The organism is uncultured Kordia sp. (genome assembly GCF_947496985.1).
Taxonomy (GTDB): domain Bacteria; phylum Bacteroidota; class Bacteroidia; order Flavobacteriales; family Flavobacteriaceae; genus Kordia.
In genome coordinates this window covers 56957-114627 of record NZ_CANMEZ010000006.1, presented here as the reverse complement: position 1 = coordinate 114627, position 57671 = coordinate 56957, and the positions used below count along the sequence as shown (strand labels likewise).

Below are 57671 nucleotides of genomic sequence, written 5' to 3'. Positions count from 1 at the left end.
ATAGAGATTGGCGTAGTAGCATCAATAATTGCTTCGCCACGTTCTAAGTTTACATCTACAGCCGTTACTGTGTCCAAATTCGTTAAAAGATGTTCCACTTTTGCTTTGCAACCGTTGCAAGTCATTCCTGTGATGGTATATGTTTTTTTCATTTCCTTAATTATTGTATTCAACTTTTCTATTTAATAAAATATCTCTACTACACTCCATATGACATTTTATAATTATAAATCAACATTTTCATTAATCTTGTTGTGTTAAAAAAGCGACAATAGCGGCATTTGTAAAATAGGTTTGTACATCTTTAACTTTCTGTAGTTCAAAGCCTAATTTCAATTGATCCAACGCTAATAACTGTTCAAAATCCATCTTAGCTGTTTGATATGCTGCTAATATTACTTCTTTTGCTTGCAATGCTTGTTCAATGTTTTCGTACTGAGTTTCAATACTTTCTTTCGCATTTTTCATTTTGTTCCCGGCTTCTTCCAAGGCAATCAATAACTGATTCTTTACTGTAATCTTTGTTTGTGTCAATGCTTCCTGTTCAAGTTGTAATTGTTTTTGCTTCGCAATGTGTCTCTTATTAAACAAAGGAATTGATACTGTAACCATTGGCATAATAACATCTTTTCCATTATCGGGTAACGAAATACCCGATCGTTCAGAAACCAATACATAATCGAGCCCGAAACCAATGGACGGATTTCCTTCTTTCTTTGCTACAATTTCCGATTGTTGCAGCGCGTTTTCTAAATAATCTAGTTGTTGTAACTTTGGATGTAGCATAATGGCTTCATCGGTTAAAAAAGCTTGTTTTTCAGGAATATGTAAAGAATCTAGCACAATCACTTCTTCTTGAATAGGTTTATTTAATAATAAATTGAACCGAATCTTTTTACTGTCAATATTCTCCAAAATTGTTTGAAACTGTTGTACAAGCGTGTTCTTTTTCATCTTAATGTTCAACACATCAACCATGTTTGTGCGGTTGTTTTCCAATTCGTTCAACGCCAACTTTTCATACGTATCCAAAATTTCAATATGTTGCTTAGTAATTGTATACTGTTGTTGTAACGTGTACAATTCGTAATAGGCAATTTTCACATTCAGCGAAAGCTGCCTTTTTAAAAAATCAAGTTCACTCTCTTTGGCATTTGCTATGTAAGCTGCGTTTTTCTTTTTCGCGCTAAGCGTACCAAACCAAGGTATTTTTTGACTTGCCGAAAATCGAGCTCTTTGTGGCCCAACTCTGGTTTCTACTGCTTGTGCAAACACACCAACGCCCAATTGTGTATTGGGTAAACTGCCTACTTCGTTTACTTTTTCCAACGCGCTTTCATGCTGAAATTGTTTGGCTAAGATTTCTGAACTGTTTTTTTGGGCTTCCGCCAGATAGTCCTCTAATGTTTGCCCGTTGGCAATATGTACCACTAAAAAGCAACTAAGTATATATATAAAATTATGCTTCATGTGTCTGTTTTTTTAAGGTAATTTCTTTATGCCAACTATATAAAACGGGCACTATAAATAAAGTAATGAGGGCTATGAGCATTCCCCCAAAACTTGGTATTGCCATCGGAATCATAATATCACTTCCACGACCTGTAGAAGTTAGAATAGGTACCAATGCTAATAAAGTAGTCGCAGTTGTCATTAAACACGGACGAATACGTTTTTGTCCGGCATGCACTACGGCTTCTCTAATTTCTTTTGTGCTGGTAGGTTTATTCTTTTTGAATGATTGTGTTAAATAGGTTGCCATAATTACGCCATCATCGGTGGCAATTCCGAACAAGGCAATAAATCCTACCCAAACCGCAACACTTAAATTGATGGTTTTAATTTGAAATAACTCACGAAGATTGGTGCCAAAAATAGAAATGTCTAAAAACCAAGCTTGTCCGTAGAGCCAAATCATAAGGAATCCGCCAGCAAATGCTACAGCAATTCCCGCAAATATAAAAATGGACGTCGCTACAGATTTAAACTGAAAATACAGAATTAAAAATATGATAATCAATACAATTGGAACAATAATCAATAACGTTTGTTCGGCACGTACTTGTTGTTCGTAGGTTCCTGAGAACTCAAAATTAACTCCTTTAGGAACAGTCAAACTACCTGAGTTTATACGTTCTTGAATAATAGTTTGTAATTCTTCAACCAGCGTAACTTCCGCAATGTCTGATTGTTTGTTAAATAATACATAACTCACCAAAAAAGTATCTTCACTCTTAATCATTTGTGGACCTTTTTCATAGCCGATGCTTACAATTTCTTTAAGTAAAATCTCGGCTCCATTTGGCAATGGAATCTGAATGTTTTCCAACTCGGTAGGGTCGGAGCGCAATTCACGCGGATAGCGAACTCGAACATTGTAACGTTCGCGTCCTTCAATGGTTTGTGTTACCACTTTACCACCAATGGCAACTTCTAAAATATCTTGTACTGCTTTAATAGACAATCCGTAGCGTGCAATTTTATCACGGTTGATGTCTAGTATTAAATAAGGTTTTCCAATCAAGCGTTCCGCAAAAACGGTTTCTTGCTTCACATCAGGAACTTCTTTTAAAATGCTTTCCAACTCCAGACCAAAGGCTTCAATTTGTTCTAGGTTTTGTCCTTTTATTTTAATTCCCATAGGTGATCGCATACCTGTTTGTAACATAATCAGGCGCGTTTCAATTGGTTGTAACTTTGGTGCAGAGGTAATACTTGGCAGTTTGGTAGCTTTTACAATTTCTTTCCAAATATCATCTGTTGATTTTATATGCGGTCGCCAATTGCGATAGAGCTCTCCGTTTTTGTCTGGAATTAACATTTTTCCTGTTACATTGAGCTTACTATTGTTCTGGATAGCGCTCGAACTAACATTACGTATAAACTGTCCCTCATCATCTACTTTAAAACGTTGTGGCTTTCCTGTTGCATCCAAGATATACTCAGGTTTGTAAATAATGATATTTTCATACATTGACAATGGTGCAGGATCGAGCGCACTTTCCACACGACCTGCTTTTCCAACTACGGTTTCTATTTCTGGAATATTGGCAACTGCCATATCCAATTGCTGTACTATTTTTTTGTTTTCAGCAATGCCTGCATGTGGCAAGGAAGTTGGCATAAGTAAAAAGGAACCTTCATTCAATGCTGGCATAAATTCTTTTCCAGTGTTACGCCATATTTGTACACCAGCAACTAAAATCACCAACGGAATGCTAAGAAATAGTAATTTATTCGCTAATGCCCAACTCAGTAAACGTTCGTAGTATTTTATAAAGACTAAAAATGTGCCAATAACTATTACGCAAGTAACTGCTACAAAAACAAGGTTTATAGCTAAGTTATTAGTGTATCCCAACGGTCGCCAATAACTTGTAAGGAAACCTAGTAGTGTTGCAATTGCAGTGATAAACTGTATTCGTTTCGCTACCGTTTTTGTAATGAATTTTTTTAGTTGAGATAAATTAACACTAGCAAGCAAAAGTAATGGAATTCCAATATAAATGTTGTGTGTCATTGCATACGTTGCAAGTGCAATGAATAAAAAATTGAGTATATATATCAGTTTTTGCGAAATATTTTTCCAACCAAATACCCAAGCGGCTAATGCAGGTAAGATAAACAAGGTGACAATAATGGCAGAAACCAACGCCATAGTTTTAGTATAGGCAAGTGGACTGAATAACTTCCCTTCGGCACCCACCAACATAAATACAGGAATAAAGCTTACAATAGTCGTTAATACTGCTGTGAGAATGGCACCTGAAACTTCCGAAGTGGCTTTGTATACAAGTGTGTTTATTGGTGTATTCTCTGTATCTTCTTCAAGATGTCGTGTTATGTTCTCAATTAGTACGATACCCATGTCTACCATTGTACCAATAGCAATGGCAATTCCCGAAAGGGCAACAATATTTGCGTCTACTTGTCCGAGCTTCATCGTGATAAACACAAATAAAACAGCAATAGGCAATACACTAGCAATGAGTATGGAAGCTCTTAAGTTTAACACCATAATGATGATAATCAGTAATGTAATGAGAATTTCTAATGATAAGGCTTCTTCAAGTGTATGTAAGGTTTCTTCAATTAGTTCTGTACGATCATAAAAAGGAACAACCGTTAGTTGTGAAACACGTCCATCGTTGAGTGTTTTGGTAGGTAAACCGTTGGCAATGGTTTGTATTTTATCTTTTACATTGTTAATTACTTCCATCGGATTCGCGCCAAAGCGAGCTACGACAACGCCACCAACTACTTCGGCGCCTTCTTTGTCTAAAATTCCTCTTCTTTCGGCCGGACCGAGATATACTTTCGCAACATCTTTTACACGAATAGGTGTAAAATCTTCGGACTGTATGGTTGTATTTTCAATGTCTTCAATTGATTTTATATAGCCCAAACCGCGAACAACATATTCCGCTTGATTTATTTCAATAGTTTTTGCGCCAATTTCCTTGTTGGTATTCCTAACAGCATTCACTACTTGCGTTAAGGAAAGCTTGTACTTTTTTAATACATCTGGGTTTACATCTATTTGATATTCTTGTATATAACCGCCAATAGAAGCAACTTCTGATACATCGGCAGCACTTGACAAAGCTGGTTTTACATAGTAATCTTGTATACTACGTAATTCCTGTAAATCCCAACCACCTGTTACATTTCCTTTGGCATCTCTTCCTTCCAAGGTATACCAAAATATTTGCCCCAATCCTGTAGCATCAGGACCAAGTGTGGGTTGTACATTTTCAGGTAATAATGAGCTAGGCAAAGCGTTTAACTTTTCTAAAATTCGGCTACGACTCCAGTAAAAATCTACCTCATCATTAAAAATGATATAAATACTAGAAAAGCCAAACATAGATGAGCTACGAACCGTTTTTACCCCAGGAATTCCCATCAAAGCAGTTGTTAACGGATAGGTGATTTGATCTTCAATATCTTTTGGTGAGCGTCCTTGCCATTTGGTAAATACAATTTGTTGGTTTTCACCAATATTAGGAATAGCATCTACTGCAACTGAGTTTTTAGGAAATGCACCTAAGTTCCAATTGAAAGGAGCTGTGTTGAGTCCAAACCCTATAATGACAAAGAGTAGGAGTACAGCAACGAGCTTATGATTTATTAAAAATTGAATGCTTTTGTTGAGCATAAAAGTTGATATTTATACATACGAATGTGTTAATAATTGCATAGGTGCTATGTTTCCAAAAAGAAAAAATCATTGGAAAACAACGTTCGTAGTATATATATCAAATTAAGAAAGTTTCATCGAGGAGCTGAATGTCCTTGACCAACGGAGGTGGAATGTATGGTTTGTATACTGCTTTTTCTTGATCTTCGGCAGGAAGCACGAATATGTAGCTGTATACAAATGCTGTAATAAATGTATGTGTAGAAAAAGCAATATCGTTGTAGTTATACTGTAATTCGTCTTGTCCTTGTACAAAGGTGCTAATGTCATTACAACATGGCGTTTGTTGTACTGTTGTGCTATCAGAAGGAGTTTGTGCTAACTCCATTCCGCAGTTTTCAGCAGCAACACCAATTGCCATGCTCATTTTTTGTCCACCACAAATATGTTGATTAATGGTAAATGAAAATGTAGAGCATAACACTAAAAGTGCTAATACAAACGAACAAGTATGTTTTACAATTTTTTGCATTTGAATTGTAAAAGTACGAAAGTTTTTTTAGAATGAAGTATTATTAGTCTGTTGGTATATGAGTAGCTATGGACTGAGGTACTCGAAGTCTAACAAAGAATGCTGAGTAAACGATGCGCTAGTACTTTTTACATGTTATTATTCTTATAAAAAACGTTCTTTTTTACTTTTACTTTCTGCAAAACTACGCTAGCTTTGTATAAAACTGTACGCCATGTTATCTTTATTAAAATCGTATATAGATGTAAATACTATTGAAGGAATTTTATGGTATTCTTTTCTTGTTCTTTTTATATCGTGGGCACTTTCGCGCATATTCCGATTTATCCTTATTATTTTTTTAGAACGCAAACAACGTCAAAAACGATTTGGAGTGACAACCTTAAAGTTTATTAAAAACTCCATTCGTTTTACTTTTATAATCATAGGTGTTTTTGTCATCATTTTTACTGTGCCAAAGCTTCGAGAGCAAGCAGGCTTTATTTTCTCTGGAGCTGGAATTTTAGCTGCAATTATAGGTTTTGCAGCACAGAGCGCTATTTCCAATTTAATTGCAGGTTTGTTTATTGTCATTTTTAAACCCTTTAGAGTGGGCGATTATATAAAGCTAGATGATCAGCGTATTGGTATTGTAGATGATATTACATTGCGCCATACGGTGATTAATAATTTTGAAAACAAACGCTTAATTATTCCAAATTCGGTAATTAGTACAGAATCTGTATTAAACCATACAATTGACGATTCTAAAGTATTGAGCTTTAATAATTTTTATGTTGGCGTTCACGCAGATATTGATCAAGTACGTGAAATTATACAAGAAGAAGCTTCACATTTAGATAATGTTATTAACCGTACTTTAGAGAATGATGTTGATGCTGCTGAGGTTCGTGTTATTGAAATTAAAGAAGGATATATACATGTTCGTGCATATATATGGCTTAGTGAACCTTTTGCTGAGTTTAAGACAAAATGTACGTTAAAAGAAGCAGTGCATAAGCGTTTTCAGAAAGAAAATGTGCATTTGCCTATTCCTCTGCATAAAATAGTAGAATAACCACAAAAAAAGCGAACCATTATAGTTCGCTCTTTCCTCTGGTAAATTTTAATTTTTCCTTGTTATTAGCAAATAGGAATTGTATTTGCATCAACTTCTATCGTTTTACAACGATTTCTAGAGTTATACGTACCGCAATCCAATTGGAATGTACAGTTAAATGTACAAATGATTGTTTGTGGTCCTGTTCCGCATACTACATAGTGTGTGTTAGGAACAAGCGCACCTCCACTAAGTGTGTTTTTGTTTAAGTTAGAAATTGTTGATTTTTTAATGTCTAAACTTTTTAACTTTTTTTTCTTCATGATGAATAGTTTGTGTAATTAATAATTAGGTTTCTTTTACAATGTACTTAACTGTATAAAACATTATTTCACAATGTTTTAGTTGCCTTCCGTACATGTGTAAATAAGAGGTTTGAAGTTAAAAAGAACCCATAAAAATGTAGTACGGTTTTACCATAAAAAGCAGTATTGTGCTTGTAAATGAGTAAGTTATATCTGTTAAAGTTTTAGCTTGTCTATTTCTGAACGCAGTTGCGGAAAGTCAATAGGTTTAGAAAAGTACTGATCAAACCCTATGTTTTTAAAATGTTTTTCATCGCCAGGCATGGCATAAGCCGTTACTGCAAATACAGGTGTTGTTTTAACTACTTGAAGTTCTTGTAGTTTTTTAAGGACTTGGCAACCATCCATTTGATTTTTTCCTAAGTTGATATCCAATAGAATTAAATCGAGTTCGTTTTTTTGTGCAATATCAATGGCTTCTTTTCCGTTTTCGGCTATGATAATATTAGAGCCGTTTTGAGACAGCATTCTGTCCATTACCATGGCATTTACCTTGTTATCTTCTACGTATAGTATTTTTAGCTGCATATAGGAAGAGTTATGATAAATTCAGAGCCTTTTACAACTTCACTTGTTACTGTAATACTACCATCAAGGATTTCAATATAGCGTTTGGATACACTTAAGCCAATACCTGTACCTTCATACTTACGGCTTAGTCCAATGCTTTCTTGTACAAACGGATCAAATATTTTGGTAAGGTTTTCTTCTTCAATACCTATACCTGTATCTTTTACAGAAACAAAAGCTGTTTCGTTTGTATCATCGGTATAAATATGAATTGTAATGTTTCCTGTATGTGTATACTTTATGGCATTGTGAATAATATTATTGAAAGCCGTACGAAACAATTCTTCATCAATTTCTACGTTGGGTTGACTTTCGTCTAATATAAGCTTGTAATTAAGCTGTTTCCCTTCTGCCAAATGATCAAATTCTCTGTATGAACTTTCTACAGTATAATTTAAATCACATACTTTTAAATCAATATTAGCTTTGATGGCTTCTATCTCACTAAAGTTTGATAAGTTATTAATGGTTTCCAGCAAGCGTTCTTTACTTTCATTAAGATAGTGCAATAACTTTTCGCGTTCGTCTTCGTCTTTTTCTGTAATAAGCAAATTACTAATAGCCATAATACCATTAAGTGGTGTGCGTATTTCATGGCTAAAGTTGGCAAGTATATTCGTTTTAAGACTGTTGAGTTCTTGCTCTTTTATATGTGCTTCTTTAATAGCAAGTTCTGCCATTTTTCGTTCCGTAACATCTAACAATCCTATTAATACAGAAGTTACGTTTTGTTGTTGATCAAAAATGGGAGAATATTGTATTTCTAACCATTGTGAGTTTCCTTCCGTGGTAACACGTTCCAACTCTTTACGAGTCATGTTTCCTTTTAAAGCTTCATTAAAAGAATAGGCAAACGTATGCTTAAAGTTCAATGGCAATACATCTATAAAGCGACAATTTGTTTTATTTGGGTTTACATTAAAATCTTTCTCAATAATAGCTACCGAAGCTTCATCTGTAAGTAATACTTCTCCTTTTTTATTTAATAGAAATGTGAATAAAAAACCATTATTCACCATAGCTTGCAAGCGACGTTGATTTTTAAGAATCAGTTGTTCATTTATTTTTCGTTCATCAACATCAATCAAGTTTCCAATCATACGACTTACCTTTCCATCGGTATCTTTTTTAGAATAGCCATATACTTCATAAAAACGATATTTACCATCTATATGACGCAATCGGTAATGATTAAAATAATGTGGATCTTCTTGCTGTAAATTGTTTAGGTGTCGTGTATAGGCTTCTTCCACATCATCAGGATGAATCATTTTTCGGAATTCTTCCTCGGGTACAAAATCTTCAGTAAGTGAGAGTCCTAACATTTTTCGAAACGATGGACTGTAGTATACCATATTTGTAGTTATGATATGATCAAACAAGCCAGAACGAATCCCTTTGAGTGCTAGCTTTTTCGTTTCTTCACTATGTTTTAGTTGTTCTACATAGGTTTGCATTTCTGTAACATCAACCACAATTCCATTCACAAAAATAACCTCATCATTATGAATCAGAGGCTCTGCCATGATACGGAAATAGTGAATTTCGGCATCTTCTTTTTCGTTTACCTCAACAAAGTCAAACGATTTCTTTGTGCTAATTAGTGTTGCAATATGTTCACGAACACGGTCTCTATTTTTTTCTTGATATGAATTTTGTCGTTTGTGTTCTCTGTCTGGATCATTTGGGTCAATGCCATGCATGTTATAGCATTCGTTAGACCAATAGAGTTCTGAAGTTTTTGGGTTGTAGTACCAAGTAGCAATATCGCCAAACTCTGAAACTGCCATAAATACTTGATGTTCCTTTTCTTGCTTGGTCGTTTCTGTACCAATGGCATAAATGACATCGTTTTCCTGTGTAAAATCGAGTTTCAAGGTTAATACGCCATCTTCCGTAGTGGTACAAAACTTTATATATTGATGATGAATAGCTTCTGTTGTCTTAACCGTATTTAGAATTTCTTGAAGATTTGCTTTGCAATTATCCAATACAAAATTGAATATAGATTCACCAATAATGTTTTCTTTTGAAGCATAAAAATGTTTTTCAGCATGTGTATTTATATGCTGAATGTTGCCTTTGCTATCAAGTATAATGAGGAATAAGCTCGATTTTTCTAAGACACTCGTGTGTAACTTGTGGGTATGCATTAATAGGTTGATGAATTTCGGTTACTAAAAATATGAAATTCATTTGGATTGTATTGATCATTTAACAATTTAATTCTTAGTAGGTGATTGTTTTTAAGAATAAAACGCCAATTAAAAATTCTAAATAAAAAATAGACAAAATGGAGTTGAAGCCAATATTTGATATCTTTATAGCTAACAGCAAAGCAATGCATAAAGACGCCGTCATTGTACAAAAAATAGAAGCATTATTAGCAAAGGATTATCAGCAAACTCCTTTTCATAATCTAATGATGGAAGAAGAGCGTACGGAAGCTAACCGAGCATTAGGCGGCACTTGTTCCGACAAAGCACTGTACTTTAAAACTATATTAGCCAACAACGGCATTCGTACACAATTGCATACGGCGCATATTGGAGGTATTGCTAGCCATCGGTTACTGTCTCTGTATCTTCATGGAAAACGATACTTTATAGATGCTGGTTCGGGCTGGCCGTGTATTAAACTATTTCCAGCATTTAAATCGAGTTCATTTACAGCTTTCGGAATCGAATTTCGCGCCAAGCTTACCCAACTAGATTTGATCATAAGTATAAAAATAAGTACTGCGTTTAATCCTTTTATGATTATTCCTTTAGCGGAACAATCACAAACAGCAATAGAAGCCGCCATTGCTAACCGATTTCATCCATCTAATGTTTATCCGTTTCAATACGGTTTTCAACTTACATTTGTAAAAGGGCATCAATTCTTCTTTATAAAAGGTGATCAATTACGTATTTATGAAGATGGGAAACCATATCAAGAACAGCAATTAACTCCTGAACACAAACAGTCGATTATAGCGGAAAACTTTCCATCACTTTTAAGGTATTATACCATATAGTATTATTTGACTGCATAGGAATGTTCGTTTTACAAATTAAAAAAAACAACCCATAGTAAATAGTGAGTTGTTTTTTTAGTACATGTATACATTATACTTCTAAGTCGCCATCATCGTCAAAAGTTGCTTCTGAGAATTCGAGTAAATCGTCATCAATCATTTTAAAGGCTTCTGTACCAGTTGGTAACATTACATTTGCTCTAGCGGTTTCAAATATTGGCTTACCAAGGAATGGTTTTTTTACTTTCGATACTTTAAACAAAGGTGTAAGTCCTTCCTTTGCTATGATTTCTGCTGATACGTTAGTGTTATAACTTATGCCTAACTCAAGTTCAGGGTTTGTAATACTTAAGGCTTTGTTTTCTATACCTTCCGTATTATTTACTTTAATGTCTACTGAACCCTTTTTTGCAAGTGACATTAGTATTGTAGAGCTATCGGCAACGGCTAATTCCGTAATGACTACTAAATCTTTATCCCATTTATTTTCTTTATATAGTTTTAGAATTTCTTTGCCGAGCGCAAACTGACTTTCTATGGAATGATAATAAGTGCCTTCAGCTTCAAAAAAGATGGCTTTTTCTTTTGAAAATGAAATATTGAACCCTATATCTGAAGCTTCTAAAGTACTCCCTACCGGAATTTTCATATTTGCTGCTTTGGCAGTAAACGAAACACCACTTTTAGAAACATATTTTAAGTTATCTGGCGTAGTATCTTTTCGTACAGTAAAATCAATTCCAAAATCACTTTTAATGTTTCCCAATCGGGTAAATTGTTTTCCTTTTAATACGCCAATATCTCCTAATTGTAAAGGAACACCTGGTTTCCATGTAGCTAGGTATTTAAAATTTCGATACAAATCTCTTGTGTACTTTCTACTTAGTCTCATAATTTTTGTTTTTTAATTGTTATAATTCTTCTTCTGTAACTCTAAACCATTTACAAAATCGTCGTTCAAATATGTTAATATTGTCAACTCTCCCATAGTTGTCTTCTTTCCCTTCCGATACAAAAAAGCAATGTTTGCGCGAAGCACCTACAGCACCTTTATATCGCTCAATGTTTCGCCTCTTAATATTCTTTATGTGGTATCGTAAGCCTAACCAATCGGCACCATGTGTATACCATTCTCCATTGTTTAGCGTTTCTATAGCTTCTGTATAGGTCATATTTGGCAAGTCGTCATTTTCTTCTTTCTGGGCTCTTTTAGCCATCACAGCAAAGCATAGGTTGGCATAGTCAAAAACTTCTTTGTCATTAAGTAGCATAAATTTTGAACCTTCACTTGCCAATGTCAATTCTTCCTTCGTAATGTTTAGTGTATAGTCATCTTTCATTAATACTTTACAATCATTACCTTCCCATCCGTGGATAAATATTTTATTAATTCCAAATATTTCAATACCAGCTTTTATAATAGCAATGGCAACACAATTACCTTCGCCCCCTTGTTTAAATGCTTTAATTATATCTGTTGCTTCCATAGTATTTCGTATTTATAAGCGTAAAACTATACGCTATAATCATGGTAAAGAATACCCATGAGTAGGGATATTTCTTTGTTACATTCCTATTTTTAGTTTGTATAGCTTTTTAATTTTATTTTTTCGTTGTACTACAAAAAATACTTGAGGTTACGTATTTGTGTATTTCTTCTATGACCTAACACCCAAAAATTCAACGCTTATGAACTAATTGCGACGCTTATAGATTCTGTAGTACTTTTTTTAAAAAAATAATCGAGATTCACATCGTGAAACAGCAACATAATATGTTTTTGTAACAAAATGAAAGCTTGTTACAAGCTCATATAGAGGTTCCGAAGTTACCCGAAAGCATGCCGCAGGTCTGCAGGAAGGTTCCGAAGTTACCCGAAAGTATGTCGCAGGTCTGCAGGAAGGTTCCGAAGTTACCCGAAAGCATGCCGCAGGTCTGCAGGAAGGTTCCGAAGTTACCCGAAAGCATGTCGCAGGTCTGCAGGAAGGTTCCGAAGTTACCCGAAAGCATGTTTCAGGTCTGCAGGAAGGTTCCGAAGTTGCCCGAAAGCGTGTCGCAGGTCTGCAGGAAGGTTTCGGGATCGTATTGGCGGGCATTCAGACTATATTTAGTGTGCTGGAGCAAAACAGTTAATACATATTAAAACTGTATATATAATTTAAAGAAGAAACAGGATGAATAGACCTATGTTAGATCGCTACAGGAATAGCGAGTTTTTACAATACATGAAAGATGTATTAGAGTTAGTAAACACGAAAGATGTTGCTACGTTACAATTAGTAAAAGAACGTGATGCTTTGCAAAACATTGCTTTAGAAATGGACAATTTGTTTCAGCAGGAGCAAGGAAGTGGTATTACTCAAGAATTGATTGAGCTAGATACACGAAGAGATAAAGCATTTATGGGAATCAAAGGGTTGCTAGAAACACATGAACATCATTATGACGACACCATGCAATCCGCAGCAAGCAGATTGTTATATAATATGAATACGTTTGGGACTAATATACCACGATTGAATTACCAAGCAGAAACTGCCGTGATTGATAGTATGTTATCTGATTGGGAAACTCAAACCGATTTGTCTACAGCAATTACAACATTAGCAATGACGGATTGGGTTGCAGAGCTTAAAACAGCTAACGAAGCTTTTAACAATCGATTTTTAGCAAGAGTTTCCGAAAGTGCCGCTAGCACAGCTACAAGTTTTACCACTATGCGCGATGATAGTACAAATACCTATCGTGTATTGGTAGCACATATAGAAGCACATGCAACATTAGGTTCAGACGTAGCACACCAAAATTTAGCAAATGAGATTAGCGAATTGGCAAAGCAATACAATGTATCCGTAAATGCCCGCTTTAATTCAAGTAATACTAGTGAAGTACCGAGTGAAGAAGAAACTTCGAGTGAGTAGTCTTCACTTCGACTATGCTCAGTGTAAACTCTTAAGGTCACAAGAAACATGACATTAATTAAATAATGATACCATGCCCAAAGGTTATATGTATATATTAGAGTGTAGTGATGGTAGCTACTATACAGGAAGTACCAAATTTTTAGCAATTCGTTTTATGCAACATGTAGTTGGTAAAGGTGCAAACCATACCAAAAAGCGATTGCCTGTAAAGTTGGTATATGTAGAGGCATATGACCGTATTAATGAGGCATTTTATAGAGAAAAGCAAATACAAGGCTGGAGCCGAAAAAAGAAAGAGGCGTTGATAGCTGGAAACTATGAAAAATTACCAGAGTTGGCTATTGCCTATAGAGATATTGAGTAGCCTTCGAGAGCCTCAGGCTACAGGTTATTGAGAAAGATTGCTGAGTAGTCTTTGAGAGCCTCAGACTACTAGTTATTGAGAAAGATTGCTGAGTAGTCTTCGAGAGCCTCGGACTACTAGTTTTAGAGAAAGATTGCTGAGTAGTCTTTGAGAGCCTCAGACTACTAGTTATTGAGAAAGATTGCTGAGTAGTCTTCGAGAGTCTCAGACTACGAGTTATTGAGAAAGATTGCTGAGTAGTCTTCGAGAGCCTCAGGCTACTAGTTATTGAGAAAGATTGCTGAGTAGTCTTCGAGAGCCTCAGACTACGAGTTATTGAGAAAGGTTACTTATTAGAGCGCGCTGGCTGAGGTTACTCGAAGCCAGAAGTGCATAACTAAAAATGAATATTGTTTTTTTAATAGCTTTCGTTTCTTTTTGCAGATCGACTAACGAAAGCGACATTTGTTTATTTCTAAAACCATCCATACAATGCGAGTTGTTTTGGGTGGTTTTTTGTTTGTGGTGTTTACGGGTTTCCGTAAAGGAGATTTATCAATAAGGTGTAGTATTGTATAAATTACAGCTAAGCAATGATTTTTAATCATTAAACGTCATAATATTCCTAATAAATTTCTATTTTTAGTGGAAGATAATTTCATTATTTTGTTGTGACAATAGATGTACATGTAAATTAGGTTTAGTCAAAAAAGAAATGTAGAAGATGAATAATAATTATGATTGGTTAAATAAAAAAACACCTCGTTCGGTAGACCAGCTTAGACTTTGGGCAGGAAATCCAAGGTTAAATCCAGAGGAAACTCATATACAAATTAGTGATTTTGCAGAAGATTTGACATTAGAAGATCGTGATAAAAAACAATTTTTTAAGTTGATCAAGTCTATTACTGATGATGGTTTTATACCAGCCGACCCAATTGTTGTTTGGAAAAGTTTAGAAAATGGTAAATATTATGTTGCAGAGGGAAATAGAAGAGTATTAGCTCTTAAACTTCTTAGAGAACCCCAAAAAGCTCCTAAGAGTATTAGGTCCTTCATTAGATTACAATCGGCTAAAATTAACGAAAATGATATAGAAAAAATTTTAGTGAATGTAGCACCATCTTTTGAAGATGCGGAATGGTATATTAATCAAAGAAACAGCACTTCATCATTACACCTTTCTTGGTCAAGAGTTCAGCAGCAAAGATGGATTTCAGAATTATATGATAAATATAATGGAGATATTGAAAGAATAATATCCATTACCAAAATGAACAAAAGTGAACTAGAAAGTTTTATTAGAATATTAAAAGTAAAAGATTTGGTTAAACAAATAGAAGTTAAGGGGAAATTGACAGATGAGGAATATAAAAATGCTACTTCTTACAAGTTTCCAATAACAATATTAGAGCGATTCTTTTCAAATAAAGAAGCTAAAGAAAAGTGGGGTTTAGATTTTGATGGAATAGAATTAATTTTTAAAAATAAAATGGGTTTTTTAAATGCTTATTCAGAATTAATTAAACATATTGTAAATAAAGAGTCTGATTTAAAGATTGATACAAGGACTATTACGACAAATTTTAAAGAAATTTTAGAACATTTACCTAAGGTAAATACAGATGATTTAATTGAGGGAATTGAAGACACAAGTCAAGAAGAAGAAGAAGAAGAAGAAGAAGAAGAAGAAGAAGAAATTATTGATAATGCTCCTATAGAACCAATTACACCAGCTCCAGTAATAAAGAATAACCCTAATAGAAATAGACTAATATTAGATATTTATTCTTTAAACTCTTCGAGCTACAGACTCAATGGATTATTTAAAGAATTAAAATTAATACCTTTAAAATATAATAACTCAATTGCGGCATCTATTAGAATTTTTCTTGATCTAGCAATTTTGAATTATTTGAAAAGCGAGGATTTAGTTGGAAATTTATGTGGACACTATCCAGATAGTAATGGTTTAAAGAATATTAATTTAAGTAAACGACTTGAATTTGTCAAAACAAAAATGAATAGTAAATCAAAAGATATCATTCAAAAAATTCTTAATTCAAATAATGAATTAAGTCTCAATGTGTTAAATGGTTATGTTCATAGTGAAAGCACTCATTATCTTAGTAATCGTTTTTTAAATAATTTTTGGGATTTACTCTTTCCTTTATTCGAAGAGTTATTAGATATTAAAGAAAATTAATTATACTATTCAATACTATGACATCTCAGTACAAAACTTTCTGAACTTATTACTAATATATCAAAACTATACTTTAAATGAAACTGAATAATATCTTAATGCTTGTATGAAAATAAAAAAAATATCAATAAAAAAATTTAGGGGTTTTGAAGATGTAGAATTTGAAATGGGTACTAATCTAACCGTTATTTCAGGTCAAAATGGTACTCAAAAAACGACTATTTTAGGAATGTTAAGTCAACCTTTTTCTATTACGGCTACTGAAAATCCAATGTTAGGAGAAAAGCCGTTATCTGGAGGATCTTATAAATCTGCATATGCTGATAAATTTAAATTGTCGGAAAAGCATGATAATGCAGGAGAGCATGAGTGGACATTATATTTTGATGACGATAGAGAAGAACCTTATACAGTAGAAAGTATACATAGAGAAAAATCTAAAGGAACAATTCGTTTTTGGAAAAAAGGAACGAAATCTAAAGGATCAGGATACATACAATTACCCGTGATATATTTAAGTTTAAAACGTTTATTTCCTATATCAGAAGATAAGGGGATAAAAGAAGATGAGACTGTCATTCTAACTAATGAAGAATTGGAATTCTTTAGAAAGTGGCATAGTAAAATATTGCTATTAACAAGAGAAAGTGATAAAATTATCAGCTCAAATTTTCTTTCAAGTTCGAATAAACAAACTATAGGAGTGAGTACAAATCATTACGATTGGAAAGCTAATTCTGCGGGACAAGATAACTTAAGCAAAATTCTACTATCAATATTGTCATTTAAAAGACTAAAGGATAAGTATAAAGATAATTATAAAGGAGGTATATTGGCAATTGATGAAATTGCAACAACTTTTTATCCAGGTTCGCAAATTAAATTATTGGAAGTCCTTGTCAAATTTGCTTCAAAATTTAATATTCAAATTATCTTCACAACTCACTCATTAACAATTTTAAAAGAAGTAGCTAAACTTAAAAATGATTCTTATCGAAAAGAAGATATTAAGCTTATGTTTTTGATTAAAAAAGATGGAAAGGTGAAAATAAAGAATGATGTTAGTTATCTTTTTATTAAAAACCATTTCAATAAAACAATCACAGGTACTGCGGTAATAAAAAAAATAGATGTGTATACTGAAGATAAAGAAGGTGCTATATTTGCAAAATCTTTGTTAGGAACGAGAAAAACAAAATATTTAAATTTTATAGATATTACTTTAGGTTGTGGAAATTTAATTCAATTATCTTCGTCAAAAATACCTTCTTTCAGTTTCCCGAATTCAATGATTATTTTAGATGGAGATGTTAAAACTGAAAAAAAACAATATAATAGAGTTGTGCGACTAAAAAATGTATTATTATTACCAACAGAAGAGTCACCAGAACAAATAATTTCATCATACTTACATTCTCTTAGTGATAATCATGAACTCTGGAGAAATATAGATGAAACTTTTGATCACCAATACTGTTTTAAAAATTTTTCCAATGAAGAAATTCAAAATAATAGAGAAGCAGCAAAAAAATGGTTTAATTCTCACTTATCTTTATGGGGGAGAAATGCTAATAAGGTATTAAATTATTGGAAAAAAGATAATAAAGAATTAGTCGATAAATTTCACGAAGAATTTGATAAATTCCATGAAAGATTTATTAAAAAAATAGGTAGTTAAAAAATGTTCTATTCACCATTAAGATATCCCGGAGGAAAAAATAAACTATCCGCATTTATAGCTAAAATCTGTATAGATAATAACATAAATGGGCATTATGTAGAACCATATTCTGGAGGTGCATCAGTAGCCCTATTTCTTTTGATTGAAGGATTTGTAGAGAGAGTTACAATAAATGATAGAGATAGGTCAATTTATGCTTTTTGGCACTCTATTCTTAATAATACAAAGAAATTTTGTGAATTAGTTGAAAATGCTGAATTATCAATTACTGAGTGGAAAAAGCAGAAAGCTATTCAATCAAAAAAGAAAACAGCTAATTTATTGGAATTAGGTTTTTCTACATTTTATCTTAATAGAACAAATCGATCAGGAATTATTAATGCTGGCGTAATGGGTGGGATAGCTCAGAATGGTAATTATTTAATGGATTGTAGATTTAATAAAAAGGATTTGGTATTCAGAATAAAAAATATAGCTAAATATAAAAATAATATAAGACTTTATAAGAAAGATGCAATTAAGCTAATCGATAAAATTGAAAACGAAGCACAAAACGAGAATGTAATTTTTTATTTTGATCCACCATATTACTTAAAGGCTAGTACTCTATATCTTAATCATTACGAAGCTAAAAATCATAAAAAAGTAAGTGACAAGATAAAAGCTATAGAAAATATAAAATGGATAGTATCTTATGATAATGTACCTGAAATACAAGAGCTATATTCAGATTGCTCAAAAAAAGAATTTTCATTTAAACATACAGCCTATGAAGTAAGGGATGGTAAAGAAATTTTATTTTTTAGCGACAATATATATCAACCTGATATTGAAGATTGGAATCCACTAAGATTTAAATTAAAAAAAGGAAAAACTATTGAAAAAATTGTATATGTATAATATATTCAAGTAAGTTTTAAATCAAGCCTTCTTAATATCCCGAACATACAAACCAGTATACTTTTTAATAGTATCCATATCAACACCATCAGCTTTCATCTTACGAGCAATATCCATACGTCCAGCTTTGTCTGCTCGTTTCTTTTCAAACTCTAATTCAAGTGCTTTCATGGCTTCACTTTCACGGTCTACTACTTTGTACAGTCCGTTTTTGCGGAGTTGCTCCATAATGCCTTTGTCTTCAAAGCTGGTAAAGCCACTTTCGGTAATAATCATATTGTCTACAACGTCAATATTAATGAGTTTCCCAACCTTTAGCAATCGGTCAGCAAAGTCCTTATCACCATTAGATATTCGTAAATTACCGCTTGGGTGGTTGTGTACCATTATCATTTTTACGGCAAGTTTGTAGATTCCCATACGGAAAACATCGGGTGGATTTACATTGACGCGGTTTTGCGCACCTATAGCAATGAGCTCTATAAACAGTATGGTATTGTCAGTGGAGAGTCCTACTACCCAAAAGTGTTCCTGCGCTCTACGAATTTTGTTCTGACGAAGTAATATTTGTTGCATTACGCTGTAAACATCATGCGCATTGAGGACTTGTATTTTTTGATCTGCTGTCAGTCGTACGTTCATAATTCAAATATAGGAAATTTAGTATTGAGAAAGTAGTATTGAGATGTTAGTATTTAGTATTTAATTTTAAATGTTGAGTGTTGAATTTTAAATTAATTTTACTCATTACCAGAAACAAGGAATTAGGTATTAGTGTTGTGCTGGCTGAGGTTCTCGTTAGGTGGGCTGAGGTTTTTCTTGGGCTGAGGTTCTAGTTACGTGGGCTGAGGTTCTCGAAGCCCAGTTAATTACTCTTCTGATTAGCAACAATAGCATTCAATTCTGTTTTGAGATGTGTGTTTAGTTCCTCCATTGTCATTTCAAAGAGCTCTCTAAGCGTATGTTTTAATTCTTCATCGGATTTTCCACTATCCATTAGTTTGAACAAACCTTCTTTGCCTTGTTTTTCATATATAAGACTACATAGTAATGCGCCGCCCGAATATTTAACGGAAGATGTAAAATCTATAATAGTATGTCGTTTGTATTCATCAAAAAGATAATCTATGAGGTTGATATCATTTTTGAGGACATAGTCATTTAAAATTTTGAAGTGTTCTTTATAATCTAATTCAAGTGATCCTCCAAAGTATGTAGCAAAACCCTCTTCTATGATATCGTGTATGTATGGAAATTTATTATAAATGTATAGATGAGTCAACTCGTGCTCGTTGTATGCTGTGTTGTTGGCAGAAAGTAATAGTTTGTCTTTTGCATAGCAGACACCTCCATTTTGCTCATTGAAAAACATAGAATCGATATAATCGTATCCAATAAGTTTATATAATTGATGCTGGTTGTTACAGACAATAAATTTGTAGTTCACTTTTTCTACATCAAAAAAGTCGACGAGCCAGTTTTCGAATTCGTGTTGCTTTTTTATGTTGGTTACATTTACATGCCTATTTTTATCAAAGTAATAGGTTATGTTTTCGTATTGTTTCTGCTGCCAAGTAGCTATGTTATCATTAAAAGTATTTTTGAATACTAAATCTCCTTGATCGTTTTTTATAACATGCAAATTATAAATAGCATCTAAAGAACTGAAACCTTCAGGCGCGCCCATCATAGCTATTTTTAGTAAATATTTTTCGTTGTTCTTTTTCTGTAATGCTATTACAGTTGGTTGGTATGTAGGATATCCGCGGTTTATGAAACTATATAATTCTACATACGGAAGTTTAAAATAATTGGTGTCATTGGCGTCCCAAAATTTCTTGTAGTCACGCGAATCAATGATCTCTTCCAGGTTTCTTATGATTAAATCATTTTCCTTCTGGAGATGCGAAAATGCATCCACTTCATAGTCTATATATAATTTTCTGCTTTCTTCTTTTATATGCTCGGGCTTGTGTACTTCCTCAGTTTTTTTCGTATCCGTTTTGCATGAAAGTAAGATGATGAATAGTAAGCAAATTTTTTTCATATTGTATATGTATGGTATAGAGTAGAAACAGTTTTATGTGGTAAATTACCTTTTTGGAGTATCGTTACTTGTGTAAATGCATCAGTTTTATATACTTCAAAATTATATTCTTGTATACCTTCGCTAGTATGTTGTAAGTATGATGCATGTTTTGTGATGATAATCGTTTTTTTAATACGCATACTAGGAAATGATAGAGTTTAGTTTGTGATTTTGCTTGTAAGATAGCCAAACGAATTCATAAAAATAGTAGGTAAGTATACGGAGTTCTGTTTTTTTTAACTAAAAGTATGCACAACCGAATAACAGGAAATAGGAGCGAAGCTATTAATCTTCATTAAAATATTTATCGTAACTTTTTTGTCAATTCGTTTATAAAAAGAGTCTGTCCATGAAACAACTAGTACTATTACTATTCATTGCTTTCCTGAGTGTTGCTAATGCACAGGAAGATGTTTCGTTTGATAAATTGGTACAATCCTATTATAAAACCGTAAACGAAGACGCTTCCAAGGCATTGGAATATATATTGCAAGCAAAAAGCTTAGCAGTAGTAAGCGGAAATCCAAAGCAATTGGCAAAAGTAGCATATTGTATAGCTAATTGTAAGCTTGAATTGGAACAGAACAAAGTAGCTTTAGCTCATATAGAGTCTGCCATAGTACAAGCAATATCTTTAAATGACACCTTACTTGAGTATAAAGGTTTGTCTTTAAAAGGCATTATTCTTTCAGAATTGGGAGAAGATTCTAAAGCGTTAATAGCACATGCAAAAGCGAGAGCGTATGTAAACGAATTAAAAAATCCTATCTATGAAGTTGCGACACTTACCAATATTGCTAATATAAAAAAGCGACATAAAGATTTTGAAGAGGCTATTATACTGTATAAGGATGTATTGAAACTATTGAGTACTTTGAATGACCCAGTAAATGTTGAATATTACAGGCTTCTTGTATTAATGCATATGTCCGATACTTATCTATGGTTACAGAATACAAAGGAAGCAGCATTATATAATGAAGCTGGGCTTAAAATGACTAATAAAAAAAATGCCAGTGCATATTATCCTTTAGTAATGAACAAAGCTATTATTAAGTATCAAGAAGGAGCATACAAGCAATCAGTGAAACTTAGCAAACTTGTAGAGTTGTATGCAAAAGGCAAAAAGGAAGACTTATACCTTACGTCTTTGTTTTATCTTGGAAAGAATGCATATAAGCTAAAGTCTAATGAAGAATGCATTGAATATTTAGGAAAAGCCTATGCCATTATGAAAGCTTCTGATGATGTTAGTACGAATGAAAAAGAATTGCATGAGTTTTTAATGCTTGCGTATCATGAAACAGGAAACTCTGAAAAAGAATTGTATCATATTCAACAGTATAGAGTGCTTGAAAAGAAACAAAGTGCAGAAGATTTAAAAATAAATAATGAAACCCACACATTGATAGATATAGTTCCGTTAAAAACAGAAAATAATTTGTTAGAGGAACAACTAACGCAAGAAACGAAAAGTAAAAAAGGATTTGTTATGGCTTCGGTAACATTGCTAATTTTATTGATAAGTAGTGTTTTGTATTTAAAAATTAGAAACAAACGCATCCGAAAGAAATTTGACACATTATTGCAAAGAGTGTCAACGCTAGAAAATGATAAGAAGGAAAAAATAGTGACCCAAAAAGACACAGTATCAGACGAGAAGGTGCATGCCATTTTAAAAAGATTGACAAAGTTTGAAAAGAACGAAGCGTATTTATCGCAAGAATGCAGTTTGGGAGCTATGGCAGAAGAGTTTGAATCAAATACGGCGTATTTGTCTAAAGTAATTAATACACATAAGGGGAAATCGTTTACAGCCTATATAACCGAGTTACGAATAGAAACTGCTTTGGTAAAACTTAAAAATAATAAAACATTACAATCGTATACAATTATGGCAATAGCCGACGAGTTTGGTTTTAAAAGACAAGAAACTTTTTCGAGAGCTTTTAAAGCATATACCGGAATTTACCCTTCGCAGTATATACGAAACCTTAAAGAAAAAGGGTGATTTGTTGACGATTTATAAAGCGTCAATACTATAATTTTTATATTGTTTGAATATTTCTTTGCTTTCCTATAACAGAACCAATTAAATAGATATTTAGATGAAAAGAAAGAGATTAAAAAGCCTAAAATTACATAAGTATAGTGTTTCTAATTTGACCTTGCTTCACAGAAAAATTGGAGGAATGTTCCCGTCTAATACGGACGGACAAACATATATAGAAATTAATGACGCCTCAATAGAAGGTCCTACTTGCTCCGTAGTAGATCATTCAGGATCACCAGAATGTCCTTCAATGAGAATTGATAATTGCCAAACCAATGCAGGTACTACAAAAGTAAAACCACCATCGGAACATGAAGGATGTCAGGCAAATGGAGGTTATGGTAGCATACATCAAGGAATAGGGTAGTAATAATGTGTTTGTGATATAAAGAAAATTGATCATTTATAATGCATCAATACCTTTGTTTTTACTGCTGCATAAAAATGAGTTGCTTTACATCATTAATCTTAAATTAAATTATGATGAAAAAAAGAAACCTCAAAAAATTACAACTTAAAAAGAAGTCTATTTCTAAACTTTATGGAGGAAGTGCTTATGATCATGCGGGCAATGCTGCACACCAAGGCACGGGAGTAGAAACAATTACTATTTATCCAGCACAAACACAAGGAGCAGAGCCAGGATGTGCATGGTATAGTGAATTGTATACCGCATGCGAATGTATTTCAAATCGATTTTCAAATTGTATGGAATGCCCTGTAGAGTATGATACACGAAATCCAAAACATCAAGCAGCAGTTTAACATGTTTAAAAAGTGATCTTCGGATCACTTTTTTTTCTTGAACATATAAACGTCACTGTAAGGCTTGTAGCTACGTGGCAGTCTGTTGCTTTAAAATCAGAACTTACTTCGTTATATTTCTTTGTAATAGTGTTTCTGTGTATGTTTTTGTTTCCTATGTTAATTTGATTTAGTATCAATACTAGCTTAACCAGCTACCAAGAGTGAAGCGATACCAAAAATCCAACAGACTAACAATCTCGCAACAAAAAAACCACACTACAGCGTAGTATGGTTTCTGCTTGAAACAAAAAATAAAATAGTACACTACATACTATTGTACGATGATTTTTTGATTACTTATGGCATTATTCTGATCTGTAATTTGTAAAAAATACATGCCTTTGCTCATGTTGCTAACCGAAATATGATTGGTAGGCTGAGCATATGTTTTAATGAAACGTCCTTGTGCATCATATACGGTGATTTCTTTTGGTTGCGTGCCCGTAATGTATATAATATCTTTTGTTGGGTTTGGGTAGACATTTACAGAGTTTATAGAGTTAGAAACCTCGTTTGTACTCAAAACTACACCGCTATATTCATATACTTGTGTGTGTCCACTAAGGTTCCCATTATCATCTGCTTGAGGCGCACCCATAGCAACACGAGTTCCAAAAAAATCATCATCATTCATAGCTACCGAAAACCCAAGATGATCACTTGTATTACTACCAACGATAGTTGTTCCTATTTTTGACCAAATATTGCCGCCTATTGGTATTTGATATACTTCTACATAGCCATTAAGATTTGTAATACCACTTCGTGAGCCTACTGCAATGAAAGTTCCGGATTGTCTTAAATCAATAGCACCTTGGTTTCCAGCGCTTCCAAGTGCGTCGTTATTGCCATTTCCTAAAATAGAGTTTCCAACTTGTGTCCAAACGCCGCCATTTAAGGAATAGGTGCGTACAGAACCTGCATTTATTCCGTTTGTATTGTCATCTCCTGGGAAACTAACCGCTATACGACTTCCGTTAGAAGCAATATCAACTCCTGCACCAGCATTATCTCCCGTAACATCAGTAATGTCATTGCCAAGTTGCGTCCATGTGTTTCCTACAAGATCGTATACTCGTGCATAACCCGCATCGGTACCACCGATATCACTTGCAGGATTACCAACAATAATCCGGGTTCCGCTAATGCTAATAGCCACATCATGACCAAAATTATCACTGCTAGATTCTCCTTCAAGCGTTTGCCCAACTTGTGTCCACGGTGATCCAAAACTTAGTTTTTCCAATACTTTTACATAGTTATCTCCACCAACAATTAATCGTGTACCATCATCAGTCATTGCTAGCGCTCTTCCAAAACCAGATTTTCCAACATCGCCCACAAGATCATTTCCGTCATAGCGTATGTATCCTGATCCTGTTTCTACATAGGCATGTAAATATCCAACGTTGCTAGTACCTCCTGTAGGTGCTCCGCACACAATAATAGTACCTTCGCCATTCATGGTGACAGCGCTTCCGAAGCTATCGTTTCCATCTGTAGCGTCAAAGTCATCTCCACCTGTCCAATGAACGCCATTGTATCCATAAACACGTACATGTCCGCCTCGTATAAATATTCCTCCATTAATATCACTAACTGCAGTAGTAGCACCTACAACGACAAAACTTCCGTCATTACTAATTGCTGTAGATCGCCCAGATTGATCTCCTGTGTTTTCTCCAACTAAATTGCTTCCTAATTGTACTTGAGCAAAAAGCCCGATTGTCAAAAATAATTGACTTAATGTAAGTAGTGTTTTCTTCATTTTTTTTAATTAATAACATTTCTGATGCTCAAGCATGCATAAAAAATGTTTGGTTTAACTGTTCTGATAAATAACTAATTGTCGTTTGACGACAGAACGAATGTAGTTGAAAAAACCAATGATTATAGGGCTTTGGGACGAGTGACATATAATTGTTGACGAACAACAAACCAACTGTTTGTAATTAGATGTTGACTTTTGAAGAATAGTGAACATGACATATGAATGGATGTGCTAATCCATGCGAATTTTATATATGCTTAACAGACTTTTTTGTGAGGTAGTTGATTATAGAAAACGAAAGAGGTATTAGTTATTTGTATAAAGACTAATACCTCTTGATTTAAAATGTAAAATTGATAAACTAACAAATAGGAGCAATCGTAGTAGCTAATGGTGGACAGTTAAACTGAGAACAAAAATTTGTACATAAAAAGCTGTCTAGTTCACATTGTACACCTGTAATGCAACGTCCGCTTTCGCAAGCACCATTTGTATTTGCGCAACCTGCATATAGTGTTGGTGCAGGTACTTCGTTCATTCCACCTACTTTGTTACTGAGATTTACGATTGATTTTTTGTTTAATGATAATCCGTTTAATTGCTTTTTTTCATTTTTGTATAGGTTAAAGTTACTCATGTAAAATACTATTTTGAAGAAAAATGATAGTACGGGAAAACCGTAGTTAACAGTAACAGCAAATGTTAAACTTATATTGAATAGAGAAGAAAAAATAGGAGCTAAAAAAAGCGAGCCGAAGCTCGCTTTACTACTTTATAAAGGGTGACAGCAATTTTCTTGTGTACCTAATACATTATTACTGTGTGAGTATCCACCTTTAACTTTAGATAAATCAAATGTAGAAACTACATTTTTGTTTAATTTCAATACTTTTAAACTTTGCTTTTTCATACTATAATGGTTTTAAAAATTAATATTGATGAAAAAGTATAAAAAGAGTCGTGAAAGTAGGTGCGAATAGATATCAATTATTTAAAAATACGTTCCGATGTATACACGCATACTAAATATCTGTATGGATGCAACTAGAAGCTGGACGTGTATCTACATCTACAAATTTAGTTTTTGGAATACCTTCTGGGCAAGCAGCAACAGAATCACATACCATTAATTTAGAACATCCTGTTCTTGTAGCGAAGTCTGTAGTACGTACAATAACAATAGTAATAGCATCAGTACCACCTGCAATAGTTTTTGCATGTAAATTTGAAATTGTTGATTTTCTGAGGTTTAAATTTTTTAGGTTCTTTTTTTTCATAATGTGAAGTTTTATAGTGGTTTTTGATAGGTATTTTAGAAAGGTTAAAGCTTTCATTTAAAAAAGATAATGAGAAAACCCAATTAGGACTTACGGTTTTCCCGTAAAAATGATGTTTACTATTTGTGAATGAGGTAGTTGTGTGTTTTTTTTTTGAATAGGAAAAGGTGCTTTTTAAGAAGAGCGTGCCACATTGAACATAGCTATCGAAATACACAACCCAATATCAGATTTAAAAAATAGTAGTAACTTTAGTACAAACATCATAAAATAATCACCACGTGCCATCTTTTAAAAAAACAAAATTTGTATTTCCTTTTACAGTAGCCAACGAAGTAGATAACTTGTTACAACACAAAGAAAAACGCGATATTCCTAAGCTTTCGGATGATAAATTATTAATTGCTTCTTGGAATATAGCCAATTTGGGATTGCAAAAACGACACGGAGATCATTATAAGCTGATAGCCGAAATGATTAGTTGGTTTGATGTGATTGCCATACAAGAAGTAAATAATAATTTAAGTGGACTTCGTAATATAGAATCTGAATTACCAAGTCACTATGATTTAGTATTTTCAGATAATGGAGGCAATAACGAACGTTCTGCGTTTTTGTATAATAGTAGAAAAATAAAGCTGTTAGAGCTTATTGGAGAGGTTGCTATACCTCCAAAAGATCATAAATACATAAAGATTAAAGGAATTAGTGAGAAGTTTACAGGTTTTGATCGAAACCCGTATTTAGCTTCCTTTCAATGGAACAATTTTACGTTTATCTTAATTACAGTACATTCGTTTTCTGGAGGTGTAAAAAAATCGGACATGAATAGAAGAGCATTGGAAGCCTATGCTATTTCGCGTTATGCAGATCTCAATCGAAAGAGTAAACATGCGTTTTCGAAAAATATCATAGTCTTGGGTGATTTTAATATTCCAAAGGTTGATAAAAAAGATGTTGTGTACAAAGCGTTATTAAGTAGAGGTTTAATGTTGCCGCAGCATTCTACGAAAGTATATTCGAATATTACAAATGACAAACAGTTTGATCAAATAGCTTTTTTGCCTTCTATAAAATCTAAAATAAGCACGGATGGCGTATTTGATTTTGATAGTGCCATTTTTTCTGAACTGTGGGAAAATGTAAGTGCTAAAGATTTTAGAGCCTATCTACGTTATTATATTTCTGACCACAGACCTTTATGGATGCAACTGAAGTTATAATGTTCGTAGGTTATAATAAGTTTGTTAGTCTTTGAATACTAGGGAAGTATGAAAATCAATTATTTGCATATCATTTCAAAAGGATTTTTAAGTATATTTAAGGAAAACCTGTACACTTATGTCAGAAGAAGTGAATATTGAAAAGTTAAAGCAAGAAAATGAAGCCTTACGGAATGAGCTTGACAGGATACAAGAAAGTAAACAAAAATCTCATAAGCAAAAGTTTTGGATCTTAAAAAAATGGGCAACTTTCTTTATTGGTGTCCGACTTAAAAAAAGTATTCTAAATGCTTTAGATGAATTTGATACGAATAAAAATTTATCCAAAGATACGGTTGCTGACCTTGCATCAAATATAATTTGGCGTTTTACAAGAATAGGAATCATTACATTACTTATAGCGTTACTTCCAACAATACTATTGTTCCAACAAAATCAATTGATAAAAAGTCAAAATAAACTCTTTGGCGTTCAGAATGAGAAGGTACAATTACAAAACGATCTCATCAAAAAACAAAACAAGCGAATAGATCAACAAACATTTTTAACCGAAGCATCAAGGCGTTCTTCTCAAATGTTTATCATGGGAGAAGTATTGAGTGATATTAATGAAGAATTAGAAAGTGCAAATAATGAAGAACGAGTTTTATCTAATGCGCTTGTTGGACGAATCATTAGTTTATCTATGGCAATGAAACCCTATCGCTATTTAGAAAACGATTCGCTTATCCAAAAACCATTAAGCCCAGAAAGAGGACAGCTTTTGATTTCATTGATTGAAAGTAGAATGGATAGTTTGTTGTTCATAAATAGAATTATTAAAAATGCAAATTTTAACTATGCAGAATTGCAATCAGCAAATATGAAAGACGCAAACCTTAAATGGGCTGATTTAAGAGCATCAAACTTTAAGCATGCAAATTTAGGTGGCGCAGATCTTACTTTTGCAGATTTGTCTGATTCAGATATGAGTTTCGCAAAAATGATTGGTGGAACTTTTTTTGAAACTGATTTTAGTAATGCAAACCTTCATGGAGCTAATTTTGGCTCTGCTAAATTAATAGAGGCGAATTTTAACTATGCAGATTTGACAGATGCTAATTTATGGAAAGTAGATGCAACTGATGTTATTTTTAGTAGAGCTATTATGAAATATGTTTATTTAGTAGAAACAAACCTTACAGAAACAAATTTAGATTACGTGGATTTAACAGGTGCAAATTTACATGGGACCAATTTTTACAAAGCCGATATGACCAATATAGTATCACTTGATTCAGCTAGGGTACATAGAAAAGATTGGTTACAGTATATAAAAGATGAAAAAAAGGTAAAAGGCGCTGAGCGAATTTTGCGCGAATATAAAATTGATAGTATACATAATGGAGTTACTTATACGTATATGATAGTAAAGAAAAGAAAATAGAAGTAATTACTAAAAAAAATATTTACAATATATTATAAAAGCAAAAAACCGAAACTTTCGTTTCGGTTTTTTTAGCGGAGAAAGAGGTTATTGAACCTTTTATACCTCATTATTGTTAAAGTATTGCTATTACTAAGATAGTCAACAACTTGTTGAAAACTCTATATCTAATTATAAGGTGTAAATACTATTAAATCCTACCTTTACTTACACCTATTTTTACACCCGCATAAATAATGAGAAGTACTTTTAATCTTAAAAGCAAAAAGAAGCAAGGCAAAACATTAATCTATTTAATCGCACATTTCAAAAATGAGGGCAAAAAATTTGTGTACTCTACAGGGGAAAGCATAAACCCGAAAGACTGGGATTTTGAAAATAGACAGCCAAAAGACTTAACAGGGCGTACCGAATTTGCCAATACGCAAAGATCAATTAAAATGCAGTTAGATAGATACGCTAACTTCTTTATCAAAATAACTGACTTATACAGGAATACAGGACAAGAATTAACAATTGAAAATATACGCTCGGAGTTTAACAAAGAATTCAAGCGTACAAAAACCGCAGGAAATGACTTTTTTACGGTTTATGATTTGTTTCTGAATGAAAAGAAAAACGACAAAACAGATACAGGAAATTCAACCTCAACAATAAAACGATACGAGTACAATAAAAAATTGCTAGAAAGTTTTGAAGAATATCGAACTAAAAAATTACACTTTAGTAAAATAGATAAGAAATTGTACAACGAATTTATTTCTTACTGCATAACTGAAAAGAAACACTCTACAAATACACTTAGTAGAAATATTGGTTTATTTAAAACCTTCATGTATTGGGCGTTTGATAATAACTATACGTATAAATCAGATTTCAAAGAATTTAAAAATATCAAAAAAGAGATTACGGATGAGGTTGCGTTAACAATGGAGCAAGTAACGGAAATCATTAATCATGACTTTTCTAAAAATCCAAGATTGGAACGTGTACGTGATTTGTTTGTATTTGGATGTGTTACTGGCATGCGTTACAGTAATTACTCTAAAGTTAAAGAAAATGATATTTCAAACGGTTTCATAAATGTTAGGGATCAAAAGAACAATTCAAAAGTACTTTCAATTCCTTTAAATGACTATTCTAAGTTCATACTAAAAAAGTATGATTACAAACTACCTAAAATTACAAATCAAAAGTTTAACGATTATGTAAAAGAAGTTATAGAAAAGGTCGGATATACTGAAGATGTAAAGAAAACATATAAAATAGGAAAAGAAGTAATAGAAACTATTTCGCCTTTTTACGAACGAGTTTCAAGTCATACCGCCCGCAGGAGTTTTATAACTATAATGAAAAATAAAAAGATTCCCGATAAAGTAATTATGAGCTATATAGGGCATAAAAGTTTAGAAGTTTTCAATCAATATTATAAACCTAATAACGATGAGAAAATAGACTTTATGCAGACAGTCTGGAAAATGGAAAGTACACCTCTAAAGAAAGTGAATTAAATGAAAGAGAATAAAATAATAGGTTTTGAATTAGATGAAGAAAGTTACAAAAATCGAGTTTATATAAAAGCTGATTTTGACACTAAAGAATTGTTCCCCGAAAAAAATCATATTGATTACCTAAAGGAGTTTTTGTTAACAGAAAAAAACTATGATAAGGTAATGAATGCTTTTAATGAGTATAAAACCAAGTCGTTACCTAAAGACATAAAAACTAATTGTAAGTTTTGTAAAGGAGAAAGTGAAAAAGAAATTGATAAGGATTGTAGCAGGTATTACGATCAAATGGCAATTACTTTTATAATGGCTTCTTCTGAATTTATTAATATAGTCCTTAGACATAAATACATACATGATAATAAAAAACAACTTTTTAAGCTAACGATTAACTTTTTCAATTGCTTTTCTTTCATTACTGGAAAAGGATTAATGTATTTTGATTTAGCTAAAATGATTAAGTTCTCACTTAGTGCAGGTTTTTTGTCTTTAACAGAAATGTTTTCTAAATCGAGTGGTTTACATAGTTTGTCTGTTATTAATACTACTTTAGATAGCTTACAAGAAGATGAAATTCAAAATAAACTACTGGAAAAGGAAGATCATAACCACTTAGATTTACAAATAGAATTCTTTGAAAAGAAAAAAGGAATTTACGAGACAAAAGTATTTATTGAAAAAGAGAAGAAGCAACAAGAAATACAAAACAAAAAAGAAACATTTAGTGTTTTAGAATGGGCTACTATATTTTATTATGCAAATGAAACTAAACTACTTCCAAATAGTAGAACGAAAAAAAATAAAAAAATAAAGTTCTTGAAAAAGCACAATATTTCAACAACTTATGATAATCTGAAAACAAAATATTATGAGGCTAAAAAACGTATTAATGAAAAGAATGATTACCCAATAGATAAGCTACATACAATAATACCATTTCTTAAAGAACATTATAGTTTAGCCGTTACTAAAGTTGAAAATGATATACTTTATTTAAAGAGTGAAATTAATGATTATTAGCGATTTACATTATTTTTCATAAAAAGTAACTGTTACGCAACCAGTTACTCATTACATACTTGCAACCATTATAAATAAAAATATATAAATAATGGAACAGGTATTTTTTAATGTGCCATTATCTAAACTTGAACCTATATTCAAGAAATGGATAAAAGAAGCGCATACGGAACTACAGACAAAAAAAGAACTCACAGACAAACGTTATTCAATAAAAGAAGCTGCTGAAATATTGAATGTAACAGAGTTAACAATCCGTAATCATATCAAAAAGGGAAGTATCAAAGCGCAACAACTCGGAAAGCGTAAATACTACATTCTACATTCTGAATTATATAACGCTTTGAATGATGTGAAATCGCTAAAATATAAGCGTAGTTAGTCGCTGAAAAACCAAAAGATATGGAACATTCAGCGAAGCAAATCTATACATTAGCACAAAGCGTGACAGCCAATGAAGGCAAAAAAACTCAAAGTGTACAAATTGCAGGCAACGGCACGGAAATGATAGGTAACGAGTCACTACTAAACAGAGCGCAACGAAAAACAATTTCCCGTGCAATGTTATTAAGCCTTATAGATGTAGCAAAAGAGAAAGGAGCAACCGAACGCACAAAATCATATTGGAACGCTTACTATTGTTGCACGAAACTTATACAACACAATAACAGACTACATGCCAATTATTGCAAAACTCGTTATTGTACAATTTGCAACGCCATACGCAAAGCGGATAAGATCAATAAATATTATCCAGTATTGAAAAATTGGGAAAATCCGTATTTCGTCACTTTAACTTTAAAAACTGTAAAAGCTAATGCCCTTAGAAATAGAATTTATGAAGTTAAAAAAGCTTTCAAAACAATAAATAACAAATTTAAAAAGCGATACCAACGCGGTAAAGGAATGAAAATCATAGGCATTAAATCGTTAGAATGTAATTTCAACCCAAAAGATAAAACATACAATCCGCATTATCATTTAATTGTACCAAACAGACAAACCGCAATTTTACTAAAACAGGAATGGAAAAAACAATGGAATAGAAACGGACAGTTTCATTGCTCCAACAAAGCACAACATTTTAGAGAAGTAGAAAGTTTAGAACGCGATTTGATTGAAACCATTAAATATGGCACTAAGGTTTTTACAGAACCCGACCCAAATAATAAAAAGCGTATAAAAAAAGATATGAAAATTTATACACGTGCAATGGATAACATAAACGCAGCATTCAAAGGAAAACGCATCTTTGACCGTTTTGGGTTCAACTTACCTCAACAAGAAGAAAAAGAAGCCAATGTACGCTCGGTTGAAAATTATAAATTATGGGAGTTTGCCCCCGACGCAACCGACTGGATTAATACCGATACTGGCGAATGTTTAACAGGTTATAATATGCCAATTGATCTGAAATATTTGCTTTCTGAATGTATCGATATAGACAAGGAATAAAAAAATAGTTAATATCTTTACGGTTTTAAAAGGATAATATTTATTTTACACCTCTTTTACTATAATATTCTTCTTATTAGAAATATTATAGCATACAATTATAATTAAAACAGATATTAGATATAAGAAATATGAAGCCAAGATTTATTGATTTATTTGCAGGTATAGGAGGCTTTAGAAAGGGGTTTGAAGATGCAGGCTATAAATGTGTTTTTACTTCTGAAATAAACCAAGCTTGTCAAGAGGTCTATGAAGATAATTTTGGAGATGAAGTTTTTGGGGATATTACCCAAATTAATCCTGAAAATATTCCTGATTTTGAAGTTTTATTAGCTGGTTTCCCTTGTCAACCTTTTAGTATCTCGGGAAAAAAGAAAGGGTTTGATGACACTAGAGGAACTCTATTCTTTGATATTTGTAGAATAATAGACACTAAGAAACCTAAAGTAGTGGTATTGGAAAATGTAAAACATCTAATACATCATGATAAAAAGAGAACTTTTAAAACTATCATTCAGACTCTTACACATTTGGGCTACAATGTTTCTCATAAAATTTTGAACGCCAAAAACTTTGGTTTACCACAGAATAGAGAAAGAATATTTATTATAGCCACTAAAATTGGCTTTTTTAAGTTTGAAAAACTTAAAACTAAAGCTCCTGTACAATTAAAGGATTTTTTAGATAAAAATGGGAATTTTGAATATTTAGATAGAGAAGAATATACCTTAATAGAAAATCCAAAAAAACAAGCAACTGGATTAATTTTTATTGGATATAGAAATAAAAATACTTGGAAAAATGGAGTTAGACCAAATACAGAACATTTATCAAGAGTTCATAGACAACCAAACAGAATATATTCAGTAGATGGCACTCATCCAACTATTCCATCACAAGAAACCTCAGGGAGGTTTTTTATATACTTACCTACGGAAAATAGAGTTAGAAAACTGACATTAAATGAGTGTTACAGGATAATGGGGTTTCCGAAAAACTTTAAAAGACATTTCAAAATAGGTGAACAATATAAGCAAATAGGTAATTCAGTAGCAATCCCCGTAATTTCTGAAATTGCTAAAAGTTTAAAAGAGCAAAATTTACTATTAGATGAACCACAAAAAAAAGTTATTGGAGATTTACGAGAACTCTTCTACAGTTGATGATGTAATAGATGTTAGTGAAGATATACGAAACGATATTAAAATAATTGGCGCAAAAATAACTTCTCAAAAAGGGGTTTTTACTGTTTTAACGACCTTGGTTACTCATAAAATTCTTAATCCAAGTCAAGATATCAGAAAGCACCAATCTAGCATGGATGGGGGATTCTCGGGTCGAACTATAGATACCCAATACATAACACCAACACTAAAAGAATTGAAATTACCATCTATGGCTGAAAGTGGATGGCTTACACGTTCTTTAGAACAACCGTATGAGTATACTTTGGACTATAATGGAAAAATTAGTAATAAATCAGTAAAGAAAGCTTTTCTGCAAATTTTAGACTATTTAGAGAAGAACGCAGATAAAGCTACTAATATTTTAAGGTTAATTATATTTCAAGCTATTGAGGCTAGAAAAAGATTAACGGTAGAAATTAGACCTTTGGAGAATCCTGAAGAACTGACTATTGAAAAAATAATATATGTACTTAATCTACAATTTGGTTTTAATTATAGAACACATGGGGGGTCAAAGCTACCTGTTATAGCTTTTTACTCTATTTATATTAGTTTAATAGAAGAGCTAACTAGATTTAATGGTTGTGTATTAGAAAAAATGGGGAGTCACACCGCTTCTGATAGAACTTCCAAATCATCGGGAGATATAGAAATTTCAAAAGATGGTAGTATTTTCGAGTCTATTGAGATAAAACTAGATAAGTCTATTGACTCTAATATTGTACGTATTGCAATTGAAAAGATAAAAAGGTTTAACCCTGAAAGGTATTATATCTTATCTTATATTGGAGTAAAAGAAGATGACAAAAAAGAAATATCGAATATGATAGCTGAAATAAAAAAAATTCATGGTTGTCAAATTATTATTAATGGTGTAATTCCTAGTTTGAAATATTATTTAAGATTAATTTCTTCTTTAGAAAATTTTATAAAAAATTATAGTAGTTTAATTCAAGATGATACAGAGCTTAAAAAAGTTCATAAAGATAAATGGAACGAATTAATCGAAGCTTACCTTAGTTAATGGAAATACTAAATAAAAGCTTATCAATTCACAAGAAAGATCAATTTTAGTGGAATTTATTAACTGACCAAATCAAGCAAATTCTCCAAATCCTTTTTCGAGTTAATACGATACACTTCATTTTTATACTCTACATAGCCGTTAAGCTTGGTATTACCTTTAGCGGAACTAAATAACTCGCTAACTTCAACGTCAAGCGCATTGGCTATTTTCATCAATGTTTCAACAGTTGGGTTTCCGTTTATGGTTCTACTTAACGTAACTCTATTTATTTGCAAAATATTAGCTAATTGCTCTAAGCTTATATTTTTACTCTTTGCAACTTCTTTTACACGTAACATAACATAATACTATTTAACATCTCAAAGCTATATAAAAATACAAAGGTAACATCTAAATGTTATATCTTATTTTACTATTTGATACTAAGTAGTTATATTTGTTATGTTTTGTAACATTAAAATTATCGTATATGACAAATCAAAAAGAAGTAAACCAAGTTTTAGTACAAGAACTAAAAGAGACTAAAACAGCATTAGCAAAATGTCAACAAAGTTTTGAAGTAGAAAAGAACATCAAAAACGGTTTGTACTTTTTCATTCTTAAAAACGATCTACTGAACTTACTACGGCAGTTTCGGAAAACGAATGACTATCAAAATGAAGATTATCACATCAAATCATTAGAATTTTTGATAGAAAATTTAGCTTAAAGAAAAGCAATACTTATACGATAACAATAATGAGGTGTACAAAGCTAAAAAGTGAAGATAAAAACGGGTGTACTTACACCTATTTTTACACCTAAAAAAAGAATCCCTTGCAAACATTGATGCTTACAAGGGATTTAGCGGAGAAAGAGGGATTCGAACCCCCGGACCTGTTACAGTCAACAGTTTTCAAGACTGCCGCATTCGACCACTCTGCCATTTCTCCTGAGTGCCTCATCAGGTATTCCCTGAATGCGGATGCAAATATAGAAACCTTTTTTAAAATTGAAAACAAAAAAGGAACTTTTTTCATAAAAAAATATAGAAAAACCCATAATGTGTTTTTAATATATTGTGAGTCTTATAGTTAGGTTGTATTGGATATTGGTTAATTGAAAATATACACCATATGTCTGTACATCTACAACTATTACCTTGGGTTATCGTACAGCAGTCAGACCAATAAGTGCGTTCTCCTTTTACTTTTTCTTGCTGTAAGTTAGATACTGGTTTCTTGTTTAAAGGCAATCCTTTTAAATTACGTTTTCACTTGTGTAAGGTGTTGGTTATGAGAATCATGTCGTGATATATATGTGTGAACATAATTATTGAAATAAATGTTGAGTAATATATTTGATTGATTACGTGATGCTTACAGGGTTTTTGTGATCATCAATAGCAACAAAGGTAAAGAAGCCGGTAACTGCCTTTTTACGTCCGTCTTTATACATGTTTTCTCTAAAAATGTCTACTTGTACCACACAACTTGTATTTCCTACTTTTACTACTTTAGCAACAAGCTCTACCAATGTACCTTGCGGAATAGGCTCTGTGAAATCGATTTTATCTGTAGAAACGGTAACTACTTTTTTTCGACTAAACCGAGTTGCACAAATAAAAGACGCTTCATCCATGAGTTGCAATGCGGTTCCTCCAAATAATGTATCGTAATGATTGGTTGTATTTGGGAAAACTGCTTTAAATATGTGAGTTTCAGAGCTTTCTATGCGAGCTAATGTATGTGTATTCATATGTGTTTATTTTATTTGTATATATGCTATCTTGAGTGAATTTTATGTAGCGAATTTATATTTTTTAACTGATAATTAATGCCTATTACAAGAACATAATTATAGTAGATGACTTGGGCAGTTTAAAAAAGAAATAGTAAACTTGTGAGTATTAACAAATCAACTAAGTTTTATGATCATATTATTTTTTACAGGAACAACTATAGTAAGTTGTGTTGTTTTTTTATTCATAATGAATTATTTAAGGAATAAGAATTTTAAAAAGAATGGAGAGCGAATTGATAATTGGAGAGATTTAAGTGATGAGCTTCAAAGTGCAGAAATAAAATACCATAATGAATCTGTTTACAAGGCATTTGAATTTTACATCAAAATAGTTTTAGCAATTTTTGGAGCCATAGGAATTGCTTCAGTTTCAAAAGAATATAATGAAGCCAATATAATATCAATTATAGAATATTTAGGATATGGAACATTAATCATTACGTTACTTTTTGCATTTATGTATGTGTCACATCAAAAAGCAAAAATAGAAAGATGGAAAAAACGGTTTAAATGGTTTGAACCATTAATGTGGAATGAATGCTGGCTTTTTTCAATTAGTATCGCAATTGCAATAGTGGTAAACTGTTCATTAATCCCAGAGTTGATTGAAAATCTAACGTGCTAAAATTCCAAATAATTTAATCGTATTGAAATGACTTTATGAATAGATCGAATATTTCTTATGAAGCAATTAGTTTAATTTATAGGAAAGTGCCAATTTTACCCTTTCGTATTGCGTATTTTTGTTTGAATATAATTTAATCGAATCAAAGATAGAACATATGCAAATATTAGATAGTTTAAAATGGAGATATGCAACAAAAAAATTTGATGCAAACCGTTTTTTAAATACAGCACAGCTAGATACACTCAAAGAAGCTTTTAATTTAACAGCTACTTCGTACGGATTACAACCTATACGCTTAGTTGTTATCCAAAATAAAGAAGTACAAGAACAACTAGTACCACATTCGTGGAATCAACGACAAGTAGTAGATGCTTCACATTTGTTAGTAATTTGTATTGAAAATACAGTTGATACAGAAACGATTGAAGCTTATTTTAATCGTGTAAAAGCTATTCGTAACACGCCAGATGAAATTTTAGCGCCGTTTAAAGAATTTATGACTAATTCTTTTAAAGGTAGAACTCAGGAAGATCTTAATATTTGGTCAGCAAAACAAGCGTATCTTGCTATGGGTAATTTATTAACAGTTTGTGGAGCAGAACAAATAGATGCATGCCCAATGGAAGGTTTTGTATCTGAAAAATATGATGAAATTTTAGGCTTAGAAGCACACGGACTTTCTTCTGTATTAGTATTACCAGTAGGATACAGAGCAGAAGACGATATGTTTGCTGACTTTAAAAAAGTACGTAAGTCAATTTCAGAAAGTATATTAGAATTGTAATAAATTGGCAAGATTATTGTTTTAAAGGAAGAAAAATATATATTTGTTTATCGCCTTATAACGCATCACTTATGAAAAAGTTTCTGTTTTTAGCCGTTTTATTCATTGGATTTTCGGTAACTGCACAAGAAGAAGTAAAACTAAATTGGTTAACTGATTTTGAAAAAGCAAAGAAAATCTCTAAAAAGACAAAAAAGCCAATCCTGATTTATTTTACAGGAAGCGATTGGTGTCCACCGTGTAAAATGCTAAAAGAAGATTTCTTTTATACAGAAAAATTCAAAGCAAAAGCAAAAGATTTTGTGTTAGTTATGGCTGATTTTCCAAGACGTATTGATATCATTACGGAAGAGCAACGTGAGGAAAACAAGAAACTTGCAAGAAAGTATAATACCAAAAATAAGTTTCCAAACATTGTAGCCGTAGATCATAAAGGAAAAGAAATCGACAATATAACATCGTACAATATGATGCGCGATACTTCAAGACATTATAAGTTTCTTGAAAAAATAATGAAAAAGTATTAATACAATACACATAAAAAATTAACCTCTTTTCAATACTTTTGTATACAGAAAAGAGGTTTTTTAATGTTATAAAAATCTATTTACCAAATAACAAATAAAGAATACTATGCCAGGATTTGAATTGTTTAGTGATGCAGAACGAAAAGAAGTACATGATGTATTAGATAGTGGTGTACTAATGCGTTACGGATTTGATGGAATGCGTAACGGACATTGGAAAGCAAAAGAACTAGAACGTGCGTTAGAAGCACAATTTGATGTAAATCATGCGCAATTGGTTTCAAGTGGAACAGCAGCAGTTTCTGTTGCTTTGGCAATCACAGGAATTGGAGCAGGAGATGAGGTAATAATGCCAACATTTACATTTGTAGCTAGTTTTGAGGCGATTATGATGTTAGGTGCCGTTCCGGTTTTAGTAGATATAGATGACACACTTACAGTAGATCCTGAGGCAATACGCAAAGCAATTACACCAAAAACAAAAGCAATTATGCCTGTGCACATGTGTGGAAGTATGGCAAACTTGGACGCCATTAAAGCTATCTGTGAGGAACATAATTTAATTTTGGTAGAAGATGCTTGCCAAGCAATTGGTGGAACATACAACGGGAAAGCACTGGGAAGTATTGGTGATGTTGGTTGTTTTTCGTTCGATTTTGTAAAAACAATGACTTGTGGAGAAGGTGGAGCCATCATTACAAATAATAAAAACTATTCAACAAATGCCGATCATTACAGTGATCACGGACATGATCATGTTGGAAATGATAGAGGTGCAGAAACACATCCATTCTTAGGATATAACTTTAGAATTTCTGAACTAAACGCAGCTGTCGGATTGGCGCAAGTACGTCGTTTACCAGAGTTTTTAGCAATTCAAAAGAAGCATTATACTATATTACGCGAAGCATTAGTAGATATCCCAGAAGTGGTATTTAGAACAGTCCCTGAAGGTGGAGAAGAAAGTTATGCATTCTTAAATTTCTTCATGCCAGATTTAGCTATAGCTAGAAAAGTAATGGCAGGTTTCAAAGAAAACGGTATCGATGTATGTTTTCATTACTTTGATAACAATTGGCATTACATTCGTAAATGGGAACATTTAAAAGATTTAAAATCATTGTATCCAATTTCAAAAGAAGTGAAAGATGGAATGCAATATTTAGACACAAAAACATTTGAACAATCAGATCATTATATTGCTCGAAATATTTCTTGTTTGATAAAAATGTCATGGACAGCAGCAGAAGTTGAAGCTAGAGCCGCAACGATGCGCGAAGTGATATTGAAAGCGATTCAATAATGTGTATATGTCTTCATATAATGAAATAGCAACGTTTTTTGAAACAGAACATCCTTTAAATCAAGAAGGTTTGAACGAGTTGTTTGCGGCTTTTTCTGTACGAAAAGTTGAAAAAGGAAGTATCATTCTACAGGAAGATATGGAAGAAAATCAATTGCGTTTTCTAAATTATGGAACGATTAGAGAATATTATGCAACCGAAAACAAGGAAACGAATATTAATTTCTATACAAAACCACAATTTATTACAGATTTGCTAGCGTTTAATAATGATTCAAAAACGCGAAAATTTCAAGAATGTTTAACGAATATTGAGTTGTTAGCCATTGACAAAGCTGTATTCCGAGCACACTTAGAAAAGTATACATGTGGAAAGGAATTTGTAAAAGCTTCATTTCAAAAATTGTTTAGGCATAAAGAATTATTAGAATACAACAGAATAACCAAAACACCTGAAGATTTGTATAAAGAACTGTTGATTTACAAACCAGATTGGTTGCAAAAAATTCCACAATATCACATAGCTTCCTATCTAAATATTACACCAGAAACTTTGAGTAGAATTCGAAAACGTATTTCTTGATTTGAATCAATGTATATGATTTTGAGGTGTAATTTCTTTGTATAAAGAATAAAAACACATACTCATGTTAAAAATACACCATTTCAGAAATGCTACTTTTGTTATAGAAACTGCAAAAGATGTCATTTTAATTGATCCAATGTTAGGGCCAAAAGGAATAATGCCACCATTTACTTTATTTAGAGCAAAAGCTCGAAAAAATCCTACGGTTTCACTTCCAAGCTCTTGTAATGAAATCCTTCAGAGCGTAACACATTGTGTAATTACACACAGACATCCTGATCATTTAGATACAGCCGGAATTAACTTTTTAATCGAAAAATCAATTCCAGTTACCTGTAGTTATAAAGATGAAAAAATATTGAAAAAGAAAGGTTTACAAATAGTACAATCACTTTCATATAAAAAAAGAGAATCATTTTTAGGAGGAACAATCGAAGGAATTCCAGCAAAACACGGTTATGGATTTGTTGCAAAGCCTATGGGAAATGTAATGGGGTTTTATATTGAATTGCCTAATCAACAATCAATTTATATAAGTTCGGATACAATTTATACAAGTGCTGTAGATGAAGTTTTAAAAACATACAAACCTCAAATTACAATAGTGGCAGCCGGAAGCGCACAGTTCGATTTGTTCAATCCAGTATTAATGCGAATGGATGACATTTTAACGTTCGTGCGTAACTCACCAGGAAAAGTAATCGCAAATCATTTAGAAGCCATTAATCACTGTCCAACAACGCGGAAAGGCTTGCGTGAAACTTTAGAAAAACATGGATTATCTGAAAAAGTATACATTCCTGTAGATGGAGAAGTTGTAACGTTTTAGTTATACATGAACAAACGGAACAAAATTATTCAATAGAATGTAGCAACTCTAAGGCTTTTGAGTATTGATAATTCGTGTCTGAAGTTGTAATTATCTGTAAAGTAGTTTTTAAATTCTCGGTATCTTCCGTTTTTAAATAAATTAACGCCATATACCATAAACCTTTACTAGCGTCAATAGCATCACTTTTAGAAATTGTTTCAAATACATTTAAAGCTTTTGAATAACCATGTAACTGTACCAACGAAAACCCTTTGTAAATCATAACATTGGTTTTGTCTGTAGCAGCAGTATGTAAAAACTTCTCAGCTGCGGAAATACATTCTTCGTATTGTTTATTTTTATACAAAAGCTCTATTTGTTCTTTTCCATTCGTTGTATTTTCATCCTGGACAATAAAAGAAGGTGTGTCACTCCAAGTAGCATATTCAGAATACAACTGTTGCATACTTGGTTGCGCTGTAAATTGATATATCATTGCAATACATGCTAAAATGCAGGCAGCTGCAATAGGAATCCAGTATTTTTTTAATGAATATACTTTCTTTTTAGAGGTAAACTCTTCAGCAGCGTACTGTTGTATTTTTTCTTTAAAGTCAAGAACATCTTCTTCTTGATACCATTTTTTTACGATATTATAATGCGCGCTTGTATTTTTATGACTAAACCAATCTTTTTCACTAAGCGCCTTTTTTAATTGTAAACTAAGTGTAACATATTCTTTCAATTCTGGTTCGGCAACTTGTTCTTGTTCAAAAGCAAGAAGTTCTTCTGGTGTCATTTCACCATTCAAAAAGCGTTCGGTTTTTAATTCCCAAAGAAAATCTTCCATGCTTAGTTATTTTTTAAATTTTTAAACCGTGAATCCGACTTTATCATTTTAAACAATTTAGTTTTACATCTGAATGCCTTTTGGCGTGCTGCATTTTCATTAGGATACTTTAGCTTTTTTGAAATTTCAGCATATGAAATATTCGCCAAAGTCATTTTAATGATAGATTTGCAGGTTTCTTTCAGTAATTCGTATTTTTCTTTATACAGGCTCCATTGCAATTGTTCAACATGAAAACTTGCTAAATCGGGACTTTCATCTACTAGAGTTTGCAATGGTAATTTTGTTACGCTGTTTTGAGAAGATTGTTTAATCCATAAGTTTTTACACACGGAAAATAAGTAATTATCAAAAGAAGAAACTTGCAGTTTATCCTTTTTTAATAAAGTATATAAAACCAATAAACCATGCTGAAAAATATCTTTAGCATTATCTTTAGTACCACTATTTTTTAATATATACGTTTCAACTCCGTAATAATTTTTAGCGTACAACTGTTTTAGAAAAGCAGCATCTCCATTTAGAAATTTATGAATACTATCTTCTTTTTGAGTCATTTAAAAAAGGCGTGATTATTTTTTTTGATAAAAACCGTAACAAAGATGCTAAAAATACTCTACATGAGAAAACAACGTCTAATTATCTAACACGTAAAACCAAAGTTAGAAGAAACCTAAAATTAACATTACAATTAAAAAAGTCGCGAATTAAAAGGGCTTTTTTATCTTCCCTTAATTAAAACTTTACACAGCATGAAAAAAATAGGATACTTTATTATAATTATATGTTTACTAAGTTGTGAACAGGAAATTATAGAAACTACAACAGAAAATCAACAACAAGAACAACTTCAAAGTAGAACACCTCCAACAATCGCAAGTAAAAAAGGTAATACGGTAGTGATTCGCTTTGCAGCAGGATTGTCGGAAGCTGAAAAAACAGTATTAAGAACAACGTATGGAGTTACGGATTATGAAAAATGTTCTTGCGGAGACAAAAATTTAGAATCATGGGATTTAGAAGCAATTCATGAAGGCGCAACTATTGAAGAACGTGTAACTTCTATGGAAGATGAACCTGAAATGGAAGGCGCCGATTTTAATTTTGACATTCAAATATCGAGTCAAGTTCCAACAGGAGTTCCTTTAGAAATACAACATTACCAAAGTATATTTCCAAAAATACGTTCCAATAACGCTTCTGTAACTGTTGGTGTTTTAGATACAGGAATAAACCCTACGTATTTTCGTTTTGAACAACCATTTTTACATAATAGTGCTTTGGATCAAGAAAGCTGTGGTGATGAGTTTTTTGGATGGAATTTTGTAGATAACAATAACGAACCTTTTGATGATAACGGACATGGAACTATTGTAAGTTATATGATATACGAACAACTTATAGATACCGCAACTGATTTTGAAATACTACCTGCGAAAGCTTTCGACGCTGATGGAAAGAGTTCGCTATTTCGTATTGGTTGTGGTTTGAGTTATTTAATAATGAAAGATGTGAATGTTATTAATATGAGTTTTGGTTGGACAACAACGACTTCAACAATTATTGGTAGTTATATAACAGAAGTGGAAGAACGTATTTTAATAGTTGCTTCGGCAGGAAATACAGGAGAAAATAATGATAACGATGCACATTTTCCATCATCATATCCAACAAAAAACATTTTAGCGGTAACTGCTGTAGATAATGCTATGCCGCCAAATTTAGAACCTATAATATCTAATTACGGACCAATATCAGTAGATATTGCTGTACATGGTATTGGACTTCCTTTTTATATGACTTCTGGGGCAGATCCAATTTTAGTGACAGGTTCGTCATATTCAAGTGCAAAAGTAGCTGGATTTTCAGCATCAAAATATCAAGAAGGAATGCCAGTGTCAGTATTGTATCACAAAATATTAATGGACAAAATTGAGTCGAGCACGTTGAGTCAAATTAAATATGCATCCTATTTGAATTTATAGTATTTTAGTGATCCTCCATCAAAAGATGATCACTCTATGAACGCACAAATATCTAGTAAAGTTAACCATGTAAAGCATTTTTTATTAGTTGTTTGTGCGTTTTTTTATACCATTGTTGGAATAGGGCAGACGACTGCCAAAAGAGTATATGATTCTATTGTAGAGCTACCACTTTCTGATGTAAAAAAAATAGAACTCTTCAAATCTGAATTACTTCATAAAAAGTATACAAATAAAAGTGTGCATGCTGATGTGTGTTATGACGTTGTAAATTTTTGCAAAAAAATAAATAGAAATGCAGCAATTACATTCTTAAAAAAAGAAGTATACCTAAGAAAACAAGATACAACGCCAGATAGAAATTTAATTACGAAAGCATATTATAATTTAGGTTATTTCTACAGACTTCAAAAAGATTATACCAATCAATTGACATATCTTGATAGTGTAGTTTCCCATGACACTATATTGGATATACGAAGTGGAGAAGCTTATAAAATGATGGCTGGTGTATATAAAAATACGGGCGATTATCAACGAGCGTTGGATTATTTTGACACATCTGAAGTAATTTTTAAAAAAGTTGATGCCAAAAGCAACTTGTTAGGAAACTACATTAATAAACTAAGTTTATATGTAGAGCAACATTATAAGATGACTTCGAAAGATTTTAAATTACTGGAAGAGAATGTGTTAAGTCTTGAAGATGAACTAAAGTCAAACGATAAGAAGCGACTTATGGTGTTATTCAATTTGGGAGCTATTTTATACAACAATCATGCATATAAAGCTTCTTCTGGATATTATGAAAAGTCTTTGCCATTGGCTGAGAAGCTAAAAGATTCCTTCCGAATATCTCAGATTTATACAAACAAAGCATTAATCGATGTGAAAAAGGGAAATATAGCTAAAGCCTTAGAATTAAATGATAAAGCGCTCTTGTTTGTGGGAAATGATAAAGATCAAAGAAGCACAATATATGATAACTTAGGAGACATTTATATCCAATCCAAAGAATATGTGAAAGGTATACGCTATTATAATAAAGCATTAAACGAATTACTTCCGTTTGATTGGAAAACGATTGAAAACCTTCCTGAATATGAACGTATTAAAAATTCTCCACATCGAAAAGATATTTTAGGATATTTGATTGATAAACAGGTCGGTTGGCTTGCTTATTATGAGCATACAAAATCAAAAAAATACTTAGTAGCTGCTGAAGAAACGTTAGTTTTAATAGACAAAGTTATTGATCATTTATATTTTGAAAGTAAAGAAAAAATCTCAAAACTATTTTGGAGGAACGAAGGAGCAAAGCTGTATATCAATGCCGTTAAAATATGGTTTTTACTAAATAAACCAGCAGCAGCATTTTACTATATAGAAAAAAATAAAGGAATTGTATTGCTTGATAATGTCTCTGCATTTAATGCAAAACGAATTGCAAAATTACCACAAACTGTAATAGATAAAGAAGCAGAATTAGCCAAAAAGGTAAAAACACTAGCGCAAGAATTATTTTCAAGTGAAACGAAAGACAGTCTCGAAAAAAACTATTTTACGGCAAAAGAAACCTATTATAAATATTTAACTACGATTGAAAACGAATACCCAGAGTATCATAGATATCGTAGAAGCTTACCTATTCGTTCCACAAAAAACGTTCAAAAAGGCTTGGCTAAAAATGAACTTGTGGTTGCATACATTCTAAATAATGCATTAGGATACGTGTTAGTGATGGATAAGGAAAATGTGAAAATCTATCCGTTAAAAGATATTGAAACGTTGCATTCTAAAATTAGTTCGTTTAAAGAATTGTATGCAAAACCGTTTGAAACAAAAAACGAAATTGTTGATTATCAGGTTAAAGGAAATGAAGTTTACAAGGAATTGTTTCCTTTTAGAAATGATACCATATATCAAAACGCAACAAAAATTACAGTCGTTCCTGATGGAAGTATTAACGCACTTCCTTTAGAAATTTTGCCAACTTCAACGACAGCAACTTTACATGATTCATATCTTATACAACAGAAAGAAATTAGTTATCAATATTCTTTTTCATTAGACGCTGAAAATCAATTGAATTATGTAGAAAAGGAAGCAAAAAGCATTTCTTTTATGTTGACAGCTTTTCAAGATTCAAGCTTAACATCTTTAACGGTAAAACCTACAGAATTCTTTGAAGACGCTACGTATGTGAATGCAAACGCAACAAAAGAACAATTTTTAAACAGTTATAACAATGCTTCGGAAGTATATATATCATCACATGCAGGAAATACAAATGATGTTTCTTGGTTAGCAATGTTTGATGAAAAAGTATATCCGAATGAACTTTACTTTTTAAACAATCCGAAAGAATTGGTTGTATTGAATGCATGCAAAACATCTGCCGGAATTTTTAAAGAAGGCGAAGGCGTTTTTAGTCTCACGAGAGCTTTTTTAAACTCAGGAAGTAAAAGTGTTGTGTCTAGCTTATGGAATTTAAATGAAAAATCAGGAATGGAGATTTTTGAGAATTTCAGAATGCGCTTAAGAGAATCTCAAACCAAATCAGAAGCACTCCACAATGCAAAAATCAATTATTTAGCAAAGCATAAAAATACCAGTGAAAGCTCTCCGTATTATTGGGGAGGAATTGTGTTAACTGGAAATACAGATATATTACCATCAATAAAAACAACTTCTTATTGGTGGTTACTAGGCGCAGTACTCATAATTTTTATAGCTGCTTTTTTATACTATTTAAACAAAAATCGAGCAGTGTAGTCATTTTAAAGTGCTGAAATGTAGTTGATTACCTAAAACTTCTCTAAAAACTCTATGCACACAAGTTTGTGTGTATACTACAGAGTGTGTGTGTTCTTATTCATGTTTTATGCTATTGTATCATAATTAACCAAAATAATATAAACATGAAAAAAAAATTAAAAAACTAATATTAAACAAGAAGTCAATTTCTAGAATTCAAGAGCAAGCTGTTTCTGGAGGAGATGTATCACTTCCAAATCCTGGCACAGGAGTATTATGTGATCGTACAGGGGAAAACTATTGTGTTTCATGGTTAGCTTGTAATACACGTCCAGAAAATGTTATATGTATGCTTACTTTGAATCCAGGAACAATAAAACCTATTACAATTGATATAACTAACAACTGCACTATTACTAGACTTATGTGCTAGTATATAAAAAAATCCAGCGTAGTATTTACGCTGGATTTTTATTTATATAAAAGAATCTGTTTCTTAATAATTTACGTAATCTACAATCTCTAAACCGTATCCGATCATTCCAACACGTTTTTCTTGATGTGTATTGGTGACTAATCGTATTTTACTGATATTGATATCGTGTAGAATTTGTGCACCAATTCCGAAATCTTTCGAATCCATTTTTATTTTCGGCGCTTTGTATTCTCCATTAGTTTGTAATTCTTTCAACTCTTTAATTCGTCGTAACAAATTCAAAGAACTAGTATCTTGATTGATGAAAATGATCGCTCCTTTTCCTTCTTCATTGATCAAACGAAACATGTCATCAAGCTTTTTATCAGCATTATTTGTCAATGTTCCTAAGATATCATCATTCACTAAAGTAGAATTGATACGTGTTAGTACAGGTTCATCATCTGACCAGCTTCCTTTAGTTAAGGCAATATGTATTTGATTGTTTGTTGTTTGTTGGTATGCGCGTAAGCGGAAATCTCCAAAACGTGTTTGAACATCAAAATCTTCTTTCTTCTCAATTAAAGAATCGTGCTCCATTCTGTAAGCAACTAAATCTTCAATAGATACAATTTTTACATCGAAATTTTTAGCAACTTCCATCAATTGTGGTAAGCGTGCCATGGTTCCGTCTTCATTCATGATTTCCACAATCACACCTGCTGGTTGTAATCCTGCTAAGCGTGCAAAGTCAATAGCAGCTTCTGTATGGCCTGTTCTACGCAATACGCCACCTTCTTTTGCTTTTAATGGGAAAATATGTCCTGGGCGTGCTAAATCAAACGGACGTGTGTTTTTGTCAATTAATGCTTCAACTGTTTTAGATCGGTCTGCTGCCGAAATTCCAGTAGTAACACCATTTCCTTTCAAATCTACAGAAATGGTAAATGCTGTTTCCATAGGATCGGTATTGTTACTTACCATCATACCCAATTGTAATTCTTTACATCGGTTTTCAGTTAAAGGTGCGCAAATCAAACCACGACCATGCGTAGCCATAAAGTTGATCATTTCTGGAGTTACTTTTTCAGCTGCTGCTAAAAAATCTCCTTCATTTTCACGATTTTCATCATCAACCACAATGATTACTTTTCCTTGACGGATGTCTTCAATGGCTTCGTGAATACTGTCTAATTGTATTTTAATGCTTGCTTTTGTAGTTGCGGTCATGAATTTGTAATTTGACTCGATAATCGAGATTTAAATACTTCGAGACTTAGCTCGATTGTAATTTTGATTTTCTTTTCTACGCCTCGTTATATGTTCTGAGGTAGTTGTTTACAAAAATAATCAATCTTATTGAATCCTCTTCATAAAAACATAGCAAAGATTGATGTGAGTATTAGTAGATTTTATAGAATAGTTAGAAGAGAAAAAGTAAGTTGATTTTTTTTTTCTTTTGAAGGTAATGTTGGCTATGTTAACTTATATATGAATTCTTCAATTTCTTTATCACGTGCATTTGCAAATCCCCGTTCAGTTCCAACTTTAGTAAAGCCACAATGCTCTAATACTTTTTTAGAACCAACATTATCAAAAGCAATTCGACCGTAAATAGGTCTAGTTTTTTCAATCTCAAGGAATTTTTTAAGTGCATTACTAGCAATTCCTTTATTCCAAAACTTTTTATCAATCCAATACGTAATTTCAGCATCACCTTCCATTTCAAATTTTGTAATGCTACCTACAATCTCTTTTTCAAAAAGTATTGTTCTGATATTGATTTTTTCATCAGTTAACAATTGTGTCCATTTTTTAATATAAACATCTTTGTCTGATGGATCTTTTGGAGTAAATGCAGCTAAATAATTAGCCTCTTTATCAAGTTGAAACAAGAAAAAAGTTTCTAAATCATTTTCATTGGTATGTCTTAATTCAATTTCAATTGCTCTTTTCATAAATACTAATTTGTACATTAAAAATAGCTTTATTATCTCAAATAGAAACAGCTATGAAAGTTAAAAATTATCCAAAAAAGTAAAAGTGCAATGTGATAAGAAGAAGTTAAAAAAGGAACTTATAATATATTCTTGATATCTTGTTTCAAACGGTTTTTAATTAAGAAAAAGACAACAAAATAAAGTGGAATTCCCAAAACTGATGTCAATGTTGAGAATAGTTTGTTGTTTGATTCATTTCCAGTTGCATCCGTAATATTTTTAAAGAATATATTAGAACGAATGTAATGATATAGAAATAAAGCTCCACAAATAACAATAATAGCAATTAAGCCAAATTTCATCCATGATTCCATTTCCATATTATTGTTTAGAATCGGTAATCCTAATGCAGAAAATAGAAGTGGAATATAAAAATAAAAGGAATATTTTGATGACTTTCTGTAAGAAGCATAATCTTCCTTAGCTGCTTCATAATCTTTATTTTCAAAAGCGCCAAGTACTTGCAAACGTTCTTCGGTAATACCTCTAGAGTCTAAAATATCAACTCCAAGCGATCGTTCTCCTTCTGTATAATTGTATTGTTGGTAATTTCTAACAAGATCAATTAGTTGCTGATCACTTAGTGAACTGAATTTTTCAAGACTTTGTCGATCGCGTTCTGTAATGAGTGCTTTTTCGTATACAACTTGTCTTTCGTCTTCTTCTCTAGGTTTTACAAACAGATTTCTCAATCGTACAAAGAAACCTCCAAAACTAAATAATCCTTGATCAGAAGTAGCTCGTCTAGTAAAATAAATACTCAACGGAAGCATAACTAATGTAGACATCCATGTGCCCAGCCAGGGAGGAATACTACCATCTTCTGCACTGTTTTTTCCAAAGATTCCTATAAAGTGATAAGCTAAAAATAAACAAATAGCGACTACCATTGGCAATCCTATTCCTCCTTTACGAATAATAGCTCCTAATGGTGCTCCTACAAAGAATAAAATGATACATGCAATTGCAACTGCAAATTTATCATGCATGTATATTTTGTGATGGTTTATTTTCTTTTCCATTCGAAGAAAACGCTCCTTTGTATTTTTAAGTGTTTTACGGCGTCCATTAATGTTACTTACCGAAATATCTAGGGCACGTTTTTTATTTTGAAGCGATAAAATGTCTAGCATATTGGTAACAGAACCAATAGAATCTTGCTGTACAATATTGGTAGAATCTTTTGTAATAACTACAATTCCAGAACGTTTGTACATATTGTCTCCAAAACCTACTTTTTCTTTAGTATATTTTCTTCCATCCGAAGCAATGGAATCGCGTAACTGTTTTACATTGTACATTTTGTATGTACTGTAGCTTTCATTATCAAAATCAACTTTGTTTATTTCACGTAAGTCAATATTCATGATGTATTTCTCAAACGAAACTTTGGCATGTGGTACGCGTATAATTTCTTTAGGGTCAGAAGGTTTTATATCTTCATAACGGTTTCCATCAAATAAAACCATTTGTAAAATATCTGAATCTGGACTACTTTTCAGTTCTCCACTTTTAGACTTCATTACAATACGATTCCTTTGATCTTTCGATTTTTGATGAATAATTACTTTGTCCAACAACTGATCATTATCACCATGTTTTCTATCCACTTTAATATTGATGTTTCCAATATCATTAAAAACACCTTCACCAATAGCTAACGCAGGTTTTTTCTTGGCTAAGTTTTTACGTAAGTTATATTGTTTAAATTCTGACCATGGAATTACATTGTTTGCAAAGAAGAAGGTTCCTATACTTAGTAAAACGATGAAAACAATTAGACTTCGCATGGCGCGTTGCAGTGAAATTCCGGTAGATTTCATAGCAGCAAACTCGTAGCTTTCTGCAAATCGACCAAAAGTCATAATAGAAGATACTAAAATACTTAATGGTAAAACGAGCGGAATTAATTTTGGAGCTGTATATAATAAGAATTTAAAAATAATTCCTGCGTCCAAACCTTTTCCTGCTAATTCACCTATAAAAAGCCAAACGGTTTGTAATATAAATATGAACATAAATATTACAAACACAGTAAGGAAGGTTAAGAGATAACTCTTAAGTATATATCTATCTAATATTTTCAAGTAGACTAATCGTTTTTGTCAATATAATAATCCTCGTATTTCGATTCGTCAAATATAAATAAGCTTTTTGATAAAGGCTGATTTGTTTTAAAAGAATTAACAGTTAAAGTGGTATTTGTTCCATTTTTTCCTGTTTCAATTAAGTTGTAGATATGTTTTGTTTTGATGTCAATTCCTAATAATACACTTTTAATGTCTGAATCACTGTCAGTTGGCACTAATTTGATGTATTGAATTTTTCGTCCTCTAATATTTTGTAAAATATCCCAAGAATACGTGTATCCATTTTTGTAGAAAGTTAACATTTGCGAAGGAGAAAGTGAACCTTCTTCATCTTCAGCATTAGTAATCGTTACTTCTTCGTTGGCAGGAACAATTGTATATACTTTTTTTGTATCGTATATTTTAGTGAATCCTAAGAAATTTAATAAATATTTTTCACCTTCTAAAGTAACATTTCCTTTAGATTCTTGTTTTGTATTCGATTCTTTATTGTTTAATTCGTATTTGAAGTCAATATAAATATTGTTGTAACTATTTACTTTTTCAGAAACTTCATCCAATAGTTTTTTTGCTTTATCTGCATTTTGTGCATTTGCATTGAATGCGAATACTCCTAATACTAACACTAAAACTAACTTTTTCATTTTATCCATTTTTTTCGTTTTCTAATAATTGTTCTAAAGCTAAAATATCTGGAACGAGCACTTGTCGTGCTTTACTTCCTTCAAATTGACCTACAATTCCTGCTGCTTCTAACTGATCTATTAAACGACCTGCTCTATTATATCCAAGTTTTAATTTTCGTTGTAATAAAGAAGCCGAACCTTGTTGTGCAATTACGATAACTTCAGCAGCTTGTCGGAAGAGTTTGTCTCTTTCAGAAATATCTATATCAAGACTTGTGCCACTTTCTTCTCCAACGTATTCTGGTAAAATATGAGCGTCAGGATACGCCTTTTGCGCACCAATAAAATCTGTAATTTTTTCTACCTCTGGAGTATCAACAAATGCACATTGAATACGAATTAAATCGTTTCCTTGTGTATATAACATATCTCCACGACCAATTAATTGATCGGCTCCAGAATTGTCCAAAATGGTACGTGAATCTATTTTCGACATAACGCGGAAAGCAACTCTGGCAGGGAAATTCGCTTTAATCATACCTGTAATTACATTTACAGATGGACGTTGTGTGGCAATGATTAGGTGAATTCCAATAGCACGTGCTAATTGTGCTAAACGCGCAATAGGCGTTTCAACTTCTTTACCAGCTGTCATAATTAAATCGGCAAATTCATCCACAACTAAAACAATATATGGTAAAAACTTATGTCCGTCATTCGGATTCAGTTTTCTAGCTTTAAATTTGGTGTTGTATTCAACAATATTACGACACAATGCATTTTTTAGTAAATCATAGCGTTGATCCATCTCTATGCAAAGTGAATTTAACGTGTTGATTACTTTAGAATTGTCGGTAATAATAGCTTCTTCCGAATCCGGAAGTTTAGCTAAGTAATGACGTTCTATTTTGTTGAATAAAGTTAGTTCTACTTTTTTCGGATCGACTAATACAAATTTTACTTCTGCAGGATGTTTTTTGTATAAAATTGACGTTAAAATACAATTCAATCCAACTGACTTACCTTGTCCAGTAGCTCCAGCCATTAATAAGTGTGGCATTTTTGCTAAATCGACTACTAAGGTTTCGTTGCTAATAGTTTTACCAAAAGCAATTGGTAGTTGCATTTCTGCTTCTTGGAACTTCTTAGAAGCAATTGCAGAGCGCATAGAAACAATTGCAGGTTTTTTATTTGGAACTTCAATTCCGATCGTCCCTTTTCCTGGCATTGGTGCAATAATACGAATTCCTAAAGCTGCTAATGATAAAGCAATATCATCTTCTAAGTTTTTTATTTTAGAAATACGTACACCAGCTTCTGGAATAATTTCATACAGTGTTACTGTAGGACCAACTGTTGCTTTGATACTTGCAATTTCAATTTTGTAATTGCGAAGCGTTGTAACAATTTGGTTTTTATTTTCTTCGAGTTCTTCCTGATTAATTGTAATAGAACTTCCGTTGGTATAATCTTTTAAAAGTTCAATAGTAGGGAAGCGAAAGTTGCCAAGCTCAAGTGTTGGGTCAAATTCTCCGTGTTCTTTTACTAGCTTATCTGATAAGTTTTCAGCAACTGTTTTTTCTTCTACGATTTTTTCAATTTCAATTTCTGTTTCTTCCTCTTTAGGTATTTCTACTTCAAAAGAAGTATTTTTTTTAAGAGTTTCTTCTTTTCTATCAGAATGATTTTTGATCGTTGGTTGTAAATTCTCAACAGATAATTCAAACTCAGATTTATCATCTTCTGTCGTTTGTTTTTTTCCGGTAGCCTCTTCAATAGTCGCATTCTCTGGAGAAATTTCAGTAGCAACTTTCTTTTCTGAATCTTCTTTTAATACAGGTTCAGGAATCGTTTCATCTGTAACAAAATCATCTTTAAGTGCTTCTTTTTCTTTATTGAAATATTCTAATACGTTTTCTGGCGTAAGCTTTAAGCGTAAAACGGCATACAGGATAGCGCCAAATAATAGAATCAATCCAACACCAATTTTACCAATATAATCTTGTAAAAAGGAATTCATTTCAAAACCAATAGTTCCACCTAATAGAGGATATGATGAAAAGAAAAAACCTAAAAATATAGATAACCAAATCACAATAATAGATCCCCAAAACCAATTGTTAAATAGTTTTCGTTCGGAAGCTAAAAATAAGGTCAAGCCAGAAAGAAATAATAATCCAGCAAAAATTAAAGAAGAAACTCCAAATCCTTTGTAAATAAAGAAGTGACTAATATTTGCGCCAAACTTCTGCATCCAATTTTCGGTTTCGGAAGCTCTAGTAAGTTGTCCTAATTCACTTTGATCAACTTCCCAAGTAAAGAAAAAAGATATAAATGCAATAAAGAGTGCCACTGCAAACAACATGAGTAAACTTCCCAAGACAATTTTATGCTGTCGAGTTAGTGTAAAATCAGGTTTTTTGAATTTCGGAACTCTAGGAGCTTTTTTGGTTTTCTTTACGGGTTTCTTCTTTGCCATTCAGGAATCGCTATTTTGTATAAAATTACAATGTTCACTTAATGCGCAAGATATTTAAAATTAATCTTTATGCGAAACGTTTTTCCGTAAAAAACGTGTATATATAGTGAATAGAAGTGAAGATATGTGTAATACTAAACATTTTATGTGTAAGAAATATGCAGAAAAAGAAAAAGCGGGGTTTCTCCCGCTTGTATTTTACTTTTCACTTCCTTCTGTACAAGTAAGTGCAATTCCACATGTTGGATGTGATGGTCCAATACAGCCTGTTGGAAGCGGACATTCTTTATATGATGGAAGCACTCCTCCTTATTACGGCATGTTCTAAATCAGAAATTGATTTCTTGTTTAATGCTAAAATTTTTAATTCCTTTTTTTATAATGAAATGTTTTTGATTAATGATATAAAAAGGTAAGAAGAAATGATAGCTGAAGTAGTTTTTTGTATTAGTTTAACAATTGATAAGTGAATGTTTCTCTGAACTATTCTTCAGGACATGTTAATGAAGGACAATCTTCATTTGTCCATCTAGTAACACAAACAATAATAGAGTTCCAAAGTGTTCTAGAGGCTGCTTTTCCTCCTTGTACTGCGTTAGTATCTAAATTGCTAACAGTAGTCTTTTTTAATGATAAACTTTTAAGTGATCTTTTTTTCATAATCGTAAGTTTTATGGTTAATAATGAAACGAAGATTAGAATAAAAAGAAGAATAAAAAATAATCACTAGTCTGGATTCATAAATATGGAGTGCTATTTCAAACCATTTTAGGTAAATAAATAAAACAACCAATTATAATTGCTGCAATGGCAAAAATAAAGACAGCGCCAGCGGCTAAATCTTTAATTAATCCAATTTTTTTATGATGTTCAGGGTGAATAAAATCGGCAATTTCTTCAATAGCCGTGTTCAAACCTTCTAAACTCATAATAAGTCCAATAGTTAATGTCTGAACAATCCATTCTGTTGTAGAGATATTGAAATAAATACCAGCAATCGTTACTAAAACACCAATAAAAAATTGTGCTTTTACGCTGGCTTCTGTAGTAATGAGCAGATATGCGCCTTTAAACGCATATCCAACTCCTTTTACTCTTCCTTTAATGAATTTAATCATCTAATAATGCTTCTAATGCTCCTTTATAATTTGGTTCATCTACGATTTCAGAAACTTGTTCTGTATACTTTACAATTCCGTTTTCGTCAATAACCACTACTACACGTGAATGTAATGTATCTAATGGGCCGTCAATGAAATTCAATCCGTAATCTTTTCCGAAACTTCCACTTTTATAATCAGAAAGGTTGACAACGTTGTCTAAGCCTTCTGCTCCACAAAAACGTGCTTGCGCAAATGGTAAATCGTGAGAAATACATAATACTTTTGTATTATCTAGTTCACTTGCTTCTCTATTAAATGTACGAACGGATGTAGCACATGTTCCTGTATCAATACTAGGGAAAATGTTTAATACTATTTTTGATCCTTTAAAATCTTCTAATGTTTTTGTAGATAAATCTGTTGCAGTTAATGCAAAATCAGGTGCTTTAGCTCCAACTGCGGGTAAACTTCCAGAAGTATGAAATTCATTGCCTTGTAATGTTACAGATGCCATAGTTATTTGAGTTTTTATAATGTTTAAAAATAGAGAATAAACACGTAAAAAGATGTAAATAATTGTTATTTTTTGTTAATTGTTAAATAATAATAATCTATCATAAAATAAAAATTATCAATTTGATTTATAGTAAATGATGATATTATTGATTAATTTTAGATCATACAAAATTGAACGTATTAAAAATTAACCAAATATCTAAAAAAATATGAGTGATGAAAATAAATGTCCATTCGGACATGGAACTACAAAAAAAAGCGCAGGTGGTGGTACTGCAAACCGTGATTGGTGGCCAAATGAATTAAAATTGAATATTTTACGTCAGCATGCTCAGAAATCAGATCCGATGGGAGAAAATTTTGATTATGCAGCAGCGTTTAATAGTATTGATTATGCAGCGTTAAAGCAAGATGTAATTGATATTATGACTGATTCACAAGATTGGTGGCCTGCAGATTATGGACACTATGGAGGTTTAATGATACGTATGGCTTGGCATAGTGCCGGAACATATAGAGTAGGAGATGGACGTGGAGGAGCAGGAACAGGAACACATCGTTTTGCACCTTTAAATAGTTGGCCAGACAATGGAAACTTAGATAAAGCTCGTTTATTATTATGGCCAGTGAAAAAGAAATACGGTCGAAAAATTTCTTGGGCAGATTTAATGATACTTGCCGGAAACTGTGCTTTAGAATCGATGGGCTTTAAAACGTTTGGTTTTGCAGGTGGACGCGCTGATGTTTGGGAACCTGAACAAGATATTTATTGGGGAATGGAACATGAATGGCTTGGAAATGAAGAACGTTATGAAACTGGAGAACTGGAAGATCACTTAGGAGCAGCTCATATGGGATTAATCTATG

At 32.3% G+C, this 57671-nt stretch carries 56 protein-coding genes and 1 tRNA gene (2 of these 57 running past the window's edge); 29 read left to right on the top strand and 28 right to left on the bottom strand.

What is annotated here, in order from left to right; genetic code table 11:
* The 4 genes from Q0828_RS16070 to Q0828_RS16055 all read right to left on the bottom strand — a co-directional run.
* Positions 1-152 carry the beginning of a heavy-metal-associated domain-containing protein gene (locus tag Q0828_RS16070; protein WP_298423312.1) on the bottom strand. Its footprint begins 568 nt before the window's first position, so the window shows 152 of its 720 coding nt (coding positions 1-152); it begins with the start codon at positions 150-152; the stop codon falls past the left edge of the window.
* 91 nt (positions 153-243) lie between these two features.
* Entirely contained in the window at positions 244-1470 is a 1227-nt protein-coding gene (locus tag Q0828_RS16065) for a TolC family protein (protein ID WP_298423309.1), read from the bottom strand.
* Positions 1460-5158 (bottom strand): efflux RND transporter permease subunit, encoded by a 3699-nt coding sequence (locus tag Q0828_RS16060; RefSeq protein ID WP_298423306.1) that lies wholly within the window; start codon positions 5156-5158, stop codon positions 1460-1462. Before Q0828_RS16060 ends, Q0828_RS16065 begins: the two co-directional genes overlap by 11 nt.
* Before the next feature lie 100 nt (positions 5159-5258).
* Positions 5259-5672 (bottom strand): hypothetical protein, encoded by a 414-nt coding sequence (locus tag Q0828_RS16055; protein WP_298423303.1) that lies wholly within the window; start codon positions 5670-5672, stop codon positions 5259-5261.
* A 214-nt stretch (positions 5673-5886) separates the two neighbouring features.
* On the opposite strand from Q0828_RS16055, the gene Q0828_RS16050 reads away from it, so the two are divergent.
* Positions 5887-6729: a mechanosensitive ion channel family protein gene (locus tag Q0828_RS16050; RefSeq protein ID WP_298423300.1), complete on the top strand. Its 843-nt coding sequence runs from the start codon at positions 5887-5889 to the stop codon at positions 6727-6729.
* 65 nt (positions 6730-6794) lie between these two features.
* On the opposite strand, the gene Q0828_RS16045 is transcribed toward Q0828_RS16050, so the two are convergent.
* From Q0828_RS16045 to Q0828_RS16035, 3 genes are all read right to left on the bottom strand, one after another.
* A complete protein-coding gene (locus Q0828_RS16045; protein WP_298423297.1) occupies positions 6795-7034 on the bottom strand; it encodes a hypothetical protein in 240 nt (79 codons plus the stop codon).
* Positions 7035-7232: 198 nt separating this feature from the next.
* Positions 7233-7604 (bottom strand): response regulator, encoded by a 372-nt coding sequence (locus Q0828_RS16040; protein ID WP_298423294.1) that lies wholly within the window; start codon positions 7602-7604, stop codon positions 7233-7235.
* Positions 7595-9799: a PAS domain S-box protein gene (locus Q0828_RS16035; protein ID WP_298423291.1), complete on the bottom strand. Its 2205-nt coding sequence runs from the start codon at positions 9797-9799 to the stop codon at positions 7595-7597. The genes Q0828_RS16040 and Q0828_RS16035 overlap by 10 nt, the downstream gene beginning before the upstream one ends.
* A gap of 140 nt (positions 9800-9939) precedes the next feature.
* On the opposite strand from Q0828_RS16035, the gene Q0828_RS16030 reads away from it, so the two are divergent.
* Entirely contained in the window at positions 9940-10665 is a 726-nt protein-coding gene (locus tag Q0828_RS16030; protein WP_298423288.1) for a hypothetical protein, read from the top strand.
* A 91-nt stretch (positions 10666-10756) separates the two neighbouring features.
* On the opposite strand, the gene Q0828_RS16025 is transcribed toward Q0828_RS16030, so the two are convergent.
* Positions 10757-11557 carry a hypothetical protein gene (locus Q0828_RS16025; protein WP_298423285.1) on the bottom strand — a complete coding sequence of 267 codons (801 nt, stop codon included), beginning with the start codon at positions 11555-11557 and terminating at the stop codon, positions 10757-10759.
* A gap of 19 nt (positions 11558-11576) precedes the next feature.
* Positions 11577-12152 (bottom strand): hypothetical protein, encoded by a 576-nt coding sequence (locus tag Q0828_RS16020; protein WP_298423282.1) that lies wholly within the window; start codon positions 12150-12152, stop codon positions 11577-11579.
* 687 nt (positions 12153-12839) lie between these two features.
* On the opposite strand from Q0828_RS16020, the gene Q0828_RS16015 reads away from it, so the two are divergent.
* From Q0828_RS16015 to Q0828_RS15995, 5 genes are all read left to right on the top strand, one after another.
* Entirely contained in the window at positions 12840-13586 is a 747-nt protein-coding gene (locus tag Q0828_RS16015) for a DUF6261 family protein (RefSeq protein WP_298423280.1), read from the top strand.
* A gap of 73 nt (positions 13587-13659) precedes the next feature.
* A complete protein-coding gene (locus Q0828_RS16010) occupies positions 13660-13953 on the top strand; it encodes a GIY-YIG nuclease family protein (protein WP_298423277.1) in 294 nt (97 codons plus the stop codon).
* 703 nt (positions 13954-14656) lie between these two features.
* Positions 14657-16138, top strand: coding sequence for a ParB/Srx family N-terminal domain-containing protein (locus Q0828_RS16005; RefSeq protein WP_298423273.1), 1482 nt, complete (start codon positions 14657-14659; stop codon positions 16136-16138).
* 106 nt (positions 16139-16244) lie between these two features.
* On the top strand, positions 16245-17816 hold the full coding sequence (locus tag Q0828_RS16000; protein WP_298423270.1) for an AAA family ATPase: 1572 nt from the start codon (positions 16245-16247) through the stop codon (positions 17814-17816).
* A gap of 3 nt (positions 17817-17819) precedes the next feature.
* Positions 17820-18719, top strand: coding sequence for a DNA adenine methylase (locus tag Q0828_RS15995; protein ID WP_298423268.1), 900 nt, complete (start codon positions 17820-17822; stop codon positions 18717-18719).
* A gap of 21 nt (positions 18720-18740) precedes the next feature.
* On the opposite strand, the gene Q0828_RS15990 is transcribed toward Q0828_RS15995, so the two are convergent.
* Positions 18741-19361, bottom strand: coding sequence for a JAB domain-containing protein (locus Q0828_RS15990; RefSeq protein WP_298423265.1), 621 nt, complete (start codon positions 19359-19361; stop codon positions 18741-18743).
* 223 nt (positions 19362-19584) lie between these two features.
* Positions 19585-20766 (bottom strand): hypothetical protein, encoded by a 1182-nt coding sequence (locus Q0828_RS15985; protein WP_298423262.1) that lies wholly within the window; start codon positions 20764-20766, stop codon positions 19585-19587.
* Positions 20767-21157: 391 nt separating this feature from the next.
* Here Q0828_RS15985 and Q0828_RS15980 point away from each other — a divergent pair, with 391 nt between their 5' ends.
* The 3 genes from Q0828_RS15980 to Q0828_RS15970 all read left to right on the top strand — a co-directional run bounded on the left by Q0828_RS15980 (position 21158) and on the right by Q0828_RS15970 (position 23626).
* Entirely contained in the window at positions 21158-22819 is a 1662-nt protein-coding gene (locus Q0828_RS15980) for an AraC family transcriptional regulator (RefSeq protein WP_298423260.1), read from the top strand.
* 97 nt (positions 22820-22916) lie between these two features.
* Positions 22917-23228 carry a hypothetical protein gene (locus tag Q0828_RS15975; RefSeq protein ID WP_298423257.1) on the top strand — a complete coding sequence of 104 codons (312 nt, stop codon included), beginning with the start codon at positions 22917-22919 and terminating at the stop codon, positions 23226-23228.
* Between the two features lie 116 nt (positions 23229-23344).
* Positions 23345-23626 (top strand): hypothetical protein, encoded by a 282-nt coding sequence (locus Q0828_RS15970; RefSeq protein ID WP_298423255.1) that lies wholly within the window; start codon positions 23345-23347, stop codon positions 23624-23626.
* A gap of 313 nt (positions 23627-23939) precedes the next feature.
* On the opposite strand, the gene Q0828_RS15965 is transcribed toward Q0828_RS15970, so the two are convergent.
* From Q0828_RS15965 to Q0828_RS15950, 4 genes are all read right to left on the bottom strand, one after another.
* On the bottom strand, positions 23940-25436 hold the full coding sequence (locus tag Q0828_RS15965; protein ID WP_298423252.1) for a T9SS type A sorting domain-containing protein: 1497 nt from the start codon (positions 25434-25436) through the stop codon (positions 23940-23942).
* A gap of 364 nt (positions 25437-25800) precedes the next feature.
* Complete coding sequence (locus Q0828_RS15960; protein WP_298423249.1) at positions 25801-26076, bottom strand: hypothetical protein; 276 nt, start codon at positions 26074-26076, stop codon at positions 25801-25803.
* Positions 26077-26211: 135 nt separating this feature from the next.
* Positions 26212-26349 (bottom strand): hypothetical protein, encoded by a 138-nt coding sequence (locus tag Q0828_RS15955; protein ID WP_298423246.1) that lies wholly within the window; start codon positions 26347-26349, stop codon positions 26212-26214.
* A 112-nt stretch (positions 26350-26461) separates the two neighbouring features.
* A complete protein-coding gene (locus Q0828_RS15950; protein ID WP_298423243.1) occupies positions 26462-26716 on the bottom strand; it encodes a hypothetical protein in 255 nt (84 codons plus the stop codon).
* A gap of 281 nt (positions 26717-26997) precedes the next feature.
* Here Q0828_RS15950 and Q0828_RS15945 point away from each other — a divergent pair, with 281 nt between their 5' ends.
* The 8 genes from Q0828_RS15945 to Q0828_RS15910 all read left to right on the top strand — a co-directional run bounded on the left by Q0828_RS15945 (position 26998) and on the right by Q0828_RS15910 (position 35559).
* Positions 26998-27939, top strand: a complete 942-nt coding sequence (locus tag Q0828_RS15945) for an endonuclease/exonuclease/phosphatase family protein (RefSeq protein ID WP_298423240.1) — start codon at positions 26998-27000, stop codon at positions 27937-27939.
* A gap of 118 nt (positions 27940-28057) precedes the next feature.
* A complete protein-coding gene (locus Q0828_RS15940) occupies positions 28058-29365 on the top strand; it encodes a pentapeptide repeat-containing protein (protein WP_298423237.1) in 1308 nt (435 codons plus the stop codon).
* Between the two features lie 236 nt (positions 29366-29601).
* On the top strand, positions 29602-30876 hold the full coding sequence (locus Q0828_RS15935; RefSeq protein WP_298423234.1) for a tyrosine-type recombinase/integrase: 1275 nt from the start codon (positions 29602-29604) through the stop codon (positions 30874-30876).
* Positions 30877-31893 carry a hypothetical protein gene (locus Q0828_RS15930; protein ID WP_298423231.1) on the top strand — a complete coding sequence of 339 codons (1017 nt, stop codon included), beginning with the start codon at positions 30877-30879 and terminating at the stop codon, positions 31891-31893.
* A 91-nt stretch (positions 31894-31984) separates the two neighbouring features.
* Positions 31985-32275 (top strand): helix-turn-helix domain-containing protein, encoded by a 291-nt coding sequence (locus Q0828_RS15925; RefSeq protein ID WP_298423228.1) that lies wholly within the window; start codon positions 31985-31987, stop codon positions 32273-32275.
* Between the two features lie 20 nt (positions 32276-32295).
* Positions 32296-33348, top strand: a complete 1053-nt coding sequence (locus Q0828_RS15920; RefSeq protein WP_298423225.1) for a protein rep — start codon at positions 32296-32298, stop codon at positions 33346-33348.
* Positions 33349-33479: 131 nt separating this feature from the next.
* A complete protein-coding gene (gene dcm, locus Q0828_RS15915; RefSeq protein WP_298423222.1) occupies positions 33480-34511 on the top strand; it encodes a DNA (cytosine-5-)-methyltransferase in 1032 nt (343 codons plus the stop codon).
* Positions 34459-35559, top strand: coding sequence for a restriction endonuclease, SacI family (locus Q0828_RS15910; protein WP_298423219.1), 1101 nt, complete (start codon positions 34459-34461; stop codon positions 35557-35559). Before dcm ends, Q0828_RS15910 begins: the two co-directional genes overlap by 53 nt.
* 59 nt (positions 35560-35618) lie before the next feature.
* Here Q0828_RS15910 and Q0828_RS15905 read toward each other — a convergent pair whose 3' ends face one another.
* Positions 35619-35900, bottom strand: coding sequence for a helix-turn-helix transcriptional regulator (locus Q0828_RS15905; protein ID WP_298423216.1), 282 nt, complete (start codon positions 35898-35900; stop codon positions 35619-35621).
* Between the two features lie 131 nt (positions 35901-36031).
* On the opposite strand from Q0828_RS15905, the gene Q0828_RS15900 reads away from it, so the two are divergent.
* Positions 36032-36271, top strand: a complete 240-nt coding sequence (locus Q0828_RS15900; protein ID WP_298423213.1) for a hypothetical protein — start codon at positions 36032-36034, stop codon at positions 36269-36271.
* A gap of 138 nt (positions 36272-36409) precedes the next feature.
* Here the strand turns inward: Q0828_RS15900 and Q0828_RS15895 are convergent.
* Both Q0828_RS15895 and Q0828_RS15890 read right to left on the bottom strand, forming a co-directional pair.
* Positions 36410-36494, bottom strand: a tRNA-Ser gene (locus tag Q0828_RS15895).
* A 415-nt stretch (positions 36495-36909) separates the two neighbouring features.
* Entirely contained in the window at positions 36910-37299 is a 390-nt protein-coding gene (locus tag Q0828_RS15890; RefSeq protein ID WP_298423210.1) for an acyl-CoA thioesterase, read from the bottom strand.
* A 172-nt stretch (positions 37300-37471) separates the two neighbouring features.
* On the opposite strand from Q0828_RS15890, the gene Q0828_RS15885 reads away from it, so the two are divergent.
* The 6 genes from Q0828_RS15885 (at position 37472) to Q0828_RS15860 (ending at position 42001) form a co-directional block, all read left to right on the top strand.
* A complete protein-coding gene (locus tag Q0828_RS15885; RefSeq protein WP_298423208.1) occupies positions 37472-37969 on the top strand; it encodes a hypothetical protein in 498 nt (165 codons plus the stop codon).
* A gap of 157 nt (positions 37970-38126) precedes the next feature.
* Positions 38127-38756 carry an NAD(P)H-dependent oxidoreductase gene (locus Q0828_RS15880; RefSeq protein ID WP_298423206.1) on the top strand — a complete coding sequence of 210 codons (630 nt, stop codon included), beginning with the start codon at positions 38127-38129 and terminating at the stop codon, positions 38754-38756.
* A gap of 71 nt (positions 38757-38827) precedes the next feature.
* Positions 38828-39283, top strand: coding sequence for a thioredoxin family protein (locus Q0828_RS15875; RefSeq protein ID WP_298423203.1), 456 nt, complete (start codon positions 38828-38830; stop codon positions 39281-39283).
* 106 nt (positions 39284-39389) lie between these two features.
* A complete protein-coding gene (locus tag Q0828_RS15870; RefSeq protein ID WP_298423201.1) occupies positions 39390-40586 on the top strand; it encodes a DegT/DnrJ/EryC1/StrS family aminotransferase in 1197 nt (398 codons plus the stop codon).
* 7 nt (positions 40587-40593) lie between these two features.
* Positions 40594-41169, top strand: a complete 576-nt coding sequence (locus Q0828_RS15865; protein WP_298423198.1) for a Crp/Fnr family transcriptional regulator — start codon at positions 40594-40596, stop codon at positions 41167-41169.
* Positions 41170-41233: 64 nt separating this feature from the next.
* On the top strand, positions 41234-42001 hold the full coding sequence (locus tag Q0828_RS15860) for an MBL fold metallo-hydrolase (RefSeq protein ID WP_298423195.1): 768 nt from the start codon (positions 41234-41236) through the stop codon (positions 41999-42001).
* Positions 42002-42026: 25 nt separating this feature from the next.
* Here the strand turns inward: Q0828_RS15860 and Q0828_RS15855 are convergent, their stop codons facing one another.
* Positions 42027-42833: a hypothetical protein gene (locus tag Q0828_RS15855; protein ID WP_298423193.1), complete on the bottom strand. Its 807-nt coding sequence runs from the start codon at positions 42831-42833 to the stop codon at positions 42027-42029.
* 2 nt (positions 42834-42835) lie between these two features.
* Entirely contained in the window at positions 42836-43390 is a 555-nt protein-coding gene (locus Q0828_RS15850) for an RNA polymerase subunit sigma (protein ID WP_298423190.1), read from the bottom strand.
* Between the two features lie 195 nt (positions 43391-43585).
* Here Q0828_RS15850 and Q0828_RS15845 point away from each other — a divergent pair, with 195 nt between their 5' ends.
* Together Q0828_RS15845 and Q0828_RS15840 are read left to right on the top strand one after the other, a co-directional pair.
* Positions 43586-44818, top strand: a complete 1233-nt coding sequence (locus Q0828_RS15845) for a S8/S53 family peptidase (protein ID WP_298423187.1) — start codon at positions 43586-43588, stop codon at positions 44816-44818.
* Positions 44819-44854: 36 nt separating this feature from the next.
* Positions 44855-47593 (top strand): CHAT domain-containing tetratricopeptide repeat protein, encoded by a 2739-nt coding sequence (locus tag Q0828_RS15840; RefSeq protein ID WP_298423184.1) that lies wholly within the window; start codon positions 44855-44857, stop codon positions 47591-47593.
* 478 nt (positions 47594-48071) lie between these two features.
* On the opposite strand, the gene ribB is transcribed toward Q0828_RS15840, so the two are convergent.
* The 5 genes from ribB to Q0828_RS15815 form a co-directional block, all read right to left on the bottom strand.
* Complete coding sequence (gene ribB / locus Q0828_RS15835; protein ID WP_298423182.1) at positions 48072-49220, bottom strand: 3,4-dihydroxy-2-butanone-4-phosphate synthase; 1149 nt, start codon at positions 49218-49220, stop codon at positions 48072-48074.
* Positions 49221-49465: 245 nt separating this feature from the next.
* The gene (locus Q0828_RS15830) at positions 49466-49948 is read right to left on the bottom strand and encodes a GNAT family N-acetyltransferase (RefSeq protein WP_298423179.1); all 483 of its coding nucleotides are present in this window, start codon (positions 49946-49948) and stop codon (positions 49466-49468) included.
* 119 nt (positions 49949-50067) lie between these two features.
* Positions 50068-52077 (bottom strand): LptF/LptG family permease, encoded by a 2010-nt coding sequence (locus Q0828_RS15825; RefSeq protein WP_298423176.1) that lies wholly within the window; start codon positions 52075-52077, stop codon positions 50068-50070.
* 5 nt (positions 52078-52082) lie between these two features.
* A complete protein-coding gene (locus tag Q0828_RS15820; RefSeq protein WP_298423173.1) occupies positions 52083-52724 on the bottom strand; it encodes an outer membrane lipoprotein carrier protein LolA in 642 nt (213 codons plus the stop codon).
* Position 52725: 1 nt separating this feature from the next.
* Positions 52726-55185, bottom strand: coding sequence for a DNA translocase FtsK (locus Q0828_RS15815; protein WP_298423170.1), 2460 nt, complete (start codon positions 55183-55185; stop codon positions 52726-52728).
* Between the two features lie 145 nt (positions 55186-55330).
* On the opposite strand from Q0828_RS15815, the gene Q0828_RS15810 reads away from it, so the two are divergent.
* A complete protein-coding gene (locus Q0828_RS15810) occupies positions 55331-55513 on the top strand; it encodes a hypothetical protein (RefSeq protein WP_298423167.1) in 183 nt (60 codons plus the stop codon).
* Between the two features lie 155 nt (positions 55514-55668).
* Here Q0828_RS15810 and Q0828_RS15805 read toward each other — a convergent pair whose 3' ends face one another.
* The 3 genes from Q0828_RS15805 to tpx all read right to left on the bottom strand — a co-directional run bounded on the left by Q0828_RS15805 (position 55669) and on the right by tpx (position 56802).
* Entirely contained in the window at positions 55669-55845 is a 177-nt protein-coding gene (locus tag Q0828_RS15805) for a hypothetical protein (protein ID WP_298423164.1), read from the bottom strand.
* 98 nt (positions 55846-55943) lie between these two features.
* Entirely contained in the window at positions 55944-56303 is a 360-nt protein-coding gene (locus Q0828_RS15800) for a diacylglycerol kinase family protein (RefSeq protein ID WP_298423161.1), read from the bottom strand.
* Positions 56296-56802 (bottom strand): thiol peroxidase, encoded by a 507-nt coding sequence (gene tpx, locus Q0828_RS15795; protein ID WP_298423158.1) that lies wholly within the window; start codon positions 56800-56802, stop codon positions 56296-56298. The genes Q0828_RS15800 and tpx overlap by 8 nt, the downstream gene beginning before the upstream one ends.
* A gap of 211 nt (positions 56803-57013) precedes the next feature.
* Between tpx and katG the strand changes: the two genes are divergently transcribed.
* Positions 57014-57671: the 5' end (the start) of a catalase/peroxidase HPI gene (katG, locus tag Q0828_RS15790; protein ID WP_298423155.1), read on the top strand. The gene runs 1520 nt beyond the window's last position; only the first 658 of its 2178 coding nucleotides appear in the window; its start codon is at positions 57014-57016; its stop codon lies off the right edge, out of view.

Coding starts and splice junctions, on each gene's coding strand:
- Q0828_RS16065 (WP_298423309.1), bottom strand. CDS start 1,470: ATGAAGCATAATTTTATATATATACTTAGTTGCTTTTTAGTGGTACAT.
- Q0828_RS16060 (WP_298423306.1), bottom strand. CDS start 5,158: ATGCTCAACAAAAGCATTCAATTTTTAATAAATCATAAGCTCGTTGCT.
- Q0828_RS16055 (WP_298423303.1), bottom strand. CDS start 5,672: ATGCAAAAAATTGTAAAACATACTTGTTCGTTTGTATTAGCACTTTTA.
- Q0828_RS16050 (WP_298423300.1), top strand. CDS start 5,887: ATGTTATCTTTATTAAAATCGTATATAGATGTAAATACTATTGAAGGA.
- Q0828_RS16045 (WP_298423297.1), bottom strand. CDS start 7,034: ATGAAGAAAAAAAAGTTAAAAAGTTTAGACATTAAAAAATCAACAATT.
- Q0828_RS16040 (WP_298423294.1), bottom strand. CDS start 7,604: ATGCAGCTAAAAATACTATACGTAGAAGATAACAAGGTAAATGCCATG.
- Q0828_RS16035 (WP_298423291.1), bottom strand. CDS start 9,799: ATGCATACCCACAAGTTACACACGAGTGTCTTAGAAAAATCGAGCTTA.
- Q0828_RS16030 (WP_298423288.1), top strand. CDS start 9,940: ATGGAGTTGAAGCCAATATTTGATATCTTTATAGCTAACAGCAAAGCA.
- Q0828_RS16025 (WP_298423285.1), bottom strand. CDS start 11,557: ATGAGACTAAGTAGAAAGTACACAAGAGATTTGTATCGAAATTTTAAA.
- Q0828_RS16020 (WP_298423282.1), bottom strand. CDS start 12,152: ATGGAAGCAACAGATATAATTAAAGCATTTAAACAAGGGGGCGAAGGT.
- Q0828_RS16015 (WP_298423280.1), top strand. CDS start 12,840: ATGAATAGACCTATGTTAGATCGCTACAGGAATAGCGAGTTTTTACAA.
- Q0828_RS16010 (WP_298423277.1), top strand. CDS start 13,660: ATGCCCAAAGGTTATATGTATATATTAGAGTGTAGTGATGGTAGCTAC.
- Q0828_RS16005 (WP_298423273.1), top strand. CDS start 14,657: ATGAATAATAATTATGATTGGTTAAATAAAAAAACACCTCGTTCGGTA.
- Q0828_RS16000 (WP_298423270.1), top strand. CDS start 16,245: ATGAAAATAAAAAAAATATCAATAAAAAAATTTAGGGGTTTTGAAGAT.
- Q0828_RS15995 (WP_298423268.1), top strand. CDS start 17,820: ATGTTCTATTCACCATTAAGATATCCCGGAGGAAAAAATAAACTATCC.
- Q0828_RS15990 (WP_298423265.1), bottom strand. CDS start 19,361: ATGAACGTACGACTGACAGCAGATCAAAAAATACAAGTCCTCAATGCG.
- Q0828_RS15985 (WP_298423262.1), bottom strand. CDS start 20,766: ATGAAAAAAATTTGCTTACTATTCATCATCTTACTTTCATGCAAAACG.
- Q0828_RS15980 (WP_298423260.1), top strand. CDS start 21,158: ATGAAACAACTAGTACTATTACTATTCATTGCTTTCCTGAGTGTTGCT.
- Q0828_RS15975 (WP_298423257.1), top strand. CDS start 22,917: ATGAAAAGAAAGAGATTAAAAAGCCTAAAATTACATAAGTATAGTGTT.
- Q0828_RS15970 (WP_298423255.1), top strand. CDS start 23,345: ATGAAAAAAAGAAACCTCAAAAAATTACAACTTAAAAAGAAGTCTATT.
- Q0828_RS15965 (WP_298423252.1), bottom strand. CDS start 25,436: ATGAAGAAAACACTACTTACATTAAGTCAATTATTTTTGACAATCGGG.
- Q0828_RS15960 (WP_298423249.1), bottom strand. CDS start 26,076: ATGAGTAACTTTAACCTATACAAAAATGAAAAAAAGCAATTAAACGGA.
- Q0828_RS15955 (WP_298423246.1), bottom strand. CDS start 26,349: ATGAAAAAGCAAAGTTTAAAAGTATTGAAATTAAACAAAAATGTAGTT.
- Q0828_RS15950 (WP_298423243.1), bottom strand. CDS start 26,716: ATGAAAAAAAAGAACCTAAAAAATTTAAACCTCAGAAAATCAACAATT.
- Q0828_RS15940 (WP_298423237.1), top strand. CDS start 28,058: ATGTCAGAAGAAGTGAATATTGAAAAGTTAAAGCAAGAAAATGAAGCC.
- Q0828_RS15935 (WP_298423234.1), top strand. CDS start 29,602: ATGAGAAGTACTTTTAATCTTAAAAGCAAAAAGAAGCAAGGCAAAACA.
- Q0828_RS15930 (WP_298423231.1), top strand. CDS start 30,877: ATGAAAGAGAATAAAATAATAGGTTTTGAATTAGATGAAGAAAGTTAC.
- Q0828_RS15925 (WP_298423228.1), top strand. CDS start 31,985: ATGGAACAGGTATTTTTTAATGTGCCATTATCTAAACTTGAACCTATA.
- Q0828_RS15920 (WP_298423225.1), top strand. CDS start 32,296: ATGGAACATTCAGCGAAGCAAATCTATACATTAGCACAAAGCGTGACA.
- dcm (WP_298423222.1), top strand. CDS start 33,480: ATGAAGCCAAGATTTATTGATTTATTTGCAGGTATAGGAGGCTTTAGA.
- Q0828_RS15910 (WP_298423219.1), top strand. CDS start 34,459: ATGAACCACAAAAAAAAGTTATTGGAGATTTACGAGAACTCTTCTACA.
- Q0828_RS15905 (WP_298423216.1), bottom strand. CDS start 35,900: ATGTTACGTGTAAAAGAAGTTGCAAAGAGTAAAAATATAAGCTTAGAG.
- Q0828_RS15900 (WP_298423213.1), top strand. CDS start 36,032: ATGACAAATCAAAAAGAAGTAAACCAAGTTTTAGTACAAGAACTAAAA.
- Q0828_RS15890 (WP_298423210.1), bottom strand. CDS start 37,299: ATGAATACACATACATTAGCTCGCATAGAAAGCTCTGAAACTCACATA.
- Q0828_RS15885 (WP_298423208.1), top strand. CDS start 37,472: ATGATCATATTATTTTTTACAGGAACAACTATAGTAAGTTGTGTTGTT.
- Q0828_RS15880 (WP_298423206.1), top strand. CDS start 38,127: ATGCAAATATTAGATAGTTTAAAATGGAGATATGCAACAAAAAAATTT.
- Q0828_RS15875 (WP_298423203.1), top strand. CDS start 38,828: ATGAAAAAGTTTCTGTTTTTAGCCGTTTTATTCATTGGATTTTCGGTA.
- Q0828_RS15870 (WP_298423201.1), top strand. CDS start 39,390: ATGCCAGGATTTGAATTGTTTAGTGATGCAGAACGAAAAGAAGTACAT.
- Q0828_RS15865 (WP_298423198.1), top strand. CDS start 40,594: ATGTCTTCATATAATGAAATAGCAACGTTTTTTGAAACAGAACATCCT.
- Q0828_RS15860 (WP_298423195.1), top strand. CDS start 41,234: ATGTTAAAAATACACCATTTCAGAAATGCTACTTTTGTTATAGAAACT.
- Q0828_RS15855 (WP_298423193.1), bottom strand. CDS start 42,833: ATGGAAGATTTTCTTTGGGAATTAAAAACCGAACGCTTTTTGAATGGT.
- Q0828_RS15850 (WP_298423190.1), bottom strand. CDS start 43,390: ATGACTCAAAAAGAAGATAGTATTCATAAATTTCTAAATGGAGATGCT.
- Q0828_RS15845 (WP_298423187.1), top strand. CDS start 43,586: ATGAAAAAAATAGGATACTTTATTATAATTATATGTTTACTAAGTTGT.
- Q0828_RS15840 (WP_298423184.1), top strand. CDS start 44,855: ATGAACGCACAAATATCTAGTAAAGTTAACCATGTAAAGCATTTTTTA.
- ribB (WP_298423182.1), bottom strand. CDS start 49,220: ATGACCGCAACTACAAAAGCAAGCATTAAAATACAATTAGACAGTATT.
- Q0828_RS15830 (WP_298423179.1), bottom strand. CDS start 49,948: ATGAAAAGAGCAATTGAAATTGAATTAAGACATACCAATGAAAATGAT.
- Q0828_RS15820 (WP_298423173.1), bottom strand. CDS start 52,724: ATGAAAAAGTTAGTTTTAGTGTTAGTATTAGGAGTATTCGCATTCAAT.
- Q0828_RS15815 (WP_298423170.1), bottom strand. CDS start 55,185: ATGGCAAAGAAGAAACCCGTAAAGAAAACCAAAAAAGCTCCTAGAGTT.
- Q0828_RS15810 (WP_298423167.1), top strand. CDS start 55,331: ATGTGTAAGAAATATGCAGAAAAAGAAAAAGCGGGGTTTCTCCCGCTT.
- Q0828_RS15805 (WP_298423164.1), bottom strand. CDS start 55,845: ATGAAAAAAAGATCACTTAAAAGTTTATCATTAAAAAAGACTACTGTT.
- Q0828_RS15800 (WP_298423161.1), bottom strand. CDS start 56,303: ATGATTAAATTCATTAAAGGAAGAGTAAAAGGAGTTGGATATGCGTTT.
- tpx (WP_298423158.1), bottom strand. CDS start 56,802: ATGGCATCTGTAACATTACAAGGCAATGAATTTCATACTTCTGGAAGT.